Here is a 43,385-nt window from a genome sequence, read left to right on the forward strand (position 1 = left end):
CCATCAGCATCCTGACCGAGGGTGAGACGTTCGAGATGAACAGCATTGATCCAAAACTGTTCAACACGCTGTTTCATATGGGGTGAGGTCAAGACTAAACGCGCTCCATTCACAAGTCACAAAAATAACCCAGAGCCATTGCCCTATTAGACAAAGCGTCATAACCTATGGTAGTAATATCTGGGTAGCAAGTCACGCCCATTTCAAACGCTGGTACAATAGTCACTCGAACGATATTCCATCTCATAAGAGGAAAGGTGCTCGTAAACTTCCAATGTATTGTAGGTTAGGCGAAAGCGCATAAGCAATAATATTTGCAAAGGGAAGTCACCTGCCTCTTCTAATTTTAAGGCCGTATTGATGCCACTTGCTAGGATTAATAATCGACTATTAAATTTCGTTCACATTCCCAAGACTGGCGGATCCGGCATAACGGATTATATGAGAAGGAAAGGGAAAGTAGCTCTCTATTCAAGAGAGGAATTGGAATGGTCGCACACGACGCCGCAGCACATGGCATTTGATGTCAGAAACATTCTGTTGCCAGATGGCTTTGCTGACGCATCGTTCGCAATCATCCGAAATCCACTTGAAAGACTACTGAGTGAATATCGCTACCGAGCAACAAGGTATTGCGGTGAGAGCAACAAGATCGGCAAAATTTCTCAAAATGATAAATTGACTGTAGAGTTGGATTGGAACAAACAGTTCTACGGTACTTTTGGCGAATGGGTCAACGTCGTTTTCGAGAAATGCCTTGCTGACCCATACGCCTGCGATAATCATATAAGGCCACAAGTTGATTTTGTTGGGAGCAATCTCAATATTTTTCTGTTCGAACGCGGGTTAGAGAAAGTCTTAGAATGGATTGATTTAATTACTGATACGAAACGGCTTTCAGCCTCTCTAGATCGGAACGAAAGTAATAAAATCAGAATTGAGGTGTCAGATCGAGACTTGGAGAGAATTAGAGAATTCTATAAATGCGATTACGATTTGATCAATTCTCTGAAACAATCCTCGGCGGACAGCCAAATAATCGAGCAAGTAAACCAAAATTTGGATCCAATTGCAGTTAACTAACCCAGACTAGCGATGCTGATGCGCTTCCCCATTAGGTGGGTTTCTTTTCCAATTTCGGGGGCCCTATCTATCCGGTCAGTCTCAGTATCGTTGGCAGATGGCAGGGAAAACCAAAAAGTTGACCCTTTGCCTTCAATCGAGGTGAAACCGACCTTGCCACCATGCATTTCTATGAGTTGTTTGGCGATACTAAGTCCCAAGCCGCTGCTCTTATGCGCCCCTGTTGTCCCTGGGTTGACCTGATGGAATCGCGAGAACAAGTTGGATTGCTGATCCAGCGGCACTCCATGCCCATGGTCGATTATTTCGGTTTGAATCCACCTCCCGTTCCTACGGGCTTCGACTTCGACGGTACCGCCGGCTAGGCTGAACTTTGCTGCGTTCGACAAAAAGTTGCTGAGAATTTGAGATATCCGGACCCGGTCGCCATCCAAAATCAATTCATCATCTGAACTTTTGAGGGAAATTGTAACGCCAAGTTGGTTGGCGTAGACCTCGCACTCTTCGACAGTGTTACTCAAGATCGAATTAAAATTCAGACGCTCTTTGGAAATACTTACCTTACCTTCATCCAATGATTGAGCATCCAAGATATCACTAACAAGCGACAGCAATCGTTCGGCATTACGTTGGGCTATGTCGACCATTTTTTTGGCACCATCGTCCAGCTTTTCGCCATACTTCGTTTTGAGAAGCGCTATCCCTCCAAGAATAGATGTGAGAGGAGTGCGTAGCTCGTGGCTGACGACACTCATGAAATTATCTTTCATCTTCGCTGATGCGTTAGCTTCAACTACCAATTGCTCAAGCAGATGTGATCTTCGTCTGCTTGATCTGACATCAATAATAAGGATGGATACTACGACCCCGATAAGAACAAAAATGACGATGCCTAAGTACGCAATAGCATTGGATAACGACACTAGACCCGTCCGAAATTCCAGCATCAAGCGCGATTTCGCCTGAGCGATTTCCAGCGACAGAACTCTGAACTTCGATTTGAATTGTTTGGTCTCCGCCAACAGTTCCTGAGCGGCGAGCCGACGGTCAGCTTCCTGAGCGCTTCTCACTGGAAGCGATTGGACGAGTGGATCGACTCTGCCAAGTGTTGCTTCGAACTCTTCCAAAGGAGTTGTATCGACCGCAATATCCTCGAGGAGCTGCGCCAACTTCCCTGTTTTCATAACATTGGCCCTGCTCCACAATATATCGAACCTTTCGACTACCTCTTCATCGGATTTTGAGCCAAATATATAGTCTGTAAGGTCTGCTTCGAATCGTAAAAGTTCAAATTGCAACTGAGAGGTGATCCAGAGCGGATCACTTTGTTCAGCAGTCTTGATGCTTTGCACACGGCTACCGAGCGTCCAGATCACCACTCCTCCCAAAACGGCAGTCCCCAGACAAAGTGAAAAAAGGGTAAATCTTAATATGTTTCCTCTTGTTGTCATTCAACTGTTATGGCAACGAGTTGCCATACTAAACGGCTGTTATAACTGTCGTCGCGCAATTCGGCATGATCATCCATGGGATAAATGACCCAGATCGGCCCCTTTTCTCTAACAGACATCTTCTCGCCATTGCTAAAAAGAGCAAGAATAACGTCGTACTCAAAGACGTCTGAAGCAGGGATATTAACCGTGAAGTCATTGATTGCCCGCATGATTAGCGTTTTGTCTGGACCAACTTCATACGGCGCAAGCAAATCCCTCAATCTTGGACCAGTAAACTCTACAGAGTTGTCGGTATAGTCGTTCTTGGTCACAACCTTGGTTTGTGGAATCGCGGACAACTCTTCAAAACTAAACGACTCGGATGTGCCGTTCGCAGTTACCGTCAGGATATCATCTGCATAGCTTACACTGGGCAGCGCAAACAGCACGATAGTCAACATATGTCGCGCAAAACTGAGAAAATTCTCTTTCATAGCTCAACCTTTCCGAGTTTTTCTGGTCTATTGTCATGCCCATGAATTATGGCATGAATGAGACCCAGACTACCAGACGTTGAAAAACAAAAGGCTGTTCGCGTGTTGTTGCGACACTATGGTTCTCTATCAAGCTGATAATATTTAAGAAATCCTTCCTGTAATCCAGACAGATCGGCGGGGCACGTGTGGGATCAATGTAGCTTGTCCCTGTGAGGTGCCCCTAGTTTTCTAGACGCCTGCTTTGTTCAGATCCAACCCTCTTGCTTCATAGTCAACTGGTGACAGCATGCCATTGTTGGTGTGCTTACGTGTTGAGTTGCAAAACATCTCTATGTACTCAAATTCGTCCCGCCGGCCGTCGCCACGCGTCGGGTAGGTCCGGTGCCTGATCCGCCCTCGCTTCAGTAGTTGGAAGAAGCTATCGACCATCGCGTTGAAGCTCAAATATTCGTCAAGCTGCAATTTCAGCGGATTTTGGCACACAGAGATGGCTGTGGATTTCACGAGCGGGTATCTAGTCTGGTGTACCCCTCCACGATATGGATCCGAAGATGTGTGACGGGTTTCAAGAGCCCAAAGCCAGATTTTTGGGCGTTTTGAAAAGGCGGTTACCTGTCGGATCTCACAGATGCGCATTTGCTGTTTCAATCTCAAGATGAACTATGTAATCGTGAGCACACGGATCAGTTGATCCTGGTTATCTCACACCAAAGGTGGTCCTGAATTTTTATGAAAGTTGTTTTCTCCAGACTACTATCCCTAAGATTTTCAGGTTACACATATGCTCTTGTCTTCGTGTTGCTGGTTTCACTTTTCTTGATTGCAGCCGAATTTGACAATCTACTGCGCGCGAACTTTATCAAGGATGTGAGGCTTGATCACACACTGGAACTGATCGAAGCACGCGAAGAAATTGAAGAGAAAGTATTTGATCACTTTTTGGTGCTCCAAAAACTGGTTACTTTGATTGAAGAGAATTATGATCTCGATCAGAAACAGTTTGGCTCCCTTGTCGAGTCCCTCAATTACGAGGGGGATGATATCATTAACTTTGCTGCCGCGCCCGACTTGGTTGTCCGGTTTGTCTACCCTTATGACGAAAACGCAGCTGTGGTTGGCTTGGACTACACCGAAAATGATTTGCAACGCGCTGGGGTGATGCGAGCGGTCGAAGACGGGACCGCAACGATTGATGGTCCTATAGAGCTCGTTCAGGGTGGTCGCGCCCTGATAATTCGACAACCAATATTCATTGATAGCAATACGGCTGGAGGCTCCGGTAAGGTTTGGGGCATCGTTTCCATGGTCGTAGATCATGGTCGGTTTTTGGATCAGACAGGATTAACGGCCCTCAGTCAGGAATACAAATTATTCCTTAGATTGGACTCGGGTGAGAAAGACCAAATATCAATACTATTCGGCAGTCCTGAACTTGAGCAGCAATCGCCAATAGAGTTGGAGATTAGTTTTCCAAATGGCAATTGGTCGATGATGGCAATTCCCAAGCCTGGATGGCCAAAAAACACACCAAACCATATTCGAAATCGTCTTATTATGGGTGTGATTTCTTTGCTGATTATCGGTGTGGTACTGTCAGTCGCGGCCCTTGCAGCTGCCGAAAAAAAGTCGAGAATTCGGCTGACCTCTGCGATTCAAGCGATGAACGATGGATTTGCGATGTTTGATAGCGATGGAGTCCTCATTGAATATAATAGCAGGTATTCCGAAATCTACGAAACAGTGTCGGATCAGATAAGGCGCGGTGCTAGTTTCGAAGATATCATCAGGCTGGCGGTTGACCGTGGACCGCAGGCGGCCGCAATGGGTCGAGAGGAAGAATGGGTACAAGAAAGACTTGAAGACTTCGATGGCCCGGATATTGAATTTGAGCAAGAGCTTTCCAATAGTCGGTTCATCCTTGCATCTGACCACAATACGATTGACGGCGGAAAGGTTTGCCTGCGCACGGACGTTACGGATCTCAAACAAGCTCTTAAAACAGCTGAGAGTGCCAGCAGAGCAAAGTCAGATTTTATGAATACCTTGTCTCATGAACTTAGGACACCTTTGACGGTTATTCTTGGAACAGTAGGGCTAATAAAACATATACAAGGCCAGAAGATTTCTGAGGCAGTCTTCTTAGAGCTTGCGAAAGATCCGATTGACAGAAAAGGGGCCTCTGATGCTCTGACATTTCTGATCAGGCATGTTGTTGCAATGATGGGAAAGCAGGAACGGTCCGCGAAACACCTTCTGGCACTGGTCGACGATATGTTAGATTTTGCCAAGTTGGAGACTGGCTCATATTCTATTGAAGCTAATCTCTGTGATGTTGATCAAATACTGATGTCGGTCAGCGAGCAAACCCAACAATTGGCAAAGGACAAGGGTTTGGATTTGATGTTCAATTCGGAAGGCGGACAGGTATACTGCGATCCGTTGCGAACGACCCAGATACTGCTTAACCTTGTTACTAATGCGTTGAAGTTTGTGTCTGCAGGGGAGGTCGAAATTAGCGTCAGACATGGTAATAACGATGTGATATTTGCGGTCTCGGATACAGGGCCAGGCATATCTTCTGAAGATCAGGAACGGGTATTTAACGCCTTTGAGCAAGTTGATTCTTCAGATACACGCTCGAACGGCGGCGTTGGATTGGGTCTCGCGATTTCACGTAAACTAGCAACTGCGCAAAACGGCACATTGAGACTTGAAAGCGAGTTCGGCGTAGGGAGCAAGTTTACCTTGAGGCTGCCCGCCCGCTCGACTGAGAAGGCGGGCAAGGGCAGCGTCCGAGGAAACCTGCTTGAGCCGATCTCATAGCGTTTGGAAATTTCAAGATACATCTCCATTTGCTTTTTCAAGACAACTGCCGGGGGTCTCGTGAGAAGGTGCCTGAGATCAGCATGGTGAGAACTGACGCGGTATGCGCCCCCGTGCAAGGCCAAGAACCCGGCAGCCATACTTCAGGGCGTGTTCATTATTACGGGACGTAACGACCACCGTGAAAGCCCTATCGCGGAAGCGCCGGAACAACGTTCCTTTAAGATAAAACTCGCTTGAGGCGGGGAGATCGGTTTCTTACCCTTTGACCATTAGCAAAAAGAATACATTCCGTTATCTCAAAACCAGCCCAGAGATCATGCGCTTGGCGGTGAAGATGTGCATTCGGTGTCCATTTTCGCTCAGAAACGAGGAAAAGCTGCTATTTGGCGTGGCACAGATATCAACCATGAAACGATTTGGTTCTGGCATACATACTCCCCGATACTTAGTTAGTTTCTGGCATAGTTTAAGCTCTTTTTCGCACCTGCTGATCGGGTTTTGTTGTTGCATTTCTCTGCTGACCTGCGCGTCATTCATGTCGCGGAAGTAGTAAGCCGTGGCTCGGCACCAAACACCCGTAATCGACCGATTGGAAAACCGGTCAGCCCCGATATTGGTCCGCAACCACACCAAAATCTCACTGATCAGGTTGCCCAGTCCGTTAGGCGGGATCTTAATTTTTACGCGAACGGGAAACGCATCATCCACGCGCTTTTTGTCGGGTAAGATATGGCGAGACAGATCATGAACATCAACGCTGCCGTGGACGCTAATCAAGATGCAAAATTGCAACTCGCCTCACAAAGGAGAATTTTCCCAACCTTGTCTTAGTACCGCCCAGCTTTCGGCCCAATCCTGTGAAACCTTCAGGTGATCAAACTAACTATCGTTCGCGTTCCTTAATCCGAGGTTTCTATATGGTACAACTCGCAAGGGCTCTTCCACAAAGCCAAGTCGCCTCCCTCAACCTGCTTAAGGTCGTCTCATCACCGACTGTTGGTCCCCAAAAAATCGAGACCCGCTTTGTTAGTGTTCCTCTGTCCAATGTGAGAGGGACGTGCGGCGCAATGAGTGGGGAACGGCTTCAATCACCTGATGACTTCATTTCGGGCGATGAAATAAGAATTGCCAGTGCCTGCCACGACCATGAAGCTAGTCGGGAGTTCCTTCTGAAACCGTTCGATTCATTTGCCGAAGAAGACGGAGAGTTCATAATGAGCCTTAGCGGGTGCTCACAAAAGATTCAGATCTTGCTGATGGCAGATATCGGCATTTTGGTTGGCGCTTACGTAATCACGCCAGATGGCGAAACCTGCGATCATCCTTATCTCTTGCTGCCACGCGTGTTCGATCCGTCACGGCTTTATAGCGTTCTTGATACGCGAAGCATTTGATAGCTACGGGGCGTGCATGCACAGAGCAGAGTACTTTGATCAATATCGTGTGTGAGGAATTTGCTCTGGGGCTGAGTGTATTGGCCAACTAGTTTACCTAGCTCTGGGGGATGGGACACAGTGGGTCCTTTTTCGTTCTTTATCGAATATTTGATGCAGCCCATCGAAGCGGGGAGGAGTACTTCCACAAAACCCAGGCACTGAAAGCCATGACCGGCGACGAACATTCGACATATGGACAACGACCATAAAGTCGATCAAGCACACCCGCTAAGATGGCCTGAAGGGTGGGATTTGAATGTCCAAATGCACCTGAAATATTGATCTATAACAAATTTATCTCGAAAAAGTGGTGCGGGCGGTGGGACTCGAACCCACACGGGGCTAGGCCCCAACAGATTTTAAGTCTGGTATGTCTACCATTCCATCACGCCCGCATCTGGTGGTGATCGTTGCGGCAGATAATCCGAAGCGGGAAGCGGTGTAAATGCCAGATGGCCGCGCAATCCATCGGCATGCCTCCAAAACCCTCAGATATCCTTGCCTTTGCGGCCCAGCGGCGCATCGTCTGCCAGCAGGGCGGCCTCGGACAGCCATGGGTTATTCTCCACGGCGATCAGCAATTGTGCGCGCGCTTCTTCCAAACGCCCCAGGTTCATTAAGGTCAATGCGCGACCTGATTGCGCGGCCACGTGATGCGGTTGCAGGGTCAGGGCGATGTCGAGATCGGCCAGTGCCGGTTCATAGTCCTGCCGCAGGAAATGCACATAGGCGCGTTGGTTGTAGCCTTCGGCATAATCCGGACAATAGGCAATCAGCCTGTCGTACTCGGTGATGGCACCTGCGAAATCATAGGCATCGCGGCGGCCCATGCCCGCATCCAGCACCTCTTGGGCGGCCTCATCAGGGGCGCGCAGCCACACTTCCCACATCTCACCTGACACCCGTCTTCCGGCGTTCACATCCGTCGCCGCGTTGGCCTTGGCGAAAAGGTTCAGCAATTCGGCGCTGGTGTCGGGGGGCGTTGGGCACGCAGCAAATGCCGGTGCCGCCCATACCGGGGCCGCTATCAGGGCCAATGTCATCATCAAACGCATACATTATTAAATGATGCGCCCTGCCCTTCGGTCAAGTGGCGTCCGCCAACATCGTTTCCTTTACGGCCTCCATCGCGACATAGGTCGAGGTGTTGGACACATGCGGCAGAGATGAAATCGTCTCGCCCAGAAAACGGCGATAGGCGGTCATGTCGCGGGTCCGCACCTTGAGCAAGTAATCAAAATGGCTGGCAATCATATGCGCCTGTTCGATTTCAGGTACTTTGATCACAGCCGCATTAAAGGCCCGCAGCGCTTTTTCGCGCGTATCGCTCAGCCGCACTTCGACAAAGGCCACATGATCCAGACCCAACTGGATCGGATCAAGCAGCGCCCGGTATCCAAGGATGACACCCGTTTCTTCCAACCTGCGCAGCCGCGCCTGGGTCGGTGATTTCGACAAGCCAATGCGTTTTGCCAGATCAGTGATGCTGATGCGCCCATCTTCGGCCAGCACAGACAGAATCGTTGAATCAAACCGGTCCAGGTCAGATTGTTCTTTTTTCATGCAAAGCCCCTCAAAATCACGACAAATGTCTGCCTTTCGATCAATCATAAGGCCAAACGACCTGCCTTCCTAGGATATCTTTGACAAAATTTCATTTGGAGACTGCTCATGGCCCGCGATACTTCCCCTTCCCTGCGTCACCAAATTGACGAAGGAACCTATGCTGATCCTGAAACCGTCTTGGCCGCGCTTGTTCAGACAGCGCAGTTGACTGAAACAGACCGGGCGACGATTTCCGCCCAGGCGGCGGGTCTGGTGCGCGACATTCGCGGTGCCACATCGCCCGGCATGATGGAAGTGTTCCTGGCCGAATATGGCCTTTCCACTGACGAAGGGGTCGCCCTGATGTGTTTGGCCGAAGCGCTGTTGCGGGTGCCGGATGCCGATACCATCGATGCGCTCATTGAAGACAAGATTGCGCCCTCTGACTGGGGCCGTCACATGGGCCACTCCACATCATCCTTGGTCAACGCCTCCACATGGGCGCTGATGCTGACGGGTCGTGTGCTCGATGACGATCAACCCGGCCCTGTGCGTCACCTGCGCGCGGCGATCAAACGTCTGGGCGAACCGGTGATCCGCACCGCCGTTTCCCGCGCGATGAAGGAAATGGGCCGTCAGTTCGTTTTGGGCGAGGACATCAACGCCGCCATGACCCGCGCCAAGGGCATGGAGAAAAAGGGGTTCACCTATAGCTATGACATGCTGGGTGAAGCAGCGCGGACCGAAGGCGATGCCAAACGCTATCACCTGAGCTATAGCCGCGCAATTTCAGCGATCGCAACCGCCTGCAACGACCCGGACATCCGCAAGAATCCAGGCATTTCCGTAAAGCTCAGCGCCCTGCACCCCCGCTATGAGATCGCTCAGGAAGCTTCGGTGATGCGCGATCTGGTGCCGCGTCTGCGCGCATTGTGTCTGCTGGCAAAATCCGCTGGCATGGGCCTCAATGTCGATGCCGAAGAGGCCGACCGCCTTGCCCTGTCATTGGATGTGATCGACCGTGTGATGGGCGAACCTGCACTGGCCGGATGGGACGGATTTGGCATCGTTGTACAGGCCTTTGGCCAGCGTGCATCACGGGTGATCGACGCCCTTTATGACATGGCGAAACGCCATGACCGCCGGATCATGGTCCGGCTGGTCAAAGGGGCCTATTGGGACACCGAGATCAAACGCGCGCAGGTCGAGGGCGTCGAAGGTTTTCCCGTGTTCACTCAAAAAGCCGCAACCGATGTGTCTTATATCGCCAATGCACGCAAACTTCTGGGCATGACTGACCGGATCTACCCCCAATTTGCCACCCACAACGCCCATACCGTCGCAGCCGTCCTGCATATGGGCGACGATCCTGAAACCTACGAATTCCAGCGCCTGCACGGCATGGGCGAGACCCTGCACAATCTGGTGATGACGCAAAACGGCACCCGTTGCCGGATCTATGCCCCCGTCGGGGCACATCGCGACCTACTGGCCTATCTGGTGCGGCGTCTGTTGGAAAACGGCGCAAACTCAAGCTTTGTGAACCAGATCGTCGATGAAAACGTGGCCCCCGAAGTGGTCGCCGCCGATCCATTTAAGCAACTGGGTACGTCGAATATCAAAATCCCCACCGGGCCAGAGATATTTCTGCCGCTGCGTGCCAATGCCATCGGATTTGATCTGGCCCATACGCCGACTTTGGCCAAGATCGAAGCCGCCCGCGCGCCCTTCAAATCCCACAAATGGGAGGCCGCCCCGCTGCTTGCTGGTGAGGCAAAGCCGCAAAAGGCTGTCAAGGTGATGAACCCGGCACATCCGACCAAGTCCCCCGGCACGGTGCGCAATGCCTCAATGGATGATGTTGCAACCGCGCTGGACACTGCAACCCCATGGGATGCGCCACTAGCCACCCGCCGCGCGGTTTTGCTGAAAGCGGCGGATCTGATCGAAGAAAGCTATGGCCAAATCTTTGCGCTTCTGGCGCGTGAAGCAGGCAAAGGTCTGCCCGATTGCGTGGCCGAACTCCGCGAAGGTGTTGATTTTCTGCGCTATTACGCGGCACAAGCAACCAATATGCCCGCCGCCGGCATCTTTACATGTATCTCGCCCTGGAACTTTCCGATGGCGATTTTCTGTGGCCAGATATCCGCGGCCCTTGCTGCCGGAAACGCCGTGCTGGCCAAGCCTGCCGAACAGACCCCACTGGTCGCACATTTCACCGTTGGTCTGCTGCACAAGGCGGGCGTACCGCGTTCGGCGTTGCAGCTGCTGCCCGGTGGCGGTGATATCGGGGCTGCTGTTACCTCTGATCCACGCATTGGCGGTGTGGCCTTTACCGGCTCTACTGCCACCGCCATGCGCATCCGCACCGCGATGGCCGAACACTGCGCCCCCGGCACCCCGCTGATTGCGGAAACCGGCGGTCTGAACGCGATGATCGTAGACAGCACCGCCCTGCCTGAACAGGCCGTGACCGCGATTGTCGAAAGCGCGTTCCAGTCTGCGGGCCAACGCTGTTCCGCGCTGCGCTGCCTCTATGTTCAGGAAGACATCGCCGAGGATCTGACAAAAATGCTGATTGGTGCCATGCAATCGCTGAACATGGGCGATCCCTGGCATCTCAGCACGGACGTAGGGCCGGTGATCGACGAGCTGGCTCGCAAAGGCATCTCTGATCACATCGAAGCCGCGCGCGCCGATGGCCGGGTGGTGGCTGAATTGCCGACACCGGATGGCGGTACCTATGTGGCTCCCACCATCATCCGCGTGAATGGCATTGGCGATATGAAGCGTGAGATCTTCGGCCCGGTCCTGCATCTTGCGACCTTCAAAAGCCACGAGCTGGACAAGGTGATCGACGCAATCAATGCCACCGGATACGGGCTGACCTTTGGCCTGCACACCCGCATCGATGACCGGGTACAGCATGTGTCGGAACGGATTGAGGCCGGCAACGTTTATATCAACCGCAACCAGATCGGCGCAATTGTGGGCAGTCAGCCGTTCGGCGGTGAGGGTTTGTCCGGCACGGGCCCCAAAGCGGGCGGGCCAAATTACCTGCCCCGTTTCAGCGCGCCAGATACGCAGGAGGTCACCGGTGAATGGAACAAACTGCAGGCCGATCTGCCCAAACCCGCGCCACATCAGCCCAAACCGATTGAAACCGTGTCGATGCCCGGACCAACGGGCGAATCGAACCGTCTGACGACGCTCCCTCGCGCCGCCCTCTTGTGCATGGGTCCGGGTGCCGATGCCGCCGCCGCGCAGGCGCGTGCGGTTGAGGCATTGGGCGGGATCGCCCTGCAAGCGACAGGCCAGATTGACCCCGCTGATTTGTCAGACGGACCAGCCTATGGCGGCATCCTTTGGTGGGGTGACGCAGACACCGCACGCCAGATCGAACAGGCGCTGGCCAAACGCGATGGGCCAATCCTGCCCCTGATCCGGGGTCTGCCCGATACCGCGCGGGTGCGTGCCGAACGCCATGTCTGCGTTGACACCACCGCCTCCGGGGGCAACGCCGCCCTTCTGGGGGCCGCAGGATAACACTCAAAGGTCCCGGCAGATGCGCCGGGGCCTCTTGACCCGTCCCGCGCAATCGCTCAGCGTGGCACCATGTTTCCTATCCGCGATCATAATCCGTCGGGGCGCACGCCCTATGTCACCTACGCGCTGATGGTCGCCAACATCGTGATCTTTCTGAGCTATGTGGCCCTGCTTTCAGACAACCGAGCCACGAATGATTTTACAACGCATGGGCGCTGATCCCGGCACGGCTCAGCGACGGGGGCGGCTATGGCGGGCTTTTAACATCCATGTTCCTGCATGGTGGCTGGCTGCACCTTGCGGGTAACATGCTTTTTTTGTGGATATTCGGTGACAACATCGAAGATGAGATGGGGCATCTGCGCTATTTGCTGTTCTATCTGGCCTGCGGCGTCGCTGCGGGGCTGGGGCAAGTGGTGGCAGAGCCTAACTCGGTCGTGCCGATGGTTGGTGCGTCAGGTGCAATTGCCGGGGTGATGGGCGGCTATCTGCTGCTTTTTCCCCGAGCCAAGGTTGATATTCTGATCATCTTTATCGTGTTTTTCCGCATCTTTCCGATCCCGGCCTGGATCATGCTGGCGATCTGGTTTGCCATGCAGTTCTTTGGCGGCATCGCGGCCGAAACCGGCACAGGTGGCATTGCATATTGGGCCCATGCCGGAGGGTTTATTGCGGGTCTGGCGCTGACGGTGCCGTTCTGGTTGCGCCGGGGTGGGGTCGATTTCTGGGCCCGCACCGATGGCCACCCACCCCATCCTGTCGCGACCTATCCAGCCATAGAAAGCCGCATCCCAAAGGTGAGACGCAGATGACAAGCGCCCCGGTGAAAGTCCGCGCCACCTGTCACTGTGGCGCTGTCGCGCTAGAAGCAACCCTGCCCCACGGTTTCGATGACATCGGGCGCTGCACCTGTTCGTTCTGCGCGCGCAGGCAAGCCGCTGCTGTGACAGCCATCGCCAGTTCCGTCCATCTGCTGAAAGGCGCGGATAACCTCACGCTCTACAGCTGGAACACCCACACTGCGCAGCATTATTTTTGCAAAACCTGCGGCATATACACCCATCACCAACGACGGGCCGATCCCAGCCAATGCGGCATCAATCTGGGGTGCATCGAGGGCGTCAACCCGTGGGAGTACGAACCAATTGTCTGGACCGACGGCATCAACCACCCGTCAGACAGATAGCGCCGCCCGTTTCATTGTTCCAGACATACACATATCCAAGGCCAACGACAAAGCGCTAACCCCGGACGATTTTCGCAAAGCCCGCAAAAATTGGCTCATTGGCGCAGACGATCTCGCCGTCGACCAACACGTCCCCGTTGGGGTTCATGGCTTCGACCAAACCCCCCGCCTCTTTGACGATGATCACTCCTGCGGCCAGATCCCAGGACTTCAGGCGGCGTTCCCAGAAACCGTCATAGCGCCCTGCCGCGACATAGGCCAAATCCAGCGCCGCGGATCCCCAGCGCCGAACGCCGGCGCACACCGGCAACAGCCGCCCCAGATCCTTCAAGGTATCAGGCAAATCGCCGCGTCCGGCAAAGGGCAATCCCGTGGCAAAAATCGATTCAATCATGCGGTGGCGACCGGACACGCGGATACGGGTCTCGTTCATCCAGGCACCTGCACCTTTTTCGGCAAAGAATAATTCATCCTTGGTCGGGTCATAAATCACACCCGCAACGATCTGGCCTTTATGTTCAAGGGCGATTGACACAGCCCAATGCGGCAGCCCGTGCAGAAAATTGGTAGTGCCATCCAGCGGGTCCACGATCCAGCGGCGTGTGGGGTCCTGACCCTCTTGCGCGCCACCTTCTTCGGCCAGCCAGCCATAAGTCGGGCGCGCGCCCATCAATTCGTCCTTGATAATCTTTTCAGCACCGATATCGGCCTTGCTGACAAAATCCCCGGCCCCCTTGACCGACACCTGCAGGTTCTCAACTTCGCGAAAATCCTTGGCCAATGCGCGGCCCGCTTTGCGCGCCGCCTTGATCATGATGTTGAGATTTGCACTGCCAACCATTGTCTGCGTCCTTTGACCAATCAGGCGCTGCGTATAGGGCGGGCGCGCCTGATTGCCAAGGGGGCGTGGCGCAAAGCGTCACGTTATGGGACGCCCACGCACAGCTTTGCCTAAATCGACTGTAACTTGCGGGCCTCTTGTTCTGCCAGTTTCAGCAATTGACCCATAAACGGCTTGTCCAGATCGTCACTGCGCACCGCTGCATAAAGCCGCCGGGTAATCCCGGCCTTTGTCAGGGGGCGTGTCACATAATCCGAGCTGTATTTGACCTCGCGCACCACCCAATCGGGCAACACGGATACGCCGCGGTTCGAAGCAACCAGCAACAAGATCACGGCCGTCAATTCGACCTGCCGGATGGCAGCGGGTTCAACCTTGGCCGGGATCAGCAATTGGCTGAACACATCCAGCCGTGTGCGTTCAACCGGATAGGTAATCAGGGTCTCAGCGCGAAAATCCGCCGCCTCAACAAAGGGTTTTTCGGCCAGCGGATGCGTGCTGGCCGCAACAAAGACCGCCTTGTAGTCAAAAAGTTCAACAAATTTGACACCGGGCAATTCTTCGGGGTCCGAACTGACCACCAGATCGACCTCTTCGCGCAACAGCGCCGGCAGCGCGTCAAAGGCCAGACCGGGGCGGATATCGACATCCACATCCGGCCACGCGCGGCGGAAGTGTTCCAGCACCGGGAACAGCCACTCAAAACAGGCATGACATTCAATGGCGATGTGCATGCGACCGGTGCTGCCCGCGCGCAACCCGGTGAATTCATCCTGCAAGGCCTGCACCTGTGGCAAAACCTGTTGTGCCAGTTTCAGCAACCTTTGCCCCGCAGGGGATAATTTCAACGGCTTTGAGCGGCGAACAAACAATTCCACCCCCGCCTGATCCTCCAGCCCCTTTACCTGATGACTGAGCGCCGATTGGGTGATGTTCATCTGCTCTGCGGCACGGGCCAGACCGCCCGCCTCGTGAATGGCCTGAATGGTGCGCAGATGCCGGAACTCAATGTGCATATTGAGGTCATCCTCATGTTTAAGATGAAAGTTATGAAATTGTCTCACATTCAGTTTCATGAGACAAGAGGGTAACCCGGAATGAAGGATCAGCCCAATGACAACGCCAAATGTCTCTTTCGAAGTTTTCCCGCCGCGTACGGTAGATGCGGCATTCAAGCTCTGGGACACGGCACAGACACTGGCCCCTCTGTCCCCGCGCTTTTTCTCGGTGACTTACGGCGCTGGCGGAACGACACGCGACCTGACCAAGGATGCCGCCCATGTGCTGCGGCGCACCTCTGGTTTGCCGGTTGCCGCGCATCTGACCTGCGTGGGTGCCAGCCGCGAGGAAACGATGGATGTCGCCCGCGGTTTTGCAAAGGCCGGCGTGACCGACATCGTGGCCCTGCGCGGCGATCCTGCGGACGGGGCGGCCACATTTACCCCACATGTAGATGGTTTCCAGAACAGCTGTGAGCTGATCGAGGCTTTGGCTGAGACCGGCGAATTCAATATCCGCGTCGGTGCCTATCCTGATCTGCACCCCGAAGCGACCGACCAGCAGGCCAGCATCGACTGGCTCAAGCGCAAGTTTGATGCAGGTGCGGACGAGGCGATCACGCAGTTCTTTTTTGAGGCCGAGACCTTCCTGCGCTTCCGCGACGCATGTGACAAGGCGGGCATCGACAAGCCGATCACGCCGGGCATCCTGCCGGTGGTCAACTGGACTTCGGCGCGCAAATTTGCAGATCGTTGCGGCACCCATGTGCCCGATTGGGTCAATCAAGCCTTCGAAACCGCTCTGCGCGATGACCGGCATGATCTTCTGGCCACGGCTTTGTGCACGGAAATGTGCAGCGATCTTATCGACGAGGGCGTCGAAAACCTGCATTTTTACACCTTGAACCGTGCAGAGTTGACGCGTGATGTCTCACGCGCTTTGGGTGTCACACCGCAAGTATCGCTTTCGGACGTTGCGTAACACCTTGCCTTTGCAGGCATATTAAAACAGCGTCTCCGGCATCCCCCTTGGCCGGAGAACCCCACATGCCCCGCATCGCCCAGTCCCCCGACGACCTGCTTGCCTTGTCCGACGTTCTGAAAATATCGGGGCTCGAATTCATGCAGGCGATATTGGACGGCAGCAACCCCGGCCCACCCATTGCGCAAACTATGGGATATGCCCTGCACGCTGTTGAGGACGGGCGCGTGATCTTTAGGGGCACACCGGAATTCAACGTCACGAACCCGCTCGGGACCGTTCATGGCGGTTGGTACGGTACCTTGCTGGACAGTGCGATGGCCTGTGCTGTGATGACAAAAGTGCCGCGCGGTTCGGTCTATACAACCTTGGAATTCAAGATCAACATTCTGCGGGCCATCCCTTTGGGCACGGTAATTGAATGCGTGGGCGACATCGACCATGTTGGCAGATCGACCGGCGTTGCCCGCGGGGAAATCAGGGGCGTGGATGATGGCACGCTTTATGCAACCGGATCGACGACCTGTATCGTGATGAAACTGGCTTAGGGTTCTGCCACTCCGGTCCGGCGTTGCAGCGGATTCACAACACGACCATCTGGCGCTGCACGTGCGCGTTCAGCAACGCTTTCATGTAGTCGCTCTGAAGGGTCTCTGCCCACGATCCGTTTGCGCCGGGTCATGAAAATCTTGCCAAAGCCGCGCCAATTGCCGACCGAAGGTGCCTTCGCGTCCTGAGGAAAGCGCAGCCGCCATCCCGCAGGCAGGGGCAATCCACTTTCTTCCGCCCGCGACAAAAGCCAGACCAAGGGAATGTTCGCCAGGGGTCTTGCCGCCTCAAATCCGCTGAGTTGCCCGCCCACATCCCCATGACTTCCGGGGAACCAGACCTGTTCGACATGGCCCTTGAACCCATCATGCGTTGTCCAAAGCACGGGTTTATAGGCCACCCGGGATTCGTCTAATGCCAGCGCATGAAAGCCGCTTTTGACGACACCACTCAGTTCATGACCGTGAAAAGCATGTTTGGGCTCTGACAGCCGCCACAGCACAGGCGCATTGATCCCCAATGATTTGACCGTGTCCCAGACGCCGATCATCTCGATGCACACGCTTTCATGGCAAAAAGATTTGGAAAACGTCTGGGCCGCGTAACTCTTTGGATTGCATTCATAGTACCGATAAAGATCGCGAATGTTGCGTTCGGTCGCATGCTCCGCACGCAACAGCCCAACCTGATCAATCGCGCCGGCAAGGCTGCGCACGGCATAGGCACCGCGTGAGTAGCCCATTAAAAATATCTGGTCCCCCGGATGGTACCGCGAGGCAAGATAGCCATACGCGCGTTTGATCTGCCGATTGATCCCGCGCCCCAACATGACGTCTCGTGCTGAACGCCAGTCGATCCATTGAAGGCCGGGCTCATAATAAATCGACAGCTTGCTGCCCATTTCGCTTGCCAGCTTATACGCCAACCCCGCGTTTGTTTCACAACCCGGATCCAGTGATGACATCGTGCCATCCAGAATGATCAGATGGGTCACTGTCCCACGTCGCGGGCCAAAATCAGACGCGGGTCTTTGCCAAAAACTGCCCAACAGCCGGCGCAGTAAAGGGGGGCGTCGGGCGTCGGTCATTTCAGCGCCTTTGCGATCTGTCGGGCCTTCGCCGCTTCCATCAAGAGGTCAGTATCGTCAATGCAATTGGAAGACAAAGCGTACAGGGACTGACCGACAGTATCGGCTTTTTCGGCTGTCTGTTTGTCGCGCGGCGCACCTCTCATCCCGATGCCCCCATGCGGCGCAATTGCGCGCACCCGAACCCGAAAAAGCCCAGCGCTTTCAGCTTATTCCGCCGCGATCTTTGCACCGTTCAAAAGCTCCCAAACCATATGGGGTGTGAACGGCATATCGGCCTGCCGTACCCCATGATCCCACAATGCATCCTGCACTGCATTTGCGATGGCCGCCAACGCGCCCACCGTGCCCGCCTCGCCGCAGCCCTTCATGCCCATGATGTTGGCCGTGGACGGGACGGGTTCAGACATAAAAGTAATATTTGGCAAATCTGTGGCCCGCGGCAAGGCATAGTCCATGAACGATGCCGTGAGCAGTTGGCCGTCCTCATCATAGACAACCCGCTCCTGCACCGCCTGTCCGATCCCCTGTGCGACGCCACCATGCACTTGACCTTCGGCCAGCATTGGATTGATAAGATTACCAAAATCATCAACAACGTTGTAACGATCGCTGGTCACGACACCCGTTTCAGGATCGATCACAACCTCTGTAACATGCACCCCGTTGGGAAAACTGCGCGCGTCCAGTTTCGCGCGTGCGTGATGGGTCAACAGGTCATCGCGGCCCTTTTCCCGCGCCATTTCAGCGACCTCAAGCATGGTCGGTGTCAGGTTTGACCCCTCTGCCCGGAACCGTTCATCGTCAAAGGATATGGCGATTGCAGGAACACCCATTTCATCGGCAAGAAATGCTGTAAATGCCTCTGTCATCTTGGCCACAGTGGCCAGTGTCGCGTTGTTCTGTGTGGTGACAGACCGGGATCCACCAGTGCCGCCGCCCTCTTTGATCAGGTCACTGTCGCCCTGCACCACAGTGATCTGATCGGCCGGAATACCCGTCTGATCGCTGAGAAACTGGGCATAAACCGTCTCGTGCCCCTGACCGTTGCTTTGCGTACCCACATAGATCGCCACGCTGCCATCCTCTTCAAAGACCACCTTGGCCCCTTCCGCAGGATCGCCCAAAATACTTTCGATATAGTAACAAAGTCCAACGCCCCTAAGCAGCCCGCGTTTGGCATCTGCTGCCTTGCGTGCGGCAAACCCGGCCATATCGGCCTCTTTGTGCATCCGGGTCAAAAGCCGGTCAAAATCACCCACGTCATAGGTTTCATTTGTAGCTGTGCGGTAGGGCATCTGTTCTGGCTTGATAAAATTGATCCGCCGCAATTCCCAAGGGTCCACACCCAATTCACGCGCGGCCCGGTCCATCAACCGCTCCAACACATAAATCGCCTCTGGCCTGCCGGCCCCGCGATAGGCGTCGACCTGGACGGTGTTGGTATAATACCCGTCAACCTGCAGCCATGTGGTTTGCACGTCATAAACCCCCGTCAAAACGCGACTGAATAGCTGCGTCTGGATGGGCTGGCCAAACTGCGAATTATAGGCCCCCAGATTGCATTTGGTGCGCACCCGGTATGCGGTGATCTTGTTGTGCTCATCAAAAGCAAATTCAGCGAGCGACGTCAGATCGCGCCCGCCATTATCACTCAACATCGCCTCGGTCCGGTCCGCCATCCAGCGCACAGGCTGGCCCAATGCGCGCGCCGCTGCGGCCACGCAGAAATACTCAGGATAGGCCATCGCCTTCATCCCGAAACTGCCCCCGGTATCGGGGTTGGTCACACGGACATTTTCAGGGTCCAGCCCGAACGATTTAATCAGATTGTCTTTGTGCACCCAAACGCCCTGAGCGTTATTGGCCAGATGCAGGCGGGTTCCGTCCCATTCGGCAAAACAGCCGCGCGGCTCCATCGAATTGACGATGATGCGGTTGTCACCAACCTCAAGCGCAACGGTTGTGGCGGCCTTTGCAAATGCTGCCTCGGTTGCGGCCTCGTCGCCCATGCCCCAGTCAAACGCACGGTTGTCGGGTGCCTCATCGTGCACCGTTTCGCCACCTGTGCTCAAATCCATCTTGGCGGGCAGATCATCGGCATCAAACAGGATCAGTTCCGCGGCATCACGCGCCTGCGCATAGGTTTCGGCCACAATCAGCGCCACAGGCTCACCGACATACCGCACCTTACCCTTTGCCAGCATCGGACGAAGAGGATCAGCGGCTCTGGTGCTGTCGCGGTTTTTGACCACCGCCCCGGCAATGGAAATATCAATCCCGGCGGCCTCAAGATCGGCGCAGGTCAGCACCAGATGAACGCCCTCAGCCTCGGCCGCATCTGCAACATCTAGCTCTGAAATCACCCCATGCGCGACCGGTGAGCGGAAGAAATACCCATGCAGCGCACCTTGCGGTGTGATGTCATCGACATAGCGTCCTTCGCCGGTCAAAAACCGCACATCTTCCGTCCGCTTAACCGACTGACTTTTACCAAATTTGTCCAAGATGCTTTGCCCTTACCCGTCATGCCTGTTTCGCGACAAACATTAGCGGGCAAAGGTGCCATGTCTAGGGCCGGACCGGATTAAACATGCGGCGGGCGGCTGGTTGCACATCCACAGCACCCTCAGACCAGTGCGCAAACCATTTCAACCTGCCCGACACCGTATCCGTTAAACCCCGTGCTCATCGCAATTGAATAGGCACCCATGCCTCCAAACATCACATAATCACCCACCGCCGTATCGGCAGGCAGTGGCAAGCCGTCCGGCAGCCGATCAAGGGAATCACAGGTCGGACCGAACACTATGCGAGGTGTCACCTTCCCCGATCGCGCCCCTGATGGGCCAAGCACATGAACCAATCCGGACAGGCCCATATCGCGCAAATCCGGCAAACCGCCATAAATGCCATCGTTCAGAAAAACCACCTCACCAGCTGCCCGCATCCCCTTGACCCGCGTGGCCAGAACACATGCATCCGCAACCATCGCGCGGCCCGGTTCACAGAGTATTCTGGGTTCAGCCCCGGCAAAAGAGCGCTTCACTGCGCCGTTGATGGTTGTGAAAATCGCCCGGTGGTTCGGCACCCCGAACCCTCTGTTCGCTGCAAAGCCACCGCCGATGTTAAGCCGCGCCAATGTGACACCCGCCAGCGCCGCAATGCGCGCCGCCTCTGTCACATAGCTGCCCCATGCCTGAGGGTCATTACATTGGGTGCCGGGATGAAAACACAGCGATGGGACAAACCCCAGTGCGACAACCCTGCGCAAAAGGTCAGCCGCCTGATCCGGTGTTGCGCCAAATTTTGACCCAAAATCATAGGCGGCTCCGGTGACCGGCAAAGCAAACCGCACCGCGATTTCAGCTGTGCGTGGCACGGCGTCAAGCTTTGCCAACTCCGCATGATCGTCCACGGACCAGCTGGCCACACCGGCATCAATGCCCGCCTCGACCTCAGCAGCAGACCGCACCGGATTGTTGTAATGCAACACAGCCTGCGGACAGGCCGCACGCACCGCCCGCATCTCGACGGGAGAGGCCACATCAAATGTCGAAATCCCGGCTGCCACCAGATTGCTCAAGATTTCCGGACGGTCATTGGCTTTCACAGCATAGGTCACCAACCCGTCGAAATCCGCCTGAAAACGCCGCGCCGTGTCTTGCAGGACGGCGGGGGCAAAAAACATGATCGGGGCATCAGGACAATGTTGCGCCAAAAAGGCGGCGGGGTTCAGTGGCAGGGGAATGGAATGCTGCATCAAGGCCTCACTAGGGTGTTTTCCCTGATACTACGTAAATTTTCGTCGAAACCACGCATCTAATGGGTTATAATGATGGAAACTTGCAGCATTATGACGGGATCACAATGCAAATCGACGAAATTGACCGTGCCCTTATCAGGTGTTTACAGACCAACGCGCGGCAACCCGTTGCTGATCTGGCCCGCACACTCGGGCTGGCCCGCACCACAGTGCAGGCGCGGCTCGATCGGTTGGAACGCAGCCGCACGATCATCGGCTATACCGCCCGGCTGGGTGCAGCCGTCGATGCCAAACTACATGCGACCGCGCTGGTCAGCATTGAACCACGCAGCAGCCCTGCCGTTCTAGCCCGCTTGCGCAGCCTGCCCGGCGTGCGGGTGGTCCATACCACGTCTGGGCGGTTCGACCTGCTGGTTCAAATCGCAGCGGACACCACCGAAGAACTGGACGAAACACTGGACAAGATCGGCGAAGCGCGCGGGGTCAAAAGCTCGGAAAGCCTGATCCACCTGAGCACAAAACTGGACCGCCGTGGCTGATTTACCCAATACGGTGTCGAAAACAGAACAGATCACTGGCCAGAGTGACGCAATTCTGGCACGGACAATATCAAAGGACACTCTGAAAGATGGACCAGGTCAAGTTCACCCAGATGAAAGACGGCACGCAAGCCGATTATGAGTTTCTGACCAAACACGAGGTCGCATACACCAAAGGCACCGCCGACCGCCTGTTGGGCGCTCTTGTCGAACTCGACGAAGGGTTGTCAGGGTACAAAGTCACGCGGCTGGGCCATTCACTGCAAGCGGCGACCCGCGCCTACCGCGACGGGGCGGACATTGACTGGATCGTCGCCGCACTGCTGCACGACATCGGCGACGTCTATGCACCCTACAATCATGACGAATACGCCGCCGCGATCCTGCGGCCTTTTGTGCGGGAACAATGTGCGTGGTGTGTGCAAACACATGCAGATTTTCAGATGGTCTATTACGGCCATCTTGTGGGTGCCGACCCCAACAAACGGGACCGTCATCAGGGGCATGCCTATTTTGACGATTGCGTGGCGTTCTGCGAACACTGGGATCAGGCCAGCTTTGATCCTGCCTATGAAACCCTGCCGCTCGATTTTTTCCGCGATATGGTGCGCGAGGTTTTTGCGCGCTCACCCTATGATCCTGACGTGATCCGGCCCGGTGTGCGCGAACCCTTGCGAGGTACACCCCACCCTTGAATTATGCGAGTGATATTAGGCCGGGTTTGAGTATTTGGGCGAAAAGAAGCTGGGGTTCACGCTTCGTTATGAAAGTTCTGATCTTTCGAAAGCAGGGTACAGGCTGGAGAGCCGAATGCCTCGCGAGAAGAAGCCGCCCTGTGTCAGCCCCTAGCCCGTTGAACGGAATGGTTTGCTGAAATGCAGGGCGGTTATGTTTCTTTTCGCCAAAAATACTCAAAATCAACCCAACCGATGCGACTACCGCAAATGTCATGCGCGCCACTCTTTCCCTCGGCCTGCATGTCCGTTAGATCACCGTCAAACGAACACGGGATTTATGACCATGGCACTCGACAAAACCTTCAATGCCGCTGAGGCCGAAGCACGCCTTTACGCCGCTTGGGAAAAAGCAGGCGCATTTAAGGCTGGCGCAAATGCCAGCCGGGATGAAACCTTCTGCATCATGATCCCGCCACCCAACGTCACCGGGTCACTGCACATGGGCCATGCCTTCAACAACACGTTGCAGGACATTCTGACCCGCTGGCACCGGATGCGTGGTTTTGACACGCTCTGGCAACCCGGCACCGATCACGCAGGCATCGCCACCCAGATGGTGACCGAACGTGACATGATGGAACATCAGGAACCAACCCGCCGCGAGATGGGCCGCGAGAAGTTCCTTGAACGGGTCTGGCAGCAGAAAATCAAATCACGCGGCACCATCATCGGTCAGCTCAAGCGCCTTGGGGCAAGTTGTGACTGGGACCGAGAGGCGTTTACCATGTCGGGTGCCCCAAACGCGCCCGCGGGTGAAGAGGGCAATTTCCATGATGCCGTGATCAAGGTCTTTGTCGATATGTACAACAAAGGCCACATCTATCGTGGCAAGCGGTTGGTCAACTGGGACCCGCATTTCGAAACCGCGATTTCTGACCTGGAAGTGGAAAGCACCGAAGTTGACGGCCACATGTGGCACTTCAAATACCCGCTCGCGGGTGGTGCGACCTATGAATATGTCGAAAAAGACGAGGACGGTAACGAGACCCTGCGCGAGACCCGCGATTACATCGCAATCGCCACCACGCGCCCTGAAACCATGCTGGGCGATGGCGCGGTTGCAGTTCATCCATCAGATGAACGTTACGCGCCAATCGTAGGAAAACTATGCGAAATTCCGGTTGGCCCGAAGGAGAACCGCCGGATGATTCCGATCATCACCGACGAATATCCCGACCCAGAGTTTGGCTCGGGTGCGGTGAAAATCACTGGGGCACATGACTTCAATGACTACGGCGTCGCCACCCGCAATGGCATTCCGCTGTATGCGTTGATGGATACACGTGCCGCGATGCGCACCGATGGTCTGCCCTATGATCAGGCCGCCGCCCGTGCTGGCGCGATTGCAGACGGCTCAGCGGATGCACCCGCAGATGCGACCGAGATCAACCTCGTTCCAGACGCCTATCGCGGGTTGGACCGGTTCGAGGCGCGTCAGAAAATAATCGAAGAAATCACCGCCGAAGGGCTGGCCGTGATGGTGTCGGTTCCGGTGATTGACGAGGAAGACGGACAGGAAAGTTCCAAGCTGATCCCCTTCGTCGAAAACAAGAAAATCGTGCAGCCGTTTGGCGACCGCTCCAAAGTGGTCATCGAACCGATGCTAACCGATCAATGGTTCGTTGATACCGCCAAAATCGTTGGCCCCGCGATTGATGCGGTCAAAAATGGTGACGTCACCATCCTGCCCGAACAGGACAAGAAGGTGTATTTCCACTGGCTGGAGAATATCGAGCCGTGGTGTATTTCGCGGCAGCTGTGGTGGGGGCATCAGATTCCGGTTTGGTATGGCCTAAGGCCAGAGGAGATTGAGGCTCAGTTTGAGATTTCCAGCCTACTTGACGAAGGAACCTCTGTAACTGTTCATCGTGACCAGAACGCTTTTTCCGGATTGTCAGAGCAACCAAGGTTTTGCTTGCCCATGTTCGATACGCAAGCGGAAGAGTTTACTAGAGTAATATCGGATGTTGCTGCAAAGACCGGAGAAGGTGAATGGGAGATCATCGAAGTTGCTGACTTGAATGCAGCACTCTTGGCCATTGTTGATGCAAAACAAAACGGCAAAAACATTTATCCAGTCTACCGCGATCCCGACGTCCTAGATACGTGGTTCTCCTCCGGCCTCTGGCCCATCGGCACGCTGGGCTGGCCCGAACAAACCGAGGAACTCAAAAAATACTTCCCCACCTCCGTCCTGATCACTGGGTTCGACATCATCTTCTTCTGGGTCGCACGGATGATGATGATGCAAACCGCTGTTCTGGATCAAAAACTGCCACTCTCTGAGCGGGTGCCTTTCAAAACCGTCTATGTCCACGCGCTGGTGCGCGACGAGAAGGGCAAGAAGATGTCGAAAAGCTTGGGCAACGTGCTCGACCCGCTCGATCTCATCGACGAATTTGGCGCGGATGCGGTGCGCTTTACCGTTACCTCAATGGCGGCGATGGGGCGTGATCTGAAACTTTCCACCGCGCGGATCGCGGGCTATCGCAACTTTGGCACCAAACTGTGGAACGCCCACCGCTTTGCCGAAATGAACGATGTGTTCACGGGCAAAGCACCGACGCAATACCGACACAATACCGACGTTAAACATACCCTCAATAAATGGATCATTGGTGAGGTTGCCCGCGTCCGCGAAGAGGTGGACGCAGCGCTCGACAACTACCGGTTCAACGATGCCGCCAACACGCTTTATGCGTTTGTTTGGGGCAAGGTCTGCGACTGGTATGTCGAGCTTAGCAAACCGCTGTTGCAGGACGACGCACCCGAAGCGGCCGAGACACGTCAGACCATGGCGTGGGTGCTGGATCAATGCCTGATCCTGCTGCACCCGATCATGCCGTTTATCACCGAAGAATTGTGGCAGACCACCGCCAAGCGCGACAAGATGTTGGTGCATGCTGATTGGCCCACCTACACCACCGCCGACCTGCTCGATAAGGACGCGGATCGTGAGCTAAATTGGGTGATCGGCCTGATCGAAAGCATTCGTTCGGCTCGTCAGCAAATGCACGTGCCTGCAGGGCTGAAAGTGCCGATGATCGTCACTGAAATGGATGCGGCAGCGCAGGCAGCGTGGGATGGCAACGAGGCAATGATCAAACGTCTGGCGCGCGTCGAAAGCCTTGAAAAGGCTGATGGTTTTCCAAAAGGAACCGTTGCGATTGCCGCCCCCGGTGCCAGCTTTGGCCTGCCCCTTGCCGGGTTGATCGACATTGATGAAGAGAAAGCGCGTCTGCAAAAGTCCTTTGACAAACTGGCCAAGGAAATCGGGGGGCTTAAGGGGCGTTTGAACAACCCTAAATTCGCCGCCTCCGCCCCCGCCGAAGTCGTTGCCGAAGCACAGTCCAATCTGGAAGCGCGCCAGGAAGAAGCCGATCAGGTGCAGGCAGCATTGGATCGATTGTCCGAATTGGGGTGACCTTCCGGCAGGCGATCAAGCAGCCCGTTATTTGAAAACGGCGGGCCGTTTGCCAAACTCTGCCGCGATCACCTCCATCTGGTGTGGTTTGCCAAGAAGATCCACCTGGGCGCGAGATTCAGCCATCAAGACGTCATCAACGGATGCCATTTGTGCAAATGAAATCAGTCGCTTGGCAGCCTTGATCGCGCTGGGGCTTTTACTTGCGATGGTGGTCGCCAGCGCTGTGGCCGCAGCCAATGGATCATCTGCGACTTCTGTCACCAACCCCCAGCGCTCCGCCTGACCGGCATCGATTGCCTCAGCCGTATAGGTCATCCGCCGCAACACATCGTCGCGCACCAAACGGGGCAACAGGACCATCCCGCCCATGTCCGGCACGATGCCCCATTTCATCTCCATCACGGCCAGTTTTGTGTCTGGTGCCGCGATACGGATGTCCGCACCCAGCGCAAGCTGCATCCCCGCGCCGTACACAGCGCCGTGCAAGGCCGCGATGACCGGAATGTCGAGCCGCACCCAGATCATTGCGACCTCTTGCCATTGGTTTGTAGTGCCCTCGCCATGGGTGCGCGGCATCAGCAGTTCAGCGGGGTCCTTGCCAATCATCGCCGACAACCCGGTGATGTCGATGCCCGCGCAGAACGCTTTGCCCTCGCCTGACAGCACAACAACCCGCGCATCAGATGCGGCAACCTCTTGGCCTGCTGCAATAATCGCGTCGATCATGTCCTGATCGACCGCGTTCATTTTGTCGGCGCGGGTCAGCCGGACAAAGGCGATGTGGTTTTCATAGGTGATGGTCACGCGGGGCATGGCGGGTCTCCTGATTGGGTCCCACCATAACAGCGCATTCAACTGGCACTGACCAGTCCTACGTCAAGGAAATTCAGTGAACCACACGTTCGACCGCGCGCATCATGCCAAGGCCTTTGTCATAAACCAACGTGAGAATGCGGCGGGTGCCGGGTTTGCTGGCGACCATCGGGACAGCGCGCAAGGCTCCTGCCGCCATTGTCGCAGCGATAAAGCCACGTCTGCTGAGATTTGCCATGCGTATGCTCCTTATTGTTGCGAGCGGTTCTCATGTAAGTGCCTATGGTGCCCATTTCACCCCCCTTGCCCGAATAAGCGGACAGGCTTATCAGCGATGACATGTCCAATTTTCGCCTTACAGCACTTGCACATTCCCTGCCTGCCACGGTTCCGTTTGTCGGGCCAGAGGCGCAGGAACGTGCCAACGGTCGGCTTTTCAAGGCTCGTTTGGGGGCCAATGAAAACGTCTTTGGCCCCTCGCCCCTTGCGATCAAAGCGATGGCTGAGTGTGACCAATGGATGTACGGCGACCCGGAAAGCCATGATCTGCGTAGCGCCCTTGCCGATCATCATGGCACAACGCCGGATCACATCATTGTCGGCGAAGGCATAGACGGGCTGCTCAATTACCTCGTGCGGCTCTTTGTGGGGGCGGGTGATGCTGTTGTGACCTCAGATGGGGCTTATCCGACATTCAACTATCATGTCGCAGGGTTCGGTGGTGTTTTGCACAAGGTGCCGTATCGTGACGATCACGAGGACCCTGCAGCGCTTTTTGACAAAGCCGCAGAGGTGGACGCAAAGCTGGTCTATCTGTCCAATCCCGACAATCCGATGGGATCGTGGCACGCGGGTCGGCAGATATCGCAGGCAATGGACAGATTACCTGAGGGCACGTTGTTATGCCTCGATGAGGCTTACATCGAATGTGCCCCTGCCGGAACTGCGTTGCCATTGGACTATTCTGATTCCCGCGTGATCCGTATGCGGACGTTTTCCAAAGCGTACGGCCTGGCAGGTGCGCGGGTCGGCTATGCCCTTGCGGCACCCGATCTGATCACGGCCTTTCACAAGGTGCGCAACCATTTTGGTATGAACCGTGCCGCTCAGGCGGGCGCGCTGGCCGCCCTTCAGGACAAAGACTGGCTGAGCCATGTGCACCGCGAAATTTCAGCTGCGCGCAACCGGATTGCAGATATCGCGCAATCTCATGGGCTGACACCCCTGCCTTCTGCGGCAAATTTCGTGGCAATTGATTGTGGCAGGGACGGCGCATTTGCCAAAGCTGTTCTTGAGGGGTTGGTTGCGCGCGGCATTTTTGTGCGGATGCCCTTTGTGGCCCCGCAAAACCGCTGTATCCGCGTCAGTTGCGGAACACCAGCACAGCTTGATGCGTTTGCCAATGCACTCCCTCATGCGATAAAAGTCGCAGAAAAGGGCTGACGCGCGCTCGGTGCGCGCTATGCTTTTCTTTGTACCCTTAAAAGAGGATCATTGATGCGCGACACAAATAATAGCACCGCTGCACCAAATTACACCGCTGCCTGCATCGTTATGTTTGGTGTCAATCTGATGTGGGTCCTCATGGTGATCTGGGCCGTTTGGGGTTTTGTGGTGGCCGCACTGGCAGGATGGATCGTGAACCATTTGATCACCCGCATCGCCACACAGCGCGGTTAGTGACCCGCGATGACCTGTGCAGCCGCATCAAGTGCGTCGGCCCCATGTTCGATGTTCAACGCAGTCATACCAGCCTCGATTCCGCCTAACAGCCCCATGATCATATGACCGTTCACATGGCCCATGTGACCGAGGCGGAAAAACCCATGCCACGCCGGATCACCCGGCGCAGCCATGCCAAGGCCAATACCCAAAGTCAGTCCCAGATTTTGCTGCACCCAGTCGCGCAGTGCTGTCGCATTCGGACTTTGCAGGCGCAAGGCCGTCACCGCATGGCTGCGCGCACCCCGATCCGCAATATTAAGCGCGAATGTACCGCGCTCAGACCACGCCTCGCATGCCGCCCAAACCGCCCGCGCCAGTACCGCGTGACGGGCCCAAACCTGTTCGATGCCTTCATCATGGATCATATCCAGCGCCGCGCGCAGACCATAAATGTGCTGTGTTGGGGCCGTCCCGCAATGGTATTGATAAAATTCCTCCGGGTGCGCGCGGGGGCTCCAATCCCAGTAGCGGCTCACGCGCGGCATCTTGGCGCGCACGGCTTGGGCCTTGTCATTGAAGAAGACGAACCCCACTCCGGGCGGCACCATCAGGCCTTTTTGGCAGGCGGTGACCATCACGTCGACGCCCCATGCGTCCATCTCAAAGCGGTCGCAGCCCAATGATGCGATACAGTCAGCCATCAAAAGTGCCGGATGTCCGACCTCGTCCAGAACCGCACGCAAGCCCGCAATATCATTGCGCACGGAGGTTGAGGTGTCGACATGCACACCCAAAATCGCCTTGATTTCATATGCTTTATCCGCTGCCAACACGTCGGCAATGCGCGCCATATCCATTGCGGCCGCCCGGCCAAAGTCGATGACCTCAACCTGTACACCTAGGTCTGTCGCCATCTCGCCCCAGCCGATACCAAAGCGACCCGTGGAGGGCACCAGTACCTTGTCACCCGGTTCAATGACATTGCTTAGCGCCGCTTCCCATGCTGCGTGACCATTGCCGACGTACATCGCGACGTGATGTTTGGTGCGTGCCACCCCACGCAAATCCGCCATCAGTGCCGGCATCATGTCGATCAGCGCCCCGGAATAGATATTGGGTGCCGCGCGGTGCATGGCGTTCAAAACCGCATCGGGCACCACAGAAGGGCCAGGGATAGCCAGATATGACCGCCCTTGTGCCAAAAGAGGGGATTTTGTCATATGAACTCTGCCTTTGACCCGCGCGATTTCCCGCACCTTATCTGTGCGGAATGCAGCGTCAACACGATTGGCACGCCCGCATGCTTGCCCTGCCCGCCCACGTCTCGTAAACCTGTGACTGCACTGCCCAAAAGGAATGTGGCCTCAGATGAATGACCAAACCTATACGTCTGGGCAATTGCTGCGCTGGCTCTGGCGCGATTACCTGAAAAAACATCTGTGGCTGATGGGTGCGGCCGTGTTTTTCATGATCATAGAAGGCAGCACCCTGGGCGCTTTGGCGCGCCTAATGGAACCGATGTTCGATCAGGTATTTGTTGCCGGCAAACAAGATGCGCTCAAATGGGTTGGCCTGATCCTACTTGGCATATTCGTGCTTCGTGCGATTGCGGGCGTTGCGCAGAAAGTGCTGCTGACCCGGATCGCTCAACGCACAGCTGCCGACATGCGCATTGAACTGCTTGGACAAATGATGCGGCAAGACGGTGCATTTCACCAATCCCATCCCCCGGGATTCTTGATCCAGCGGGTTCAATCTGATGTAAACGCGGTTGGCGATGTCTGGCGCGCGATCATCACCGGGGCCGGTCGCGACTTTATCGGTCTGATCGTACTTTTGGGCGTAGCCATTTCGATTGATCCGATATGGGCTCTGCTGGCGTGCGTGGGCATTCCGGTCATGGTCCTGCCCGCCGCAATTGCGCAGCGGTTTGTGCGTGAACGCTCGCGCGAGGCGCGTGATTTGGGGGCCAGTCTGGCCACCCGGCTGGACGAAGTATTCCACGGCATTGTTCAGATCAAACTGAACGCACTCGAAAGCTATCAGGCGCGCCAGTACAACGACCTGACCCGCACGTTCATCCGCACCGAAGTGCGCGCGGCCTTTGGCAATTCGGCCATTCCCGGCATGATCGACATCATGTCCGGTGTGGGGTTCATGGCTGTCATTCTCTATGGCGGCTCCGAGATTATCTCGGGCAACAAAACCATCGGGCAATTCATGACCTTCTTCACTGCCATGGGATTTGCCTTTAGCCCACTGCGCCGACTGGGCGGCGTGAGCGGCCTGTGGCAGGTAGCAGCGGCCGCCCTTGAGCGGATCAAGGAACTTATGGATGCTCCCATACGATTGAAAGAACCGGCAAACCCGGTCCCTGTCCCCACGGGCCAACTTGATGTTGAGCTACGAAATGTGGATCTGGCCTATGGTGATGTGAAGGTGCTTGACGACATCAGCCTCAGCGCTGCGGCTGGTGAGACGACCGCGCTTGTCGGGGCATCCGGCGCTGGCAAATCCACAATTTTCAATATTTTGACCCGGCTCATCGACCCGCAGGCAGGCAACGTCACCATCGGCGGTGTCGCGACCTCCGACATGGCGATCTCAGAGTTGCGTGGCCTGTTTTCGGTGGTGACCCAAGAGGCATTGCTGTTTGACGAAACCCTGCGGGAGAACATCGTGCTGGGCCGCACCGATGTCAGCGATGACGCATTGCAAGCCGTCTTGAAAGCCGCCCATGTTGCAGATTTCCTGCCCAACCTTGAAAACGGTCTGGACACGCGCGTGGGGCCGCGCGGCTCTGCGCTTTCCGGTGGCCAGAGACAGCGCGTCGTCATCGCACGCGCTCTGCTCCGTGACACGCCGATTCTGCTGTTGGATGAAGCCACCAGCGCGCTTGACGCGCAATCCGAACAGGTTGTGCAGGATGCGCTGGACCGGCTGTCCGCAGGGCGTACCACAATCGTCATTGCACACCGTCTGGCGACCATTCGCAGCGCCGACAAAATCATTGTGATGGACCGGGGCCAGGTGCGCGACCAGGGCACGCACGAAGAACTTTTGCAACGCGGCGGCATCTATGCCGACCTCTACCGCCTCCAATTCCAGGACGGCAAAACCGTCAGCGATGCACGTGGGCTGCGGGCCCTGCGGGTCAAGGAACGTGGCGAATATGTCAGCGAACCAAACATTCTGCAACGATTGGGACAGGCTTTGTTTGGGTAGACACCGTTCTCCCCTTCAGCCTTTCTTAAATACCGATCAGACCTGACATCCTGTAACAAACTGACCATTACAGGGCTCAGCCCGGCCTCAAGCGGCCGGAATATCATCGCGCCTGCGGCGCGTCCGCAAGATCACCTTCCGCGACGGTAGCTTTGCGCCAGTACTTCTGGCGACGTGCCGAAAAAATACCGCCCTAATGTCCACAGATTGCGCCCACCGCGCCGCATCCAGCCCTGGCTTTGATACTTTGCCGGGCTGGTGACCGCGTAGACCGGCAGGCCAACAAGCTGCCCCTTGAGTGCCCGCGCAAGTGCGACATCTTCCATCAACGGCTGATCTTTGTAGCCACCCGCCCCCTCATAGAGCATGCGGGGCAGGATCAAACCCTGATCTCCGTAAGGCAGGCCAAATCGGCTGCGCAGATTGGCCCATCCGGCGACCAGGTTCCCAGGGACCCCGCCCTGATCAAACGCCAATTTGAACCACCCGGCCTTGGTCGTGCCCAGATGTGCCGCCACGATCCTTGCCCATCCGGGCGACAGCTTGGTGTCGGCGTGCACCACCATCAGCCAATCCGCTTTGGCCACAGCACATCCTCGCTGTAATTGCCCGCCCCTTGACGCGGCACCATGGATCACCTCTGCCCCCCATGCCAGCGCAGTTGCACCTGTGGCATCTGTTGATCCGCCATCACTGACAATCAATTCCCGGATCAACCCCGAATCCAGCCCTTCCATCAGCGCGGCCAGACAATCGGGCAGCGTATCAACGGCGTTCAGGGTCGGAATGATCACAGATATCGGCGCGCGCATGCTTGGCCCTTTAGAATGGCGAGTGATGACTATATGTCATGATCAACTGTCAAAGGACATAAAAGATGACCCAACGCCGCATCCTGCGCCTGACTGGCGATGACACATTGGATTTCCTGCAAGGTCTGATCACCAATGATGTCAAAAAACTTTCTCAGGGGCCAATCTATGCCGCGATCCTGACCCCACAGGGCAAGTTCCTTGCTGATTTCTTTGTCGCAAAGGACGGCGATGGCGTGCTTTTGGATGTCGCCGACAGCCTGGCCGATATGCTGCTTCAGCGGCTGAACATGTATAAGCTCAGAGCATCGGTTGAAATCGCCGCAACGGACCTGCACCTGCACCGTGGATTGGGGCCAGAGCCTGAGGACGGGTATGCAGATCCGCGCACTGATGCGATGGGATGGCGGGCCTACCGCGCGGACCCTCAGACCGACAACAATGTGAACTGGGATGCCTTGCGTGTTACGCACATGATCCCAAAGACGGGGATTGAACTGACACCCGACACATTCATTCTGGAGGTTGGGTTTGAGCGCCTGAATGGAGTTGATTTCCGCAAAGGGTGTTATGTCGGCCAAGAGGTCACAGCGCGGATGAAGCACAAGACCGAGCTGCGAAAAGGTCTGGCTCAGGTTTCCATCGCGGGGGACGCGCCAATTGGCACCGAAATCATGGCTGCCGACAAGCCCGCTGGTACGCTGCTCACGCAATCTGGGGGGTTGGCGCTTGCCTATCTCCGATTTGACCGGGCCACTGGTCCAATGCACGCGGGTGATGCTGTTGTGACATGGATCCCGCCGGCATGATTTTTGACCACCCAGGCCCCCGAATCGCACAAAAAAGCCCCGGATCGCGCCGGGGCTTTGCTTCAGATCGCTATGACGTCACGTCATACGTTTAGGCGCGTTCGACGTATTCCATCGTTTCAGTGTTGACCACGATGTCTTCGTCCTGCCCGACAAAGGGCGGCACAGACACCCGCACGCCGTTATCAAGCAGTGCCGGTTTGAACGAATTCGCTGCTGTCTGGCCTTTGACCACCGGCTCAGTCTCGACGATCTTGCAGATCACCTTTTGCGGCAGCCGAGCGTTCAGGGCCTCTGCTTCGTGGTATTCCACCACGATCATCATGCCGTCCTGCAAAAACGGGCGGGCATCGCCAAGCAGTTCTGAGGCCAGCTGCACCTGCTCATAGGTGTCCGTGTCCATCACTACCAGATTGCCGTTTTCTTCATATAAAAACTGCTGATCTTTCTGTTCTAAACGGACTTTTTCGACTTTGTCGGCGCTGCGGAAGCGTTCGTTCAGTTTTGATCCGTTGCGCAGATTGCGCAACTCGACCTGGGCGAAGGCACCGCCCTTGCCCGGCTTTACATGGTCGACCTTAACCGCTGCCCATAGGCCGCCGTTATGTTCCAGAACGTTTCCGGGGCGGATCTCGTTTCCGTTAATTTTGGGCATGTGTCAAAACCTTGGCAAGAACTTGATGATACGTCGACGCACCCTATATCTGGTAGGATATCCCCCTGCAAGTCACCGCTATATCGTGCTGCACCTGCAGCAAGACATGCGCCGAATGCATAGGAGTTATGCGATAAAGTGGTATCCGAATCAGACGAGATGGGTCATAAGAGGCTTCACGCCGGGATGACAAGAGCAAGAATAATAGAAAGGACGACGAGATGAAAGATTTCGTTGATGGAACGGCCTTTAACAATGAGCAAGGCAATCGCGCACGTAAACTTTTCGCAGCTGTGGTACTGGCTGCGTTGGATGACGCAATCGCGGACGACAAGAAATACGGTAACGGACCAGAGCAGATCGCCCGCTGGGCCCGGTCGCGCGATGGTCGGGAAGTGTTGAGCTGTGCTGGCATTGACCCCAACGAGCGGGTTGTGTCCGGTTTGATGGATTTTGTGGGCAAAGGTGTGCGTACATCTGTTGCACTTTCGCGCGAAGAATCTGAGCGCCGCCATGCTGCGCAGCAGGCTGAAGCCGCATAGTAACAACGCCATGAGTGGCAAAAAATGCAGCCCTCGGGCTGCTTTTTTTATGCGCTGTAAGAATAAAGCGATCTTACCGACCTGCCCCTTTTCCCGCGGCCCGATTTACGCCAGTTTGCGGGCAACCACTGCGGAGTGCGCAAAATGACAAAAGCGATCATGATACAAGGCACCGGCAGCAATGTCGGTAAGTCGATGATTGTTGCCGGCCTGATCCGGGCTTGCGTGCAGCGCGGCATGCGGGTGCGCCCCTTCAAACCGCAAAACATGTCAAACAATGCAGCTGTCACCACGGATGGAGGCGAGATTGGGCGTGCGCAGGCCCTGCAGGCGCGTGCCGCCGGGGTGGAGCCGCACACAGACATGAACCCGATCCTGCTCAAACCGCAAAGCGCCACGGGCGCGCAAGTCATCGTGCAAGGCCAGATCGCGGGCCATCAGGAGGCAGCAGCCTTTGGAAAAAACAAGGCAGCACTGATGCCAGCGGTATTGGAGTCCTTTGCCCGGCTTGGCGAAACCTGCGATTTGATCATCGTTGAAGGCGCAGGTAGCCCGGCCGAGACTAATCTGCGGCGCGGTGACATTGCCAACATGGGTTTTGCCACTGCGGCGGGCGTGCCCGTCATTCTGATGGGTGACATCGACCGGGGCGGCGTTATCGCGCAGATCGTCGGCACGCAGGCCGTTCTGGACGCAACCGACACTGCAATGATCAAGGGCTTTGCCGTGAACAAGTTCCGCGGTGATCGCAGCCTGTTTGATGCAGGACGTGACGACATCGCGCAGCGCACAGGCTGGCCGAGCCTTGGGGTGATCCCGTGGTTTGAGGCAGCGCACCGGTTGCCTGCCGAGGACGTGATGGACCTGCCCTCTCGGGCGCGTTCGGGCGGTGCAGGTGTGGTCATTGCGGTCCCACGTTTGCCGCGCATTTCAAACTTTGACGATCTGGATCCGTTGGCAGCCGAAGCCGGGGTCGATTTGCGGGTGATCATGCCCGGCGCGCCGCTTCCTGCTGACGCCGATCTGGTGTTGATGGTCGGCAGCAAGGCCACGATTGCGGACCTTGCAGCGTTTCGGGCAGAAGGCTGGGATATTGATCTGGCCGCACACATCCGGCGCGGCGGCCAAGTTTTGGGCCTGTGTGGCGGTTATCAGATGTTGGGGCGCACGATCACTGACCCGCACGGCATCGAAGGGCCCCCAACCACAGTGCAGGGATTGGGGCATCTGGCGGTCGATACGGTTATGGCACCGATCAAACATCTGTCTCTCAAAACTGGCGAGCACCCCGAAAGCGGCACGACCCTTAGCGGTTATGAAATACATATTGGTGAAACGAATGGTCCGGATTGCGCCCGCGCCTGGTTGCAGTTTGCCGGGCGTCCAGAGGGTGCCGCGACTGCGGATGGCCACGTGCAGGGATGTTATATGCACGGGCTGTTTAGCTCGGACGCATTCCGCACAGCGTACCTCGGGCAGTTTGGCATAGCATCAACGCTCAACTTTGAAGCAGGAGTTGACGCCACCCTCGACGCGTTGGCGCTGCACGTCGAACGCTATTTCGACGTGGATTTGATGTTATCGCTGGCCAGAGACATCTGAAAAAGAATGGAGGCTTGCAGGATGGTCACATCCCGGCCCTTCCCTCCTATTCCAATTCTTGCGCCGTCAACGCGCGGTGGATTTCACGGCGCACCAGTTTACGAACGTTGCGGGTGATGCGTTCGCCCAGAGCACCTTGTAATTCGGCACGCACGATGTCGCTGACCAGATCGCGCAGCGCCTCTTCATCGATCACTTGATCATCGTTGCCATAGGCAAAGCGGTCCTCTTCGTGAGTGTCATTCTGGGAAGGTTGCGCTGCCATAAGTTCGGGCTGAGGTTCCGGCTGAGCCTCAGGCGTGGCGGGCATTGCCGCGGCCTGGCTCTCACCTGCGTCGTGATAAGCGTCGACCTCGTGATCGTGATCGTCGTATTCATCCTCATCTTTATCTTCAACATCCAACGACGCGCCCATTTCTTCATGGTCATGGTCATCGTCGTCTTCCCATGCCATCGCGGGTTCTTCAGTACCTGAATATTCGTCTGACCCGGGTTCGTCCGGCTCCCAGGTGTCCGAGATTTTACCGATTGCCGTTTCCAATGCCTCTATCTTGGCACTCAGCGCTGCTGCCTTGCCGGATCCGACATCGCTGGTGCCTGTCTTGGCCACTGCGGGTGTATCAATCAGACTGTCGTTATCTTCGTCCTCAATTTTCAATGCAGAAAAGTCTAATTCCAGATCCCCTTCGCCGTCTTCGTCTTCATCATCGGCAAAGCTGTACGGATCGGCCTCGTAGTCATGGGCGGGATCGTCAAAATTCGTCTCTTCATCTTGCTCGGATGATACTTCGGCGGTGTCTTGCTCGGCCTCAACGGTCAGATCATCAAGGTCGTCTTCCTCAAATTCCAGCGCATCAAGGTCGCTTTCAACATCGGTCTCCTCTGCGACACGCAACGCAGGCGTCAAGACCAGACGATCATTCGCCGGTATCGCTTTTTGGATCTGGATAGGGCGCTTGTCTTCGGACACCAGACGGCGGATCGACGACAGAACATCCTCTACCTCGGCGTTTGTGACGGGGTTAGACATATTTTTTTACCACTCTTTCCTCAATTCCCAGTTTAACCCGATGCAGAGATTCTCACAATGGGGCGCGAGAAATTGTCACTGTTTCTGTAGGGCACGCAGCACCCGATCCAGTTTCTGACCCTGTCTGGATCTTTTTGCCGGACTGTCCTTTACAAGATTATAATATGCCGCCGGATCGTAGGTCTGAACCGGTAATTTCAGATCCTGTGCCGTTAATTGGCCTGTCGCGGACAGAACCGTATAGGCAGCGACGTATAGATTTGAACGCGCAGAAACCCGCGCTGATTCCGCATCAAGCAGCGATTGTTCCGCATCCAGCACGTCAAGTGTTGTGCGCGCGCCCAATGTCGCCTCTTCCCGAACACCGCGAAAGGCGATGCGTGCGGCGCGAATTTGACGTTCAGATGCCTCCAAAACCGCGCGTGCCGAGGCCAGACTGGCATAGGCGTTGCCAACGTCCTGACGAATATCATTGGTCACCACGTGCAAATTCGAGCGCTGCGCATCGCGTTGGGCCATGCTTTTGCGCACCTGCGCTGACAGTCGTCCACCGCCATAGATTGTCTGCTTGAATTCCAGTCCTACTGAACCGGTATGGTTGTAATTTGGCGTTCCAAAATTTTCGGTCAGCCCATAACGCCCCGTAAGCGACACAGTTGGCTCCATATCCGCCTCGCCCGCCTTGATCAGCAGTTCAGCTGCAGCGACCTGATGTTGGGCTGCGGCCAACAACGGATGGCGGCGCACGGCCAAAGCTTTGGCCCCCTCAACGTCAACGCCCACATCGGGCAACTGCGGTGGCGCGCTCAATCGGCCGGGCTTGCGGCCCACGGCATTGCGGTATTCCTCAATGGCGCGCAGGTAATCACCTTCGGCACCTGCCAGACCGCTACGGGCCTGCGCCAGTTGCGCTTCGGCCAGGGCAACATCCGTCCGGGTGACTTCGCCAACATCAAAACGGTCCCGTGCGGCCCGCAGTTCCTGGGTCAAAAGACGCAGGTTATTGTTACGCAGCGCCACAAATTCCGATGCCTCAATCACCCCCATGTAAGCCCGGACAGCCCGCAAAAGAATGATCTGTTCGATATTTAGCAGTGTGCCACGGGTCGCCAAAACCGTTTCCTTGGCCGCTTCAATCCGGTATTGGCTGGCCCCGAAATCGAAAAGCAACAGCTGACCGATCAAGCCGATAGTGGCAGAAAGATTATCGACGGATGACGCGAACCCCGCCCCACCAGCACGCGTTGTGCCAAAATTCTGCGTCAGATCGGCCGACCAGCTTAACACAGGTTTCAATGTCGACCCAGCGATTGCCACATCTTCGTCGGCGGCACGCAGTAAGGCACGGTTCTGTTCCAGTAATCCCGAGTGAGTGTATGCACCGACCAGCGCATCGGCGAGGGTATCCGCCGTCGCCACTTGAGGCACAGCAAAACCAAATACCGCCAGACATAGCGCGACGATGGGACTGGCCCGCTTCAGAGTTTTGGTCAATGACATAACTGGCATCACCTTTTTACATGAATTTAGGAACAGTAATCCCGCGTGAGCGGACGCTTAAAGTTGAAACGCAACCTGCCGTTCAAAACCTGCCAGAACCGGTGCGCCCGCATTAAACGCAGCACGCCAACTGATCTGGGTGCCACGCTTATAACCAATTCGTACTTCACCCAATGCACCTTGCATAAAGAGGCCGGCAATCCGGCCCCCATCCTTGAGCTGATCCTTGATGGTGTCTGGCACTTCTGCAACGCCACCCTGAATGATTACCACATCATATGGCCCATGCTGCGGCGCGCCGTCACTCAGCGGTCCGACATGAACAACGACATTGTCTGCGCCTGCTGCAGCCAAGGCCTCAACCGCTTCCGCAGCCATGGTTTCATCTTCTTCAACGGCAATCACCGCCTCAGCCATATGCGCAATGACGGCTGCCGAATATCCCATCGCACATCCGATATCGAGAACCATTTCGTCATTTGTGACCGCCAAGGCGTCTAGCATCTTGGCCAATGTGCGTGGTTCAAGCAGCACCCGTCCCGACCCCAGATCAAGGTTCTCACCCATATAGGCCGCCTCGCGCTGCATCGCGGGCACAAAGTCTTCGCGACACACGGTTAACATCGCATCAATGATGGGAAATTTGGTAACATCAGATGGACGTACCTGCGTGTCGACCATCATTGTGCGGCGGGTTGTAAAATCAGTCATCAGCTAAACTCATCCGTTCAGATTCTGTTACGAACAGATGTGCCACATCGCGCGCCCAGCATCAACGGCCCGTCACCATTTTCACACAAGCCCAGGCACTGTCCCGCGCGAAGCTGGGACTTGCGGGCGTCACAATGATCGGATAGCAGTGCGCCAACCACAGATGGCGAGTTGGCGGAGTGGTTACGCAGCGGATTGCAAATCCGTGTACAGGAGTTCGATTCTCCTACTCGCCTCCATTTAATTTCAATGACTTAGCGGAAATTGGCAGCGCCAACTTTCTGCATTTTGCAGCCCATTTTGCAATTCTGTTCATGTTCTGCCCTCCTTTGCCGTACTCAAGAGCATCAAAACTGCGTCCGTTTCGCCCGGCGAAACCTGCGCATAGCGCTCAATCATTGCGGCGGCAGTGCGCAAGGACCACCCCATGCAACCGGCGATCTGCGCCAAAGAGAGGCCAGCCCGCAATAGGCGGGTGGCGGCAGTGCCGCGCGCATCATAGAGCCGCAAGTCATAGCCAAGCCGATTGGGCGTGAGGCCAGCCTTGTTTCGCCACTGGCGCACGCCCTCGGATGCGCGGTGCTCGGTCAGTGGGCCACCGCTGGCGTTGCTCAAGATCAGCAGCCTATCTTTCGGCGTGGCGTCGATCACCTCGGCCATTGCCTGACTGACCGGCACGAATGCCGATTTGCCGCGCTTGTTTGTCTTTATGCGAATGCGCCGCCCACCGGGGGTTGCCTCAACGTGGGCCTTAGAAAGCCTGATCAGATCACCCGGGCGCATCCCGGTTTCGCAGGCAGTTATCAGAATGCGTGCCACCCACGGTGGCGCGCGGTCTTTGACGGCCTGCACCTGATCAGGCGTCCAGACAACATCGGAGCGATCTGACCGATACACCTTTGCAAAGCTGCAATGATGCTCGGCAATCTTACCTGATTCTCGCGCCCAATTGAGGATGCGTGTTACAACGGTGCCCGCATAGTCGTATTGCTTGGGCGAGTAATTCCATTTTGAGCGCCACTGATTGACCTCGCCACGCGATGCCGCGTCCTCAAACATTGCAATCGGATCATTTTCAGATTCTAAAGCAAATCGCATTGCCCAACGGCGATAGTCAGATTGCGTGCGAGGCTTCAAAATCCTAAATTCAGCGGATGAGATGTATGCATCCACCACAGCATCGGTCATTACCGCATCGCGCTTTGGCACCGCCCGCGCCATTGCAGCGGAGTAAGCTGCAAAGAACCCCGGCACGTTTGGCACTGGCCGCGCATCTTTCCAAAAGCCGGTGCCTTTTCGCCCACGCAGCGAGAAATAGTAGCAGACAGTCCCGTCAGCTAATTTCGCGCGCACGCGATTGATTTCAGGGGGCAGATTACTGCGAGGCATTGCGTGCCCTTCTTGCGGCCACTTGGCTGCCTGCCGCACCCTCGCTAACTGCTGAAAGGCCCTGTGCCTCATCAAGGCGGCGGCGAACAAGGGCGGGGTCAAAATACCCGCGCCGTCCGGGCACTGGCGCAATCCTCATGGATGCGCACCAATCGCGAAATGCCGAATTTGTGCCAGAATATCCCATACTAGTAGCCAGATCGGCAGACGAGATGAGGACTATGAAAGGTGCCGCTTGAACGCCCATCAAATGCGCTCCCCACCAAACGTCTTTTGGCAGTCGATATCCAGTGCCTTTGAAATTCGGTGGCACATCATAGACACGTTGATCAGAATGCGGGCAGAACCGGGACGGCCATCCACGCACTCAATCAAATTTGCCGTTTGGCTCAATTCATTACTTGGGGCCAGATCAGGGTCCGCATCTGAAACGAATGACAGCCCATTTTGACCGTGTGCCAATACCCCTGTAGAACAGACCAATATGGTTTGACCTTCATCGAACAGCTTACCGGCAAGCCTATCTTGCGTAGGGTTCAAAGGCAAAGATGGGTCAATCATTCGTGCAGGCGATGTGGTGTGCGTATAAGCAAACTCAGCCCCGTTGCGGTAGGCAAGTTTTACCTCGACCCCTGCATCTATCAGCGTGAGCGCGATGCTGCCTTGTGTGATCGCATCAAGGGACAACTGCCGCTTTTTGCCGCGTCCGCGCTCACTCTTCGCGTTTGCGTCCTTCTCGGACTCAATGAATATCTTTCCTTGCTCGAGGTGCGATTGCCAACGCTTGGAGGTGTTACCCATCGCTGCCAGTGCAACATCAGAAGGAAAGAAAAGTGTGTCAGTCATACCCATGCCTAGCTCCATCAAAATTAAAAGGCAATGCTCTTGGGTATTTTCTAGCGGCCAATGGTTAACGCGCAGTACCGGGGCGTAACGGTCACGCCTAAAAGCCGCAACAAAAATACTACAAGACTTTGATATCAAGCCACCTTATCAAGAACAGCGTCCACGAATTTTCTGTTGCGCGGGGCTGTCGAAACTTACTTTCGCGGTCATTTCTTCAGCAGAAAGTGCACTGCGCATCTGCTCGGCACTCCCCGCTTGGGCGTCTTTGTGTACCAATCCAGAATTTTTTTCTTTCACCCTTGCGACAGTCGACCTAAGACGGGCAGAAAATCTTGGGAGATTACATGCGAAATAAGTACTGCTCATATGACGCACTTCAAAATGAGGCCGATGTCGAGCAAAGTTTCGTCCGTCGCATGCTTGAGGATTTGGGTTACAGTGACAGAGAAATCCGACCGAAGGGCAGTCTTCGAGAGCTGACTGTTGGCGGCATGCGCGGCCAACGCCAAGCGCTCTATCGGCCCGACTTCGCTCTTTTGGTAGATGGTTCAGTCCGGTGTGTCATTGAAGTTAAGGAACCGGGTGCGGTTTTAGATGACCATGAATGGCAGGTTCGAGCTTATGCCGTTTTGTTGAACGGTGAAGACTCGGACGAGCGCCCCGTGCGATATTATTTGTTGACCAATGGCACTGAAACACGCGTTTACCACATCGACCGTAATAGGCCTTTGTTCACAGTACCGTTCACAAGTTTTGAGGAAGGCACTGCGAAGTTTGACGAACTGCGAGGTTTGTTGAATCGTAGGGCTGTCGCTTCTGGTATTGATCGTTCTGGCGAGACACTAGAGATGTCACGGCCTTCAATTGCAGAGGTCAACGCTGCATTCAGTTGGTGCCATCAACATATTTATCGCAAGGACAACATTAGTCAGTCTGATGCGTTCTCCGAATTCGTAAAGCTCATTTCACTCAAGCTGCTGTCGGATCGGCGAATTCGAGACACATATCCCGAAGTATTGGAGCAGGACGTATTTGAGATCGCGGCAAACGACGTGCAATTCTCGCAGGCTTGGATCACTCGGAACGATTCAAATTCACCCAGCCCAGTTAGCGAAATTCTTTTCCGCCGATTTATGGACGATATGGAGCGTGACATCGCGCGTCGGACTCGGAAACGGATTTTTGAAGTAAACGCGAAAATTAATCTCAAGCCAGAGACAATCCAAGGTGTTGTCCGTCGTCATATAAATTGGGACATCAGAGCGGCTTGAGCATTGGAGGTTCTGGCTCGTTTGTGTGATTGATTAT

At 55.6% G+C, this 43,385-nt stretch carries 37 protein-coding genes, 2 tRNA genes and 2 pseudogenes; 19 read left to right on the forward strand and 22 right to left on the reverse strand.

From position 1 onward, the window contains the following. Positions 1-360 precede the first annotated feature (360 nt). The gene (locus ACEWL3_RS17845) at positions 361-1,083 is read left to right on the forward strand and encodes a sulfotransferase family 2 domain-containing protein (protein ID WP_386185018.1); all 723 of its coding nucleotides are present in this window, start codon (positions 361-363) and stop codon (positions 1,081-1,083) included. On the opposite strand, the gene ACEWL3_RS17850 is transcribed toward ACEWL3_RS17845, so the two are convergent. The 3 genes and pseudogenes from ACEWL3_RS17850 to ACEWL3_RS17860 all read right to left on the reverse strand — a co-directional run. Next, positions 1,080-2,459 (reverse strand): sensor histidine kinase, encoded by a 1,380-nt coding sequence (locus ACEWL3_RS17850; RefSeq protein WP_386185016.1) that lies wholly within the window; start codon positions 2,457-2,459, stop codon positions 1,080-1,082. The two genes, ACEWL3_RS17845 and ACEWL3_RS17850, sit on opposite strands and share 4 nt — an antisense overlap. 71 nt (positions 2,460-2,530) lie before the next feature. Continuing rightward, a complete protein-coding gene (locus tag ACEWL3_RS17855) occupies positions 2,531-3,010 on the reverse strand; it encodes a putative pterin-binding protein (RefSeq protein ID WP_386185014.1) in 480 nt (159 codons plus the stop codon). A gap of 231 nt (positions 3,011-3,241) precedes the next feature. Beyond that, positions 3,242-3,448, reverse strand: a pseudogene (locus ACEWL3_RS17860) (IS3 family transposase); the annotation flags it as partial. Positions 3,449-3,742: 294 nt separating this feature from the next. Between ACEWL3_RS17860 and ACEWL3_RS17865 the strand changes: the two are divergent. Continuing rightward, positions 3,743-5,836 (forward strand): ATP-binding protein, encoded by a 2,094-nt coding sequence (locus ACEWL3_RS17865; RefSeq protein WP_386185011.1) that lies wholly within the window; start codon positions 3,743-3,745, stop codon positions 5,834-5,836. 294 nt (positions 5,837-6,130) lie between these two features. Here the strand turns inward: ACEWL3_RS17865 and ACEWL3_RS17870 are convergent, their stop codons facing one another. Continuing rightward, positions 6,131-6,616, reverse strand: a complete 486-nt coding sequence (locus ACEWL3_RS17870; RefSeq protein WP_386185009.1) for a hypothetical protein — start codon at positions 6,614-6,616, stop codon at positions 6,131-6,133. A gap of 140 nt (positions 6,617-6,756) precedes the next feature. Here ACEWL3_RS17870 and ACEWL3_RS17875 point away from each other — a divergent pair, with 140 nt between their 5' ends. Next, positions 6,757-7,233, forward strand: a complete 477-nt coding sequence (locus ACEWL3_RS17875; RefSeq protein WP_386185006.1) for a hypothetical protein — start codon at positions 6,757-6,759, stop codon at positions 7,231-7,233. Between the two features lie 350 nt (positions 7,234-7,583). Here ACEWL3_RS17875 and ACEWL3_RS17880 read toward each other — a convergent pair. The 3 genes from ACEWL3_RS17880 to ACEWL3_RS17890 form a co-directional block, all read right to left on the reverse strand. Continuing rightward, positions 7,584-7,670: transfer RNA gene (locus ACEWL3_RS17880), tRNA-Leu, on the reverse strand. A gap of 93 nt (positions 7,671-7,763) precedes the next feature. Beyond that, positions 7,764-8,330, reverse strand: coding sequence for a tetratricopeptide repeat protein (locus ACEWL3_RS17885; RefSeq protein WP_435001318.1), 567 nt, complete (start codon positions 8,328-8,330; stop codon positions 7,764-7,766). Positions 8,331-8,361: 31 nt separating this feature from the next. Next, positions 8,362-8,838, reverse strand: a complete 477-nt coding sequence (locus tag ACEWL3_RS17890; RefSeq protein WP_114877886.1) for an Lrp/AsnC ligand binding domain-containing protein — start codon at positions 8,836-8,838, stop codon at positions 8,362-8,364. A gap of 108 nt (positions 8,839-8,946) precedes the next feature. On the opposite strand from ACEWL3_RS17890, the gene putA reads away from it, so the two are divergent. The 3 genes and pseudogenes from putA to ACEWL3_RS17905 all read left to right on the forward strand — a co-directional run bounded on the left by putA (position 8,947) and on the right by ACEWL3_RS17905 (position 13,552). Next, positions 8,947-12,366: a bifunctional proline dehydrogenase/L-glutamate gamma-semialdehyde dehydrogenase PutA gene (gene putA / locus ACEWL3_RS17895; RefSeq protein ID WP_386185001.1), complete on the forward strand. Its 3,420-nt coding sequence runs from the start codon at positions 8,947-8,949 to the stop codon at positions 12,364-12,366. Between the two features lie 69 nt (positions 12,367-12,435). Beyond that, positions 12,436-13,178 (forward strand): annotated as a pseudogene (locus tag ACEWL3_RS17900) (rhomboid family intramembrane serine protease). After that, positions 13,175-13,552 (forward strand): GFA family protein, encoded by a 378-nt coding sequence (locus tag ACEWL3_RS17905; RefSeq protein ID WP_386184998.1) that lies wholly within the window; start codon positions 13,175-13,177, stop codon positions 13,550-13,552. The pseudogene ACEWL3_RS17900 and the gene ACEWL3_RS17905 overlap by 4 nt, the downstream one beginning before the upstream one ends. Positions 13,553-13,607: 55 nt before the next feature. Here the strand turns inward: ACEWL3_RS17905 and ACEWL3_RS17910 are convergent, their stop codons facing one another. Both ACEWL3_RS17910 and ACEWL3_RS17915 read right to left on the reverse strand, forming a co-directional pair. Beyond that, positions 13,608-14,393 (reverse strand): inositol monophosphatase family protein, encoded by a 786-nt coding sequence (locus tag ACEWL3_RS17910; RefSeq protein ID WP_386184996.1) that lies wholly within the window; start codon positions 14,391-14,393, stop codon positions 13,608-13,610. Between the two features lie 110 nt (positions 14,394-14,503). Then, positions 14,504-15,409 carry a LysR family transcriptional regulator gene (locus ACEWL3_RS17915; protein WP_386184993.1) on the reverse strand — a complete coding sequence of 302 codons (906 nt, stop codon included), beginning with the start codon at positions 15,407-15,409 and terminating at the stop codon, positions 14,504-14,506. 97 nt (positions 15,410-15,506) lie between these two features. Here ACEWL3_RS17915 and metF point away from each other — a divergent pair, with 97 nt between their 5' ends. Both metF and ACEWL3_RS17925 read left to right on the forward strand, forming a co-directional pair. Further along, positions 15,507-16,373: a methylenetetrahydrofolate reductase [NAD(P)H] gene (gene metF / locus ACEWL3_RS17920; RefSeq protein ID WP_386184991.1), complete on the forward strand. Its 867-nt coding sequence runs from the start codon at positions 15,507-15,509 to the stop codon at positions 16,371-16,373. Positions 16,374-16,438: 65 nt separating this feature from the next. Beyond that, positions 16,439-16,921: a PaaI family thioesterase gene (locus tag ACEWL3_RS17925; protein ID WP_386184989.1), complete on the forward strand. Its 483-nt coding sequence runs from the start codon at positions 16,439-16,441 to the stop codon at positions 16,919-16,921. Here ACEWL3_RS17925 and ACEWL3_RS17930 read toward each other — a convergent pair. From ACEWL3_RS17930 to ACEWL3_RS17940, 3 genes are all read right to left on the reverse strand, one after another. Further along, positions 16,918-18,009 (reverse strand): T6SS phospholipase effector Tle1-like catalytic domain-containing protein, encoded by a 1,092-nt coding sequence (locus ACEWL3_RS17930; RefSeq protein ID WP_386184987.1) that lies wholly within the window; start codon positions 18,007-18,009, stop codon positions 16,918-16,920. The two genes, ACEWL3_RS17925 and ACEWL3_RS17930, sit on opposite strands and share 4 nt — an antisense overlap. A gap of 209 nt (positions 18,010-18,218) precedes the next feature. Next, positions 18,219-20,516 carry a xanthine dehydrogenase family protein molybdopterin-binding subunit gene (locus ACEWL3_RS17935; RefSeq protein ID WP_386184984.1) on the reverse strand — a complete coding sequence of 766 codons (2,298 nt, stop codon included), beginning with the start codon at positions 20,514-20,516 and terminating at the stop codon, positions 18,219-18,221. Between the two features lie 122 nt (positions 20,517-20,638). Then, a complete protein-coding gene (locus tag ACEWL3_RS17940; protein ID WP_386184981.1) occupies positions 20,639-21,772 on the reverse strand; it encodes a type III PLP-dependent enzyme in 1,134 nt (377 codons plus the stop codon). Positions 21,773-21,879: 107 nt separating this feature from the next. On the opposite strand from ACEWL3_RS17940, the gene ACEWL3_RS17945 reads away from it, so the two are divergent. The 3 genes from ACEWL3_RS17945 to ACEWL3_RS17955 all read left to right on the forward strand — a co-directional run bounded on the left by ACEWL3_RS17945 (position 21,880) and on the right by ACEWL3_RS17955 (position 26,475). Next, on the forward strand, positions 21,880-22,314 hold the full coding sequence (locus ACEWL3_RS17945) for an Lrp/AsnC family transcriptional regulator (RefSeq protein WP_386184978.1): 435 nt from the start codon (positions 21,880-21,882) through the stop codon (positions 22,312-22,314). An 89-nt stretch (positions 22,315-22,403) separates the two neighbouring features. Further along, the gene (locus ACEWL3_RS17950; RefSeq protein ID WP_386184975.1) at positions 22,404-23,009 is read left to right on the forward strand and encodes an HD domain-containing protein; all 606 of its coding nucleotides are present in this window, start codon (positions 22,404-22,406) and stop codon (positions 23,007-23,009) included. A 325-nt stretch (positions 23,010-23,334) separates the two neighbouring features. After that, positions 23,335-26,475, forward strand: coding sequence for a valine--tRNA ligase (locus ACEWL3_RS17955; RefSeq protein WP_386184972.1), 3,141 nt, complete (start codon positions 23,335-23,337; stop codon positions 26,473-26,475). A 27-nt stretch (positions 26,476-26,502) separates the two neighbouring features. Here ACEWL3_RS17955 and ACEWL3_RS17960 read toward each other — a convergent pair whose 3' ends face one another. Continuing rightward, positions 26,503-27,291: a crotonase/enoyl-CoA hydratase family protein gene (locus ACEWL3_RS17960; RefSeq protein WP_386184958.1), complete on the reverse strand. Its 789-nt coding sequence runs from the start codon at positions 27,289-27,291 to the stop codon at positions 26,503-26,505. Positions 27,292-27,364: 73 nt separating this feature from the next. Continuing rightward, positions 27,365-27,529, reverse strand: a complete 165-nt coding sequence (locus ACEWL3_RS17965; protein ID WP_386184955.1) for a Tat pathway signal protein — start codon at positions 27,527-27,529, stop codon at positions 27,365-27,367. A gap of 101 nt (positions 27,530-27,630) precedes the next feature. On the opposite strand from ACEWL3_RS17965, the gene ACEWL3_RS17970 reads away from it, so the two are divergent. Both ACEWL3_RS17970 and ACEWL3_RS17975 read left to right on the forward strand, forming a co-directional pair. After that, the gene (locus ACEWL3_RS17970; RefSeq protein ID WP_386184953.1) at positions 27,631-28,734 is read left to right on the forward strand and encodes a pyridoxal phosphate-dependent aminotransferase; all 1,104 of its coding nucleotides are present in this window, start codon (positions 27,631-27,633) and stop codon (positions 28,732-28,734) included. Positions 28,735-28,788: 54 nt separating this feature from the next. Continuing rightward, positions 28,789-28,971, forward strand: coding sequence for a hypothetical protein (locus ACEWL3_RS17975; RefSeq protein ID WP_386184951.1), 183 nt, complete (start codon positions 28,789-28,791; stop codon positions 28,969-28,971). Here the strand turns inward: ACEWL3_RS17975 and ACEWL3_RS17980 are convergent. Then, entirely contained in the window at positions 28,968-30,176 is a 1,209-nt protein-coding gene (locus ACEWL3_RS17980; protein ID WP_386184949.1) for a pyridoxal-phosphate-dependent aminotransferase family protein, read from the reverse strand. The two genes, ACEWL3_RS17975 and ACEWL3_RS17980, sit on opposite strands and share 4 nt — an antisense overlap. Before the next feature lie 148 nt (positions 30,177-30,324). Between ACEWL3_RS17980 and ACEWL3_RS17985 the strand changes: the two genes are divergently transcribed. After that, complete coding sequence (locus ACEWL3_RS17985) at positions 30,325-32,181, forward strand: ABC transporter ATP-binding protein (protein ID WP_386184947.1); 1,857 nt, start codon at positions 30,325-30,327, stop codon at positions 32,179-32,181. Between the two features lie 131 nt (positions 32,182-32,312). On the opposite strand, the gene ACEWL3_RS17990 is transcribed toward ACEWL3_RS17985, so the two are convergent. Further along, the gene (locus tag ACEWL3_RS17990) at positions 32,313-32,993 is read right to left on the reverse strand and encodes a TIGR04283 family arsenosugar biosynthesis glycosyltransferase (protein WP_386184944.1); all 681 of its coding nucleotides are present in this window, start codon (positions 32,991-32,993) and stop codon (positions 32,313-32,315) included. Between the two features lie 65 nt (positions 32,994-33,058). On the opposite strand from ACEWL3_RS17990, the gene ygfZ reads away from it, so the two are divergent. Beyond that, entirely contained in the window at positions 33,059-33,802 is a 744-nt protein-coding gene (gene ygfZ / locus ACEWL3_RS17995) for a CAF17-like 4Fe-4S cluster assembly/insertion protein YgfZ (protein ID WP_386184941.1), read from the forward strand. A 91-nt stretch (positions 33,803-33,893) separates the two neighbouring features. Here ygfZ and efp read toward each other — a convergent pair whose 3' ends face one another. Further along, entirely contained in the window at positions 33,894-34,457 is a 564-nt protein-coding gene (gene efp, locus ACEWL3_RS18000) for an elongation factor P (protein ID WP_114877865.1), read from the reverse strand. A gap of 221 nt (positions 34,458-34,678) precedes the next feature. On the opposite strand from efp, the gene ACEWL3_RS18005 reads away from it, so the two are divergent. Then, a complete protein-coding gene (locus ACEWL3_RS18005; RefSeq protein ID WP_093915679.1) occupies positions 34,679-34,999 on the forward strand; it encodes a DUF6280 family protein in 321 nt (106 codons plus the stop codon). Positions 35,000-35,143: 144 nt separating this feature from the next. Next, positions 35,144-36,601: a cobyric acid synthase gene (locus ACEWL3_RS18010; protein WP_386184938.1), complete on the forward strand. Its 1,458-nt coding sequence runs from the start codon at positions 35,144-35,146 to the stop codon at positions 36,599-36,601. 46 nt (positions 36,602-36,647) lie between these two features. On the opposite strand, the gene ACEWL3_RS18015 is transcribed toward ACEWL3_RS18010, so the two are convergent. From ACEWL3_RS18015 to ACEWL3_RS18025, 3 genes are all read right to left on the reverse strand, one after another. Beyond that, positions 36,648-37,631, reverse strand: a complete 984-nt coding sequence (locus ACEWL3_RS18015) for a hypothetical protein (protein WP_386184936.1) — start codon at positions 37,629-37,631, stop codon at positions 36,648-36,650. Between the two features lie 75 nt (positions 37,632-37,706). After that, positions 37,707-39,131 carry a TolC family outer membrane protein gene (locus tag ACEWL3_RS18020; protein ID WP_386184934.1) on the reverse strand — a complete coding sequence of 475 codons (1,425 nt, stop codon included), beginning with the start codon at positions 39,129-39,131 and terminating at the stop codon, positions 37,707-37,709. Between the two features lie 57 nt (positions 39,132-39,188). Then, positions 39,189-39,842: a protein-L-isoaspartate O-methyltransferase family protein gene (locus ACEWL3_RS18025; protein WP_386184932.1), complete on the reverse strand. Its 654-nt coding sequence runs from the start codon at positions 39,840-39,842 to the stop codon at positions 39,189-39,191. A 165-nt stretch (positions 39,843-40,007) separates the two neighbouring features. Here ACEWL3_RS18025 and ACEWL3_RS18030 point away from each other — a divergent pair. Beyond that, a tRNA-Cys gene (locus ACEWL3_RS18030) sits at positions 40,008-40,081 on the forward strand. A gap of 73 nt (positions 40,082-40,154) precedes the next feature. Here ACEWL3_RS18030 and ACEWL3_RS18035 read toward each other — a convergent pair. Together ACEWL3_RS18035 and ACEWL3_RS18040 are read right to left on the reverse strand one after the other, a co-directional pair. Then, a complete protein-coding gene (locus ACEWL3_RS18035) occupies positions 40,155-41,231 on the reverse strand; it encodes a tyrosine-type recombinase/integrase (RefSeq protein WP_386184930.1) in 1,077 nt (358 codons plus the stop codon). A 246-nt stretch (positions 41,232-41,477) separates the two neighbouring features. Next, positions 41,478-42,083 (reverse strand): hypothetical protein, encoded by a 606-nt coding sequence (locus ACEWL3_RS18040; protein ID WP_386184927.1) that lies wholly within the window; start codon positions 42,081-42,083, stop codon positions 41,478-41,480. A gap of 338 nt (positions 42,084-42,421) precedes the next feature. On the opposite strand from ACEWL3_RS18040, the gene ACEWL3_RS18045 reads away from it, so the two are divergent. Next, entirely contained in the window at positions 42,422-43,348 is a 927-nt protein-coding gene (locus ACEWL3_RS18045; protein ID WP_386184924.1) for a hypothetical protein, read from the forward strand. The last annotated feature ends 37 nt before the right edge of the window (positions 43,349-43,385 follow it).

The organism is Sulfitobacter sediminivivens (genome assembly GCF_042611115.2).
Taxonomy (GTDB): Bacteria; Pseudomonadota; Alphaproteobacteria; order Rhodobacterales; family Rhodobacteraceae; genus Sulfitobacter; species Sulfitobacter sediminivivens.

What these genes read in the sequence shown, in the direction of transcription:
- ACEWL3_RS17845 (WP_386185018.1), top strand. Translation starts at nt 361, where the DNA reads ATGCCACTTGCTAGGATTAATAATCGACTATTAAATTTCGTTCACATT.
- ACEWL3_RS17855 (WP_386185014.1), bottom strand. Translation starts at nt 3,010, where the DNA reads ATGAAAGAGAATTTTCTCAGTTTTGCGCGACATATGTTGACTATCGTG.
- ACEWL3_RS17865 (WP_386185011.1), top strand. Translation starts at nt 3,743, where the DNA reads ATGAAAGTTGTTTTCTCCAGACTACTATCCCTAAGATTTTCAGGTTAC.
- ACEWL3_RS17875 (WP_386185006.1), top strand. Translation starts at nt 6,757, where the DNA reads ATGGTACAACTCGCAAGGGCTCTTCCACAAAGCCAAGTCGCCTCCCTC.
- ACEWL3_RS17885 (WP_435001318.1), bottom strand. Translation starts at nt 8,330, where the DNA reads ATGCGTTTGATGATGACATTGGCCCTGATAGCGGCCCCGGTATGGGCG.
- ACEWL3_RS17890 (WP_114877886.1), bottom strand. Translation starts at nt 8,838, where the DNA reads ATGAAAAAAGAACAATCTGACCTGGACCGGTTTGATTCAACGATTCTG.
- putA (WP_386185001.1), top strand. Translation starts at nt 8,947, where the DNA reads ATGGCCCGCGATACTTCCCCTTCCCTGCGTCACCAAATTGACGAAGGA.
- ACEWL3_RS17905 (WP_386184998.1), top strand. Translation starts at nt 13,175, where the DNA reads ATGACAAGCGCCCCGGTGAAAGTCCGCGCCACCTGTCACTGTGGCGCT.
- ACEWL3_RS17910 (WP_386184996.1), bottom strand. Translation starts at nt 14,393, where the DNA reads ATGGTTGGCAGTGCAAATCTCAACATCATGATCAAGGCGGCGCGCAAA.
- ACEWL3_RS17915 (WP_386184993.1), bottom strand. Translation starts at nt 15,409, where the DNA reads ATGCACATTGAGTTCCGGCATCTGCGCACCATTCAGGCCATTCACGAG.
- metF (WP_386184991.1), top strand. Translation starts at nt 15,507, where the DNA reads ATGACAACGCCAAATGTCTCTTTCGAAGTTTTCCCGCCGCGTACGGTA.
- ACEWL3_RS17925 (WP_386184989.1), top strand. Translation starts at nt 16,439, where the DNA reads ATGCCCCGCATCGCCCAGTCCCCCGACGACCTGCTTGCCTTGTCCGAC.
- ACEWL3_RS17930 (WP_386184987.1), bottom strand. Translation starts at nt 18,009, where the DNA reads ATGACCGACGCCCGACGCCCCCCTTTACTGCGCCGGCTGTTGGGCAGT.
- ACEWL3_RS17940 (WP_386184981.1), bottom strand. Translation starts at nt 21,772, where the DNA reads ATGCAGCATTCCATTCCCCTGCCACTGAACCCCGCCGCCTTTTTGGCG.
- ACEWL3_RS17945 (WP_386184978.1), top strand. Translation starts at nt 21,880, where the DNA reads ATGCAAATCGACGAAATTGACCGTGCCCTTATCAGGTGTTTACAGACC.
- ACEWL3_RS17950 (WP_386184975.1), top strand. Translation starts at nt 22,404, where the DNA reads ATGGACCAGGTCAAGTTCACCCAGATGAAAGACGGCACGCAAGCCGAT.
- ACEWL3_RS17955 (WP_386184972.1), top strand. Translation starts at nt 23,335, where the DNA reads ATGGCACTCGACAAAACCTTCAATGCCGCTGAGGCCGAAGCACGCCTT.
- ACEWL3_RS17960 (WP_386184958.1), bottom strand. Translation starts at nt 27,291, where the DNA reads ATGCCCCGCGTGACCATCACCTATGAAAACCACATCGCCTTTGTCCGG.
- ACEWL3_RS17965 (WP_386184955.1), bottom strand. Translation starts at nt 27,529, where the DNA reads ATGGCAAATCTCAGCAGACGTGGCTTTATCGCTGCGACAATGGCGGCA.
- ACEWL3_RS17970 (WP_386184953.1), top strand. Translation starts at nt 27,631, where the DNA reads ATGTCCAATTTTCGCCTTACAGCACTTGCACATTCCCTGCCTGCCACG.
- ACEWL3_RS17975 (WP_386184951.1), top strand. Translation starts at nt 28,789, where the DNA reads ATGCGCGACACAAATAATAGCACCGCTGCACCAAATTACACCGCTGCC.
- ACEWL3_RS17980 (WP_386184949.1), bottom strand. Translation starts at nt 30,176, where the DNA reads ATGACAAAATCCCCTCTTTTGGCACAAGGGCGGTCATATCTGGCTATC.
- ACEWL3_RS17985 (WP_386184947.1), top strand. Translation starts at nt 30,325, where the DNA reads ATGAATGACCAAACCTATACGTCTGGGCAATTGCTGCGCTGGCTCTGG.
- ACEWL3_RS17990 (WP_386184944.1), bottom strand. Translation starts at nt 32,993, where the DNA reads ATGCGCGCGCCGATATCTGTGATCATTCCGACCCTGAACGCCGTTGAT.
- ygfZ (WP_386184941.1), top strand. Translation starts at nt 33,059, where the DNA reads ATGACCCAACGCCGCATCCTGCGCCTGACTGGCGATGACACATTGGAT.
- efp (WP_114877865.1), bottom strand. Translation starts at nt 34,457, where the DNA reads ATGCCCAAAATTAACGGAAACGAGATCCGCCCCGGAAACGTTCTGGAA.
- ACEWL3_RS18005 (WP_093915679.1), top strand. Translation starts at nt 34,679, where the DNA reads ATGAAAGATTTCGTTGATGGAACGGCCTTTAACAATGAGCAAGGCAAT.
- ACEWL3_RS18010 (WP_386184938.1), top strand. Translation starts at nt 35,144, where the DNA reads ATGACAAAAGCGATCATGATACAAGGCACCGGCAGCAATGTCGGTAAG.
- ACEWL3_RS18015 (WP_386184936.1), bottom strand. Translation starts at nt 37,631, where the DNA reads ATGTCTAACCCCGTCACAAACGCCGAGGTAGAGGATGTTCTGTCGTCG.
- ACEWL3_RS18020 (WP_386184934.1), bottom strand. Translation starts at nt 39,131, where the DNA reads ATGTCATTGACCAAAACTCTGAAGCGGGCCAGTCCCATCGTCGCGCTA.
- ACEWL3_RS18025 (WP_386184932.1), bottom strand. Translation starts at nt 39,842, where the DNA reads ATGACTGATTTTACAACCCGCCGCACAATGATGGTCGACACGCAGGTA.
- ACEWL3_RS18035 (WP_386184930.1), bottom strand. Translation starts at nt 41,231, where the DNA reads ATGCCTCGCAGTAATCTGCCCCCTGAAATCAATCGCGTGCGCGCGAAA.
- ACEWL3_RS18040 (WP_386184927.1), bottom strand. Translation starts at nt 42,083, where the DNA reads ATGGGTATGACTGACACACTTTTCTTTCCTTCTGATGTTGCACTGGCA.
- ACEWL3_RS18045 (WP_386184924.1), top strand. Translation starts at nt 42,422, where the DNA reads ATGCGAAATAAGTACTGCTCATATGACGCACTTCAAAATGAGGCCGAT.